At 51.5% G+C, this 57671-nt stretch carries 42 protein-coding genes, 1 tRNA gene, 1 other RNA gene and 2 pseudogenes (1 of these 46 running past the window's edge); 21 read left to right on the top strand and 25 right to left on the bottom strand.

The window, feature by feature from the left end:
• The 4 genes in view from AACU55_RS04070 to AACU55_RS04055 are tightly spaced (at most 23 nt apart) and all read right to left on the bottom strand, a layout consistent with a single transcriptional unit that may run on beyond the window.
• A protein-coding gene (locus AACU55_RS04070; RefSeq protein ID WP_134706714.1) for a DEAD/DEAH box helicase crosses the window boundary here: on the bottom strand, positions 1–2962 show its 5' portion. The gene continues 2870 nt to the left of window position 1, outside the view; the window shows 2962 of its 5832 coding nt (coding positions 1–2962); its start codon is at positions 2960–2962; the stop codon falls past the left edge of the window.
• A gap of 19 nt (positions 2963–2981) precedes the next feature.
• Complete coding sequence (locus AACU55_RS04065) at positions 2982–5078, bottom strand: hypothetical protein (RefSeq protein WP_134706713.1); 2097 nt, start codon at positions 5076–5078, stop codon at positions 2982–2984.
• A 23-nt stretch (positions 5079–5101) separates the two neighbouring features.
• Entirely contained in the window at positions 5102–7660 is a 2559-nt protein-coding gene (locus tag AACU55_RS04060) for a hypothetical protein (RefSeq protein WP_134706712.1), read from the bottom strand.
• Positions 7657–9012, bottom strand: a complete 1356-nt coding sequence (locus tag AACU55_RS04055) for a DNA cytosine methyltransferase (RefSeq protein ID WP_240785678.1) — start codon at positions 9010–9012, stop codon at positions 7657–7659. The genes AACU55_RS04060 and AACU55_RS04055 overlap by 4 nt, the downstream gene beginning before the upstream one ends.
• Positions 9013–9172: 160 nt before the next feature.
• On the opposite strand from AACU55_RS04055, the gene AACU55_RS04050 reads away from it, so the two are divergent.
• Positions 9173–10174 (top strand): DUF4917 family protein, encoded by a 1002-nt coding sequence (locus AACU55_RS04050; RefSeq protein WP_134706711.1) that lies wholly within the window; start codon positions 9173–9175, stop codon positions 10172–10174.
• A gap of 42 nt (positions 10175–10216) precedes the next feature.
• Here the strand turns inward: AACU55_RS04050 and AACU55_RS04045 are convergent.
• Both AACU55_RS04045 and AACU55_RS04040 read right to left on the bottom strand, forming a co-directional pair.
• Positions 10217–10440 (bottom strand): annotated as a pseudogene (locus AACU55_RS04045) (integrase core domain-containing protein); the annotation flags it as partial.
• A gap of 197 nt (positions 10441–10637) precedes the next feature.
• Positions 10638–11441, bottom strand: coding sequence for a hypothetical protein (locus AACU55_RS04040; RefSeq protein ID WP_134706710.1), 804 nt, complete (start codon positions 11439–11441; stop codon positions 10638–10640).
• Between the two features lie 357 nt (positions 11442–11798).
• Between AACU55_RS04040 and AACU55_RS04035 the strand changes: the two are divergent.
• The 3 genes and pseudogenes from AACU55_RS04035 to AACU55_RS04025 form a co-directional block, all read left to right on the top strand.
• Positions 11799–12119: pseudogene (locus AACU55_RS04035) on the top strand (zincin-like metallopeptidase domain-containing protein); the annotation flags it as partial.
• A 303-nt stretch (positions 12120–12422) separates the two neighbouring features.
• Positions 12423–13202, top strand: a complete 780-nt coding sequence (locus AACU55_RS04030; protein WP_134706709.1) for a Hachiman antiphage defense system protein HamA — start codon at positions 12423–12425, stop codon at positions 13200–13202.
• Positions 13186–16710, top strand: coding sequence for a DEAD/DEAH box helicase (locus AACU55_RS04025; protein ID WP_134706708.1), 3525 nt, complete (start codon positions 13186–13188; stop codon positions 16708–16710). The genes AACU55_RS04030 and AACU55_RS04025 overlap by 17 nt, the downstream gene beginning before the upstream one ends.
• A 60-nt stretch (positions 16711–16770) precedes the next feature.
• Here AACU55_RS04025 and mobC read toward each other — a convergent pair whose 3' ends face one another.
• Complete coding sequence (gene mobC / locus AACU55_RS04020; protein ID WP_001593446.1) at positions 16771–17517, bottom strand: MobC family replication-relaxation protein; 747 nt, start codon at positions 17515–17517, stop codon at positions 16771–16773.
• A gap of 9 nt (positions 17518–17526) precedes the next feature.
• Entirely contained in the window at positions 17527–19386 is a 1860-nt protein-coding gene (locus AACU55_RS04015; protein WP_134706738.1) for a type IV secretory system conjugative DNA transfer family protein, read from the bottom strand.
• A gap of 1116 nt (positions 19387–20502) precedes the next feature.
• On the opposite strand from AACU55_RS04015, the gene AACU55_RS04010 reads away from it, so the two are divergent.
• From AACU55_RS04010 to pcaF, 3 genes are read left to right on the top strand one after another with little or no spacing between them, the layout of a single operon-like run.
• Positions 20503–21645, top strand: coding sequence for a thioester reductase domain-containing protein (locus tag AACU55_RS04010; protein ID WP_134706706.1), 1143 nt, complete (start codon positions 20503–20505; stop codon positions 21643–21645).
• A gap of 15 nt (positions 21646–21660) precedes the next feature.
• Positions 21661–22842, top strand: a complete 1182-nt coding sequence (locus tag AACU55_RS04005) for an MFS transporter (RefSeq protein WP_134706705.1) — start codon at positions 21661–21663, stop codon at positions 22840–22842.
• Positions 22843–22863: 21 nt separating this feature from the next.
• Entirely contained in the window at positions 22864–24066 is a 1203-nt protein-coding gene (gene pcaF, locus AACU55_RS04000) for a 3-oxoadipyl-CoA thiolase (protein ID WP_134706704.1), read from the top strand.
• Positions 24067–24069: 3 nt separating this feature from the next.
• On the opposite strand, the gene AACU55_RS03995 is transcribed toward pcaF, so the two are convergent.
• The 3 genes from AACU55_RS03995 to AACU55_RS03985 all read right to left on the bottom strand — a co-directional run bounded on the left by AACU55_RS03995 (position 24070) and on the right by AACU55_RS03985 (position 26920).
• A complete protein-coding gene (locus AACU55_RS03995) occupies positions 24070–24960 on the bottom strand; it encodes a LysR family transcriptional regulator (RefSeq protein WP_048269265.1) in 891 nt (296 codons plus the stop codon).
• Positions 24961–25414: 454 nt separating this feature from the next.
• Positions 25415–26683 carry a tyrosine-type recombinase/integrase gene (locus AACU55_RS03990; RefSeq protein ID WP_134706703.1) on the bottom strand — a complete coding sequence of 423 codons (1269 nt, stop codon included), beginning with the start codon at positions 26681–26683 and terminating at the stop codon, positions 25415–25417.
• 161 nt (positions 26684–26844) lie between these two features.
• Positions 26845–26920, bottom strand: a tRNA-Asn gene (locus AACU55_RS03985).
• A gap of 394 nt (positions 26921–27314) precedes the next feature.
• Between AACU55_RS03985 and AACU55_RS03980 the strand changes: the two genes are divergently transcribed.
• The 7 genes from AACU55_RS03980 to AACU55_RS03950 all read left to right on the top strand — a co-directional run bounded on the left by AACU55_RS03980 (position 27315) and on the right by AACU55_RS03950 (position 34405).
• Positions 27315–28187, top strand: coding sequence for a MurR/RpiR family transcriptional regulator (locus tag AACU55_RS03980; protein WP_134706702.1), 873 nt, complete (start codon positions 27315–27317; stop codon positions 28185–28187).
• 28 nt (positions 28188–28215) lie between these two features.
• Complete coding sequence (ddpX, locus tag AACU55_RS03975) at positions 28216–28797, top strand: D-alanyl-D-alanine dipeptidase (protein ID WP_037034534.1); 582 nt, start codon at positions 28216–28218, stop codon at positions 28795–28797.
• A 47-nt stretch (positions 28798–28844) separates the two neighbouring features.
• The gene (locus AACU55_RS03970; RefSeq protein WP_134706701.1) at positions 28845–30425 is read left to right on the top strand and encodes an ABC transporter substrate-binding protein; all 1581 of its coding nucleotides are present in this window, start codon (positions 28845–28847) and stop codon (positions 30423–30425) included.
• A gap of 61 nt (positions 30426–30486) precedes the next feature.
• Positions 30487–31503 (top strand): ABC transporter permease, encoded by a 1017-nt coding sequence (locus AACU55_RS03965; protein ID WP_037034531.1) that lies wholly within the window; start codon positions 30487–30489, stop codon positions 31501–31503.
• Between the two features lie 4 nt (positions 31504–31507).
• Positions 31508–32419, top strand: coding sequence for a D,D-dipeptide ABC transporter permease (ddpC, locus tag AACU55_RS03960; protein ID WP_134706700.1), 912 nt, complete (start codon positions 31508–31510; stop codon positions 32417–32419).
• A gap of 1 nt (position 32420) precedes the next feature.
• Positions 32421–33449, top strand: coding sequence for an ABC transporter ATP-binding protein (locus tag AACU55_RS03955; protein ID WP_134706699.1), 1029 nt, complete (start codon positions 32421–32423; stop codon positions 33447–33449).
• Positions 33449–34405 (top strand): oligopeptide/dipeptide ABC transporter ATP-binding protein, encoded by a 957-nt coding sequence (locus AACU55_RS03950; protein ID WP_037034525.1) that lies wholly within the window; start codon positions 33449–33451, stop codon positions 34403–34405. The genes AACU55_RS03955 and AACU55_RS03950 overlap by 1 nt, the downstream gene beginning before the upstream one ends.
• A gap of 324 nt (positions 34406–34729) precedes the next feature.
• Here the strand turns inward: AACU55_RS03950 and AACU55_RS03945 are convergent, their stop codons facing one another.
• From AACU55_RS03945 to galB, 4 genes are read right to left on the bottom strand one after another with little or no spacing between them, the layout of a single operon-like run.
• A complete protein-coding gene (locus AACU55_RS03945; protein ID WP_134706698.1) occupies positions 34730–35614 on the bottom strand; it encodes an NAD(P)-dependent oxidoreductase in 885 nt (294 codons plus the stop codon).
• Entirely contained in the window at positions 35607–36731 is a 1125-nt protein-coding gene (locus tag AACU55_RS03940; RefSeq protein WP_134706697.1) for a 4-oxalomesaconate tautomerase, read from the bottom strand. The genes AACU55_RS03945 and AACU55_RS03940 overlap by 8 nt, the downstream gene beginning before the upstream one ends.
• Positions 36732–36740: 9 nt before the next feature.
• A complete protein-coding gene (locus AACU55_RS03935) occupies positions 36741–37466 on the bottom strand; it encodes a 4-carboxy-4-hydroxy-2-oxoadipate aldolase/oxaloacetate decarboxylase (RefSeq protein WP_134706696.1) in 726 nt (241 codons plus the stop codon).
• Positions 37463–38209 carry a 4-oxalmesaconate hydratase gene (gene galB / locus AACU55_RS03930; RefSeq protein ID WP_134706695.1) on the bottom strand — a complete coding sequence of 249 codons (747 nt, stop codon included), beginning with the start codon at positions 38207–38209 and terminating at the stop codon, positions 37463–37465. Before galB ends, AACU55_RS03935 begins: the two co-directional genes overlap by 4 nt.
• 150 nt (positions 38210–38359) lie before the next feature.
• Between galB and AACU55_RS03925 the strand changes: the two genes are divergently transcribed.
• The 3 genes from AACU55_RS03925 to AACU55_RS03915 all read left to right on the top strand — a co-directional run bounded on the left by AACU55_RS03925 (position 38360) and on the right by AACU55_RS03915 (position 42309).
• The gene (locus tag AACU55_RS03925; protein WP_037034517.1) at positions 38360–39589 is read left to right on the top strand and encodes a LysR family transcriptional regulator; all 1230 of its coding nucleotides are present in this window, start codon (positions 38360–38362) and stop codon (positions 39587–39589) included.
• 361 nt (positions 39590–39950) lie between these two features.
• Positions 39951–41063 (top strand): glycosyltransferase, encoded by a 1113-nt coding sequence (locus tag AACU55_RS03920; RefSeq protein ID WP_134706694.1) that lies wholly within the window; start codon positions 39951–39953, stop codon positions 41061–41063.
• A complete protein-coding gene (locus AACU55_RS03915) occupies positions 41056–42309 on the top strand; it encodes an O-antigen ligase family protein (protein WP_134706693.1) in 1254 nt (417 codons plus the stop codon). The genes AACU55_RS03920 and AACU55_RS03915 overlap by 8 nt, the downstream gene beginning before the upstream one ends.
• 71 nt (positions 42310–42380) lie before the next feature.
• On the opposite strand, the gene aroQ is transcribed toward AACU55_RS03915, so the two are convergent.
• From aroQ to dapF, 5 genes are all read right to left on the bottom strand, one after another.
• On the bottom strand, positions 42381–42821 hold the full coding sequence (gene aroQ / locus AACU55_RS03910) for a type II 3-dehydroquinate dehydratase (protein WP_134706692.1): 441 nt from the start codon (positions 42819–42821) through the stop codon (positions 42381–42383).
• A 16-nt stretch (positions 42822–42837) separates the two neighbouring features.
• Positions 42838–43671 (bottom strand): amidohydrolase family protein, encoded by an 834-nt coding sequence (locus tag AACU55_RS03905; RefSeq protein WP_134706691.1) that lies wholly within the window; start codon positions 43669–43671, stop codon positions 42838–42840.
• Entirely contained in the window at positions 43668–44930 is a 1263-nt protein-coding gene (locus AACU55_RS03900; RefSeq protein ID WP_134706690.1) for a gallate dioxygenase, read from the bottom strand. Before AACU55_RS03900 ends, AACU55_RS03905 begins: the two co-directional genes overlap by 4 nt.
• Before the next feature lie 105 nt (positions 44931–45035).
• Positions 45036–46415, bottom strand: a complete 1380-nt coding sequence (locus tag AACU55_RS03895) for an MFS transporter (RefSeq protein ID WP_013575966.1) — start codon at positions 46413–46415, stop codon at positions 45036–45038.
• Between the two features lie 322 nt (positions 46416–46737).
• Positions 46738–47577 (bottom strand): diaminopimelate epimerase, encoded by an 840-nt coding sequence (dapF, locus tag AACU55_RS03890; protein ID WP_037034505.1) that lies wholly within the window; start codon positions 47575–47577, stop codon positions 46738–46740.
• Positions 47578–47678: 101 nt separating this feature from the next.
• Between dapF and AACU55_RS03885 the strand changes: the two genes are divergently transcribed.
• On the top strand, positions 47679–48248 hold the full coding sequence (locus AACU55_RS03885) for a GNAT family N-acetyltransferase (protein WP_112152533.1): 570 nt from the start codon (positions 47679–47681) through the stop codon (positions 48246–48248).
• 172 nt (positions 48249–48420) lie between these two features.
• On the opposite strand, the gene AACU55_RS03880 is transcribed toward AACU55_RS03885, so the two are convergent.
• Genes AACU55_RS03880 through AACU55_RS03865 form a run of 4 tightly spaced genes read right to left on the bottom strand, consistent with a single transcriptional unit; the run spans position 48421 to position 52705 of the window.
• A complete protein-coding gene (locus AACU55_RS03880) occupies positions 48421–49350 on the bottom strand; it encodes an ROK family protein (RefSeq protein WP_134706689.1) in 930 nt (309 codons plus the stop codon).
• Entirely contained in the window at positions 49347–50213 is an 867-nt protein-coding gene (locus AACU55_RS03875; RefSeq protein ID WP_013575962.1) for an ABC transporter permease, read from the bottom strand. The genes AACU55_RS03880 and AACU55_RS03875 overlap by 4 nt, the downstream gene beginning before the upstream one ends.
• Positions 50213–51133, bottom strand: a complete 921-nt coding sequence (locus AACU55_RS03870; protein ID WP_013575961.1) for an ABC transporter permease — start codon at positions 51131–51133, stop codon at positions 50213–50215. The genes AACU55_RS03875 and AACU55_RS03870 overlap by 1 nt, the downstream gene beginning before the upstream one ends.
• Positions 51134–51160: 27 nt before the next feature.
• Positions 51161–52705 (bottom strand): ABC transporter substrate-binding protein, encoded by a 1545-nt coding sequence (locus AACU55_RS03865; RefSeq protein ID WP_013575960.1) that lies wholly within the window; start codon positions 52703–52705, stop codon positions 51161–51163.
• Between the two features lie 235 nt (positions 52706–52940).
• On the opposite strand from AACU55_RS03865, the gene AACU55_RS03860 reads away from it, so the two are divergent.
• Genes AACU55_RS03860 through AACU55_RS03850 form a run of 3 tightly spaced genes read left to right on the top strand, consistent with a single transcriptional unit; the run spans position 52941 to position 57360 of the window.
• A complete protein-coding gene (locus AACU55_RS03860; RefSeq protein WP_134706688.1) occupies positions 52941–54080 on the top strand; it encodes an ROK family transcriptional regulator in 1140 nt (379 codons plus the stop codon).
• A 12-nt stretch (positions 54081–54092) separates the two neighbouring features.
• Positions 54093–55526, top strand: coding sequence for a M81 family metallopeptidase (locus AACU55_RS03855; RefSeq protein WP_134706687.1), 1434 nt, complete (start codon positions 54093–54095; stop codon positions 55524–55526).
• Position 55527: 1 nt separating this feature from the next.
• Complete coding sequence (locus AACU55_RS03850; protein ID WP_037034497.1) at positions 55528–57360, top strand: ABC transporter ATP-binding protein; 1833 nt, start codon at positions 55528–55530, stop codon at positions 57358–57360.
• Between the two features lie 102 nt (positions 57361–57462).
• Here AACU55_RS03850 and AACU55_RS03845 read toward each other — a convergent pair.
• Positions 57463–57592, bottom strand: a non-coding RNA gene (locus AACU55_RS03845) — RtT sRNA.
• Positions 57593–57671 lie beyond the last annotated feature (79 nt).

Raw genomic sequence — 57671 nt, 5'->3', positions numbered from 1 at the left:
CTATCAATTCAGATTGATCGTCTATAATCCTCTGTTTGATCGCCAGCCTGTCCGATAAAGAAAGTTTTTCGTGGAACCTAATGATGTTCTTATCTTTTACAAAGTTGTCGTACCAAACGGCTTTGTCGTTTCCATTAGCACTCGGGCGATATTTGTAAGGCGATATTCCCAATCCAGCTAATTCTGAAGATATTTTTCCGAGGGAGTCTCCTTCCGACTCCAATAAGCTATCTATTTTTACCCGTCTGAATTTACAAAGGCTCGCAATATCTTTTTGCCTTGCTTTGAGCTCATATAGCCTGTCGATCTCATCATCATCCCCAGCCTGTATTGCTTTATCTCTTTTTTCTTTAAATTCTTCTTCTGGAATATATTCTTTTTCCGCCTCGCAGATCATCGTTCTGGCGGCCGCAACCAGTATTTCCCTGCGCAAATCGCGTAAGTGCAGGCGTTCAATCTCCAGCGCCATCGAAGCCGCATCCTGTCGGCTATCCGAAAAGACAATACTCTTCGCATCCGCTCCGATTGCATGTAGCAATTCGAATAGCTCTGTTGCCACTAGTTGAGATGATTTCGTCACGCCGGTACGGAATGCGCGAATAGGCGTTCTGGCACGGTTGGTTGCAGGTCGGCTGGAATAGTCGATACCACAGTTAGGGCAACAGAAGGGTTGCGCGGAAGGCGGTTTTACCGACTCTCCTTTTTTTGCTCGGGGCGGAGTCTGAAAATAGAGATATCCACGAATCGCCTCGGGGTTCATTGGTGAAGTTTCTTGCCCAACAGTCGCAATACCTGTAACAGGATTCAGCGTAGCCTTCTGCCATACATCCCACCCTTTTTCACTAGCGGCGGGTGTTTTTTCAACAGGCCAGAAAATCGCAAACTCATCTAACGCCATATCATCATAATATTCTGCGCCGGGGCGTTCTGGAAGATTCTCAAGATTGGTCGCCGATGGCAATAGCTCTACCGTAGAGTCTTCGCAGCTTTTTCCCCTCTGGCCGCCAAGCAGTAAATCGCCGCAAGCTTCGCAGTAAAGCATTTCGAATAAACGCCGACCACGCCCAGAGGTTGAAGGCGCGTGCGACAGGCCCCGTTCCAGGCAAAAATCGGCGAATTTTGCTTTTCGCTCTCCGGGCGAGACAGACGCGAAGAAACCTTCAATATTTCTGACGAACGTATGCACGCGAAAAGCCGGTGTAGCGGCGTCAGGTTTCTCGCTGTCAGGTACGGAATACGGAAGCGCGCGCAGCAACATTAATCCGCGTAACGCGAGCTCAGATTCTTTTTCTCCATCTTGGCTTTCCGCCAGAAAAATTTTGTCGATGATATGTTTTGGAGACGTTGCGCGCGGCTTGTCGCCGATTTTTTCAATGCAAGCGTTGGTCAATAACGCGGCTGCGGTCTCCGCCGCCAGCTTAACACCCTGACGGCTATCTTGCTCTTTTACGCCCAGAGTTTGAAATACGTTAACTAAAGCTCGCTCAAACTCATCTGTCATCTCTACGCGGCGGACAACGTCGCCTTGCCCTGCAAGCGCTATCCGCATCAGGGCGGCAAAAGGCCGCGCGTCAACTTTTCTTTCTGGTTCAGGTATGAATGGGGTTCCTTCAACGACGCAGTTACTCCAGAAATCCGGAGCGTTGCTGCCGTCATCCCGGATATCGCGGCAAGTACCGAAGGGAGCGAAGAGATCGCGCAGATACTTTCTCGATTGTTCTCCATCCGCGCCTTCCATCGGCAAAGACGCGGAAGACGCCAGCAAACGCAGCTTGTAGCGGTGCTTCGGATCGTCGAGTCCTAGTCGAATGATCATCGACTTAATCAGCATAGCTGTTTCTGTCCCTGCGGAACCGCGTAATAAATGTAATTCATCGAATACCAGATAGAAGTAAGCGTCATCATTACTCATCAGCCATTCGCGCGTCATGTCGAAAATAGAGTCTTCGACTTCGCGCGAAAGCATCGCTCCCAGCATGGAGGCGTTGGTGACGAGTACGTCAGGCGGCGTGGCCTGCATATCCCAACGAGTAACCATTTCGCCGCCGTCTGTTGAAGGAAAGATATATCGGGTCTTTTCCGACGATGGTTCTTTTTCGTCGTCGAACGCGCACGCGGCCTGTTGATCGCAATCGACTCGGGTCAACGCTTTACGTAATTTTTCAAGGTTACGGGCGCGGCGGTTTTTCTCCGAACGATCGCCGGAAAGGCGGGGATGGCTAGCGTAACCAGTTATCGGCGTGGCGCTGGTATACTGTCCGAAGAAGATACGGTTTCCGGTGAAACGATGTTCCATCGTCTGTCGCGCTTCATCGGAATCCAGCGTTTTGCGCAAACGCGCCATTTGATCTTCAACCAGAGCGTTCATCGGATAAAGCACCAACGCTCTCACCGCCGCCGGGCGTTTTTCTCCTTTACGACGCGAAACCCAGTTCGCTTCCGCGTTACGCCACCAGCGATTTTGCAGGTAACCGTCGTGAGGAGCGGACCAACTGATCGCCTCATTCGATAATGCTGCCAGTATGGGCAGCATAAAGCTTTCCGTTTTCCCTGATCCCGTCCCCGATGTGACTATGCCGGGGCAACCAGGACTAATGCCTCGTTCCAGCATTTTCACCTGATGAAGATAAGGCGCGTGGACTGACCTACGCGGCCAGGTCGCGTCGCCGGATTTTGAATCAAACAAACCGGATAACGCCAGTTCGACGAACGCTTTTCGGCCTTCCGGCGATAAACTTTTTAACGGCCCGTTTTCCATATCGGCCAGAGCTTCAAGGGTCTTATCCGAAGAAACATATCGTAAAACGGGTTCGATATAGGGCTCTGCGGCGAACTCCCCGCTGTTGTTCAGTAGTTTGCGCCTTGATGCTGCAACCGAAGGGTCGGAGATTCGGAAACTGGTTTCAATATATGAAATAAAAAAGTCCTGAATACGGCGAAAACCGCCAATCGGATCTAGCATGATTTCTTTCTCCTGTAATCTATGGAGCGCATATTTCGTTATTTTGCATGTTCGCGAATAAATCGACTAATCGCTTTTGATGCGCTGCCTTGCCTTCCTCTACGGACAACGTGACCTCCAGCGCCGCTTTTGTCGCCCGCAACGTATTTACCACGTTTAGACGATCGCCCGACATTTCATCTGCGATAGCAAGCTTTTCTGCAAGTGATTCTGGCAGTATGACTCCAGGCTCCAGTTCGCTATGATGCTTGGCTGAAAGATATAGTGGCGCGCGCGTAATCGCATTGCGGACGACGATGTTTTCCAACTGTAGGAAAATATTCTCTCCCTTTATCTTTTCCGCTTCCTCGTCATCCTCATTCGTAATTGTGCCACAGACCAAGAAACGTCTAGGCAGATCGTCATTGCGCAATCCCTCTTTCAGCGCAGGCAGCCAGAAACGCGCGGCGGAACATTCGACGCGTTCGATGACAGCAAGAATTGTCCGGGGGCAATGAGCGTCACTTAATAACAATCCTTGATAAAGCGGCGTGGCCAGCTTATTACCTGCGCGGACCCAAAGATCCTCATAGGAAATCATCGTTGGATCGGCAATCTGCCGGATAGCGCGTCCTGATGAAATAAGCGAAGCGGCAATTGCCAGAAAGTCTTGCGTTTCAGAGCCGTAGAGCAATGGACATTCGCCAGCCAGCATCAACGCCAGAAATTGTTCCATCAATATCTTCCCATCATGCGTCAGTAATTTGTTCTCTCTGACGAGGCGCCCGAATTCTGCGCCGGAAACCGCTTTCGCTTCATGAGGAAGGCGGATTTCAGGAATCGCTGAATACGCCATTCGGCGTGCTTTTTCAGCTATAGCGACATTAATTTTTTCAAGCTCAGCCTGCGCCAAGGCGGTGTGCTCTTCGGCATCCCTAAGAGAGGCTAAAGATGCTTCTCGTTCGGCTGCTATAGAAGCTAAAACTCGGCGCTGACTTTCGCTTTGGTTGGATAAATCTGCGACAGAGTCTTTCAGGCGGTTGATCTCTTTTTCGAGATTTTCTTTCTCACGTTTTAGTGTTTTTTCGATATTTATTTGTTTTTCTATGAATTCTGCACGTAATTTTTCTTCTTCGAACAGTCGTAATTGTGCGATTTTATGCTCGTTCTCGCTTCTTTTCTCTGTCTGAAAGGCAGCCATTTCCGCTTCAATCGCTTCGCGACGGCGAAGACGCTCGGAGGAAAATTTTTCCTCGAGCGCTTTTTGTTGTTCGGCGCGTAATCTGTTCCGCTCTTCTTCTGCGATGTTTTGTATCTGGCGTTCAAGCAGAGCGGCGATGCGAGCGTCGTTCAACATCGCCTCCGCTAGTTCCCGGGCCAGCGCGTCCTCTTCAGTTATTTTTTTCGCCAACTCTCCGGATCGCAGAATCTGAGCGGCAGCCAGCAGATCGCCGACGCCGGATTTTAAATTTCCATTTTGCTCGTCGACATGTCTGCGAAGCCATGAAGCGATCTGCGTTGATAAATCGGCTCCGGCGATAAGCTGAACGATATTTTCAATGTAATGTTTATCAGGCGTCCAGTCATGGCGCCGCGTAGGTGAGGCATCCGTTTCCGGCATATAAAATATTTTGTTGTTTTCAGACAGGCCGGATACGGAGATGATTCCGCTGTCATTAAACAAATATTCAGCAACGTGCTGATTCCTTGAAAGAATAAAATGACGTGGTTTCGACTCTGTCAGGTTCGCAAGAATGACTCCGCCCGCATCGAATCGAAGAGTCCATTGCCCCGGTTCGCCACAAGTTTCGATGCCTTCCAAGCTCAGGCGATGGCGAGCTTCCTGAAGAGACTGCGCCGAGGATAAATCATAATAAGGATAAATACGCCGAGGATTTTTCGCTCTCGTCAATTTGCTGCGCGCACTGGCATCCACCTGAAAGACAATCCAGTCGTTTGGACGAAGCTGAGACGCGTCGAATCCGGTAAGTTCGACTTCTCCTGTTCGGGGAAACATCTTTTTAGGGCTGTCGATTGCGTGCCAGCCATTTTCCGTTTGCTGAGCGACGACTTTAAAATAAGAGAACCGATCGTTTCGTCGATCGTATCGGCCAATATACCAGGGAATATCTTTCATTATTCTTTTCCTTATTTTCCAGCCTATAACTCTAGACGCCCGTTTCGCCACCGCAGACGCGTTTTACCGCCGGAATGGCGCGCTGCGGAAACTAAACGATTTGCGTTATCGCAGTCACCAGACGGGAGCGAAGCGAAGCATTCGGGAAGCAGTCGATTTAGCCAGCGGAAAGTGAAGTCGTCGAGAGGATAAGCGTAGCCAGCTTCAGTGGGACCGCCGTTTCTGAGCACGCTGCGCCGTAATCCCATCGCCAGCGCGTCGGGCAAACCGCAGTCGTCGGCAATACAAATAAAACGATGATCCCCGACGCGTCTAAATACCGGGCGGCGCGCGCTCACGCTTGCGGCGATAATCGCGGCGGTTCGGGATAAGAAAAACGCTGTATTGCGTCGGGAAACAACCTTGTACACGTCATGATCGCGCCCGCCCGGATGGACAAGGCGCGTTAAAAGCGCCGCGGCATTATCCTCGGTCGCATGCGGAGAGAAACGCCCTGAACGCCAGTCCCAGACAGCCGCCTGAAGGTGGAATTCGGCGGTACGACAGGTCGATGTTAATGCGAGCGGCGTCATATCTGGCGTTGACGATGTATCAATAAGAAGCCATCCCATAATTCGCGATAACGCGACGGGATCATCGATCTCCGCGCCGAATACAGGAGGAGACCAGACGCTTACTCCGCTGCGACGAAAGCATTTTCCGCCCAGTCCAGAGACCGCTTTTTGAAAATCATCCATAAGGCTGGCGCAGGTTGCACCTTCCACGACGATCAGGCTGTCATCCCCATTGCGAATACGAAGCAGCGAAGGTTTGACTAATGTCCATACCCGACCTTTCCAGCCTTGTCGTAAGCGCGGTTCTATCAGACCAGCGTCATGCAAACAGCGAATCAAATGCCATACATTTATGTCATCTGCGGCGCGTTCCAAAAGCGCGACTAATTCGATTTCCTCCCAGCCGTTGGTACCGCTTGCGTAAATCGCTTCCAAAAGATGTTCGAGACGCGCATCGCTATTTTCTGTCGTCAGGGGGATATCAGAGAGGAAATTCGGCGTTTTTAGAGGAGACGTCGCCCAATCAGTAAGACGTTCAAGGCGATATCTAGCGCTGTCTTCCTGTGCCGGGCGCGGAACGGCGCGCTCGAAAAAATGCGCCCGCCGTCGCCATGGCGGCGTTTTCTCGCCGATTTCCAGCTCAGGTTCGATAATAAACTCACCGTTAAGAGGCGTTGATGACGTTAAACGTCCATCTACCTTGCTGACGCTGACTTCCGCGCCATTTTCTTGGGGCGCGTAAATTCGGTAGTTTTGCGTGTCTGATTTGACTGTCGGCAAAAAAGCGGGCAATCCCAGCCATCCCCCCGGCACTCTGATTCCGTCGGAAAACTGTAGGCGTGAAATTTGTTCATCCAGTGCGGTCGATGAAGCTTTCAGCGCGCGAAATATCTCTATCGCTACATGGCGGCTTTGCGATCGCGGCGTCAGAATCCAGTTGCTTTCTATAATCGCATCGTCAAAATATTGGCTAGCGCGCGCAACGTGATTACAGGATAACGCTATGTGAAATTTGGAAGAAAATGCGTCAGGGGCGGCTATAGCTCTCCAGCATCCGTGGCCGACCTGATGAAAAAAGAATAGGCCGCTTTGCGCGGCGTTGCCTAAATTGTCGCTATTTTCCGCAGACGCCGATAATAACGCGTCCGACAGCGAAGGGGAGAAAATGCATTCGTCATTCTCGCTGGCAGCGCTGAAGTAACATCGCGAACCGTCGAAATCGACGCGCATATCAATGATCGCTTTACGCGCCTCATTATCGGAGATTAACGCCATAGCCCGCTGACGCAAACGCCAGAAAGGCATATCGGCAAGAGCTCTGCGCCCTGAAAACCAGGCATCTTTAAACTCGCTAAACGCTTGTTTCAGTGCGTGAACATTCGAGGCACTCTCTTTCTGAATAGCGGCCTGAAAATAGTCGATTAACAGTCGGGGACTTGAAACGGTTTGCGGATAGCTCGTAAGAACACGGCTCATCATGCACAAGTCTGCTTTCCCGGGAAAAGCCAGACGCAGGGTATAGCCGATATGGCTCCAGCTTGGGGGGATCTCCGGCAGACACAGACGGCGATAGGGTTCTCCTTTCTGAACTCGTCGTTCAAGCCACCCAGCTAGCGCTTCCCACATGCCATTAACCCCAGCCAGCTTCTGATAACTATGTTCTGTTCGCAGCCAGCGCTGTAACTTCAGACGAAAGTCATTGCTTTCGTCCTGAGCATCGAATTGACTGCTGATAAGCAGCGTCATGACAAGATAAGTGAAATATCCGGGCAACTTGTCGCTCGATCTTTCCATCATGCCGCTTTCAAGGCGCTGCGGCAGATCCGGTATGTTCGACATACAGGTTCGAAACGCCTCTTCTATTTCATCCGCGCCAACGCCTTTGTCGGCGAATGCCGCTGCGAGCGTCGACGGCGTCACTTCAAACCAACGAATATCTTGAGCTTCGCCGTCAGCGCCGAATCGCAGAAAATAATCGACTAGCTTATTTTCCCAACCATCTAGTGTAACGGGCGGCGTCCAGTTCATTCGCGTATATCCTCCGTCCGGGGGGTATTGTTTCGGACGGCCATCACCAGTGGCTCCAGAATACGTTCGGCTAGAAAACGAACGGAAGGAACGACAAGGCCGTCGCCAATCACTTTAAATGCCGATTGATACGCTGTCGGGAGGATAAAATCATCCGGCAACCCCATTAACGCCGCCGCCTCTTTGACGGACAACAAACGCGTTTTCACCTGTTTGCCATTGACAACAATAATACGAGGACGAGAAGCTCCGCCTTTAGGTGTTCTCAGGCAACCAAGAACCGTCGAGAATGTAATTTCAGCCCGTTGCTGATTGACGCCTTTTTCTTTGCGCATGCGTAAATAAAGGCTGCCTATCATCGTCTCGCCTGATTCCTGTGCCTTCGCCAAACGCGCCCGATTCGCAGGTGCCATCATATATATAAGCCGTTGGGTTTCATCAGCAGAGTGCCATAGCGCATTTGTGTCTTCACAATCTATTATGTCAGTCAGTTCCTTCATTTTGGCTTCGGGCATAATACCGGGTGACCACCAGACCCAGTCGTCATGAACTTCTTCTGCTAGTGCATCACATGCGCGAAGAAGGGACGACGAATGCCATTCAGGAAGAGGTTTTTCTGAAACCAGATTTGTGGGAATAGATATATGACGACTAACTGCCACTATAAAAACGCGGGGTCTGGATTGCGGAAGAAAGTGTTTTGCATCAACGATTATTGCGCCATAACGGTAACCCGTTTTACTTAGCTGATGGCATATCGCGGCGAAATGCCGGCCTTGACCCAGCGTCAGCAATCCAAGCACATTTTCCAGAACAAGAACTGGCGGCTTTCGGTTTTCTTCACTGAGTTTGCTTATCAAATCGAGAAACGGCCACACAGCGCCGGAACGCGTAACCTCGTCAGCGCAGGAATATCTGTCGCCGATCCCCAGGCCATTACCAGCCAGTGATAAATCCTGACAGGGGAATGAGGCCCAGGTTAAATCAGCATGACGCGGCAGGTCATTAGACGGGATTTCTCGTACATCGCGGATGTCGAAATGTTCGTCGCCCCAGTTGTCGATGTAGGTCGATGCTTTTATCGGATCCATGTCATTGGCGAAAAGGCATCGCCACGGCTTTCCCAGACCTGCGCGTGCCATACCGCCGCCTGCGAAAAACTCATAGAAACTAAATTCCGTCTCGTGCGGTTCTGTTGAACGATCGTCGTCCGTGACGGCTTTACCGCTCATGACCTGACCATAAAATTTTGTTGATGAATCGGGGGCATCGCTCAATTTCCTGAAAAGAGGATCATTAACGAGATAGTCTATGAAATCATAAAGATAATAGCTATATTGATAAACGGCCAAGGGCCATTTACCTCAGTACACGTCATGGCTGAAAACAAAGATAACATTCGCTTTCAGCGGATGAGGTTGTTGAAACTGTTAAGAAATCTACATACAGTTAACCTCTTCGCTGTAAATTTTTATTCGTTAAAAAAATTGACTACTTGAGCGGAAAAGTAAAATGTCGTTCACTATTCACCCTTGGTTTGAACTCGCGCAAAGATACAATGGGACTATTTTACTGGGCAACGGCGCAAGTATGGCTGTCAGCCCGCGTTTTGGGTATGGCTCTTTGCTTGAACATGTTACGCAAAGAGAGCGACTGGCGGAAGATGTCCGCAGGTTGTTTGACTTTTTTAGAACCGAAGATTTCGAACTTATTCTGCGTATCGTCTGGCAGGCGACTAATGTCAATAAGTCTTTAGGAATTGAGGACGCGCGTACTCGCGAGGCCTACCTCCGAATTCGGGAATGTCTTATCCAGGCCGTGCGCGATGTGCACCCTGAGCACGATGAAGTGAATGAACAACTGCCGTACATTTACGAATTTCTAAAAAGATTTAACACCGTTATTTCACTCAATTATGATCTAATCGTTTACTGGACAATGGCATATGGTCTGGATATCAACGATCGTCATCAATTTAAGGACTGTTTTCTTGACAGAGGACTTTTTGAGCAAGACTGGCAGCGACTAAGAGGGATGTATGGAAATGAGCGGTCGAATACGCTTGTTTTTTATCCACACGGCAGCCTTATATTATGCCGAAATCGTGTCGAACAGGAGTGTAAAATCCATATCCGTGGAGCGGGGTTACTCGAATCCATTCTGCAACGCTGGCAAAGCGAAGAAGTGGTTCCTCTTTTCGTCAGTGAAGGAACGCATGAACAAAAGGCTAACGCTATTCAAAGCAGTTTTTATCTTTCAACCGTTTATCGAGAAGTGCTCGCTGAGCCGCGAGAAAATTTGGTGATTTTAGGTTGGGGAATGGGAGAACATGATGTTCACCTGCTGAAACGTATGGCCGTGAGTGGGATACAGCGAGTTGCAGTATCTGTATTCAGAAGAGATCAGACATATTGCAACAGAGCTAGCCTTTTGATTAAAGAGGCTCTTGGGCAAAATACCCTCGTGGATTTTTTTGATAGCGAAAGCCCGGGCTGCTGGAATCAACGCATTTAAAAGTAAAATTTGACCTGTCCCCAGTAATAGATACAACGACCAGTTAGTAATGTAGGCTTGTTTACCTTCTAATTTTCCATATGTCCAGCTTACTGAAAATTTAGCGGCATCTGGTAATTCAGCGATGAATGAGGTTTGGACTCGTTATAGTCCTGCCGCCAGTTATTAATGACTTTCCGGGCATGAAGAATATCGCTGAACCAGTGCTCATTCAGGCATTCATCCCGAAATCGACCGTTGAAACTCTCAATAAATCCGTTCTGTGTTGTCAATATGATTATGATCATATTGACAATGTATCAAATGCAACCTGTATCATTGTTAGTGCAATTTACTTTCTCTTTGTGGGCTTTTTTTCTCTCCCAGTGTGACTGGAAGAGTTAAGTAGAAGAAAAAAATAAAAATATTAGCCATTTTATTTTAACGTAAAAAACTGCTTACGTTTAGTCCTGAAAAAATAATATCAATCTTTATCTTCAGTCTTTCCCATGATTGCACTTATAAATGCGGTTTGCGGTTGCATATTTAGTTCTGATGACATTAGATCAGCCATATGATCAATCAATCCATCATGTGTCGTATTTTTGAATGGAAAAATGTCGCCATCCTCGAAAAATTTCCCAGCAGCTATACGCTTAATGGTAGCCGTATCGAGCGCTTCGATATTTTTACTTAAAATCCTTAATTTATCTGCATCAGGTATATCTACAACATCAATATATCCATCAGGTAATCCAAGAGCTGTGGTTACATCGTTCCAATTATATCCTAAGGAAGTTTTTCCTTCGATTGTAAAAGCTTGGGCCGGGCAAGACGCGAATGGGAAGGCTTGTTGGCATTTCAATAATAAAGTTGCTAATTTCATCAGTTGCTCTGAACAGCATTCACGAATATCCCTTTCTTTCATTTCGGGGGGGACTTTTTGTGAGTAACCAACAAAACGATATGTACATAAACCATTTGGCAGAAATCCGCCAACATAAGATACAGGTCCCTCTTTTTGCGTTAAATTTCTTAATTCCACAAAAAAACGCATACTCAAATCAGATTTCATTTCAGATTGTTGAAGGCCATACCACGTTGAAAAACCGTCTACCCCTGACATAGCCTTTTGTAGGACAAACGTCACACTACGGCTCGCAGAAAGAAAAGCATTTAGTACAAACTGGAATTCTAAACCATCTAAGTTTATTGAACGTTTAAAGAAATACTCTGCTTCCATAATTTTTTCAACAGGATGACGTAAACTCGTGAAAATATGTGCCATTTTGTATCTCTACAATCAGAAGGTAATAATGAAATATATGCCATACGAATATTTTATCATAGCTCAATAAAAAAACAGAGTTTACATTATTACGTAGTTAGTAATTGAAACCCAATTTCACCACTGCAAAGTAAGGTGCGCTACATCCCGTTATGCAGGGGCAAGTTTTTTCTCCTGTGCGCTTTTCGTTCCTGTATCGGCCTCCGGTAAATCGTTTTCGAACACAACCCGTCCCGCAAGCAACTGTGTTATAGGGTCTTCCTGAAGCTGGAGGAGGTTGGCACATTCTTTTACTTGATAATGAAATAGCTCATCATGTAATTGTATGTACGGTGATCTGGTTAAATTTTCTCAAGGGTACCGGAGCGTTATCTGTTTTCAGATGCTGCTAACTTCTACGCTACCGGCCTGCATGAGCTTGTCCACTGGAGTGGTGGCAAAAAACGTCAGAACCGTGAAATGAAAGGGAAGTTTGGCAGTGCGGATTATGCAGAGGAAGAACTGGTAGCAGAGCTGGGAAGTGCCTTTCTGATGGCTGATCTTGGCATTGAGGGAGAGGTACAACATGAAAGCTATATTGCTTCCTGGCTGAAAGCGCTGAAAAACGACAAGCGTTATATTTTCAAAGCGGTCAGCGCAGCCTCTAAAGCACATCGTTATTTGATGGACAAAATCTGAGCCGCAAGGTCTCAGGGCCGCAAAGGAGTGTGGCTTTCCGTGCTGGGATAGGCTTAACCGGTAACGCTGTAGAGGTATGAGTGAGACGGAGCGGAGTCGGAACGAGCACCGAACAATCATACCTCTACAGCGGAATAGAGCATTCTATGCGTTGATTATGGTGTCTGGCATTAGAACTTCTTTCAAATCTGAGAGTTGAAGCTCTGAAGTTATGTTGATCGGACGGTTGACAATAAGATATTCTGGTGTTTCTCCCTCCTTGGTTCCGTACTACCAAAAAGAAGACCATATAGAGGAATTAGTATGGCAAATTTCGAGGACTGGTGTGATTCGGCAGAGCGTAATATCAGCGACCATTATTTGCAGTCAATAACGGCCAGGGATGCCGAGTGTATGTTCGGCGTTCAGGTTATGGCCGCGCTAATACCTGAACACTATGCGTCACCAAGAAATATCGCTAACGCATTTGAAGCTCTAGGTAAACCGGAGCTGGCGGCATACATTGCTGGAAAATTGCCTGAAACGAAACAGATTCGTTCCGGTGATTTGGGTGAGATATTTGCAACTGAATGGATAAATGCACGTAGCAATGGCTATAAAACGCCTATAAAAAGATTGCGCTGGAAAGATCATCGCAATATGTCGATGCGTGGTGAGGACGTCATTGGTATTTACATAGATCAGTCTTCTCAACAACTTTTTTTCCTTAAAACCGAAGCGAAAAGTCGCGCCAAAATGACGGGAGAGGTGGTTTCTGAAGCCCGCGATAACTTGAATAAAGAGCAAGGGCTGCCATCTTCACATGCCCTAATGTTCATAGCAGATCGCCTGAATGAACAGGGTGAGGAGCTTTTGGCTAAAGCGATCTTAAATGCAACGCTTCGGCAAGGAATTGTTCCAGGATGCGTCCGGCATCTTATCTTTCTATTATCGGGCAACTCTTCAGAAACTATGCTGACCACTTCAATTGAAAAGTATACAGGTCAAAATAATCAGTGGGGTGTTTGTCTAAGAATTGCTCGCCATGGTGAGTTTATTGCCGCAACTTTTGAAAAGGTGATTAGCGATGCCAGCAACAGCTGATGAAATTATCGAGGCTATTAAGGAAGCTTCAGCTGTAGGTTTTCGCGGGCGCCTGATTGCACGCGGGCAAGCCCGGTCGGTGATCTGGCGAGACGGTGACTTGCCGCCGGATGCACCGGAGTTTAGCGCACTGCTCAGTCAGGACCTTCAAGGCTATGCTTATGCCCTAATCGATCTCGGCCTTCGTCTTCGAGAACTTAATGGAGACGACGCCTATGTGCGAATTGCTTTTGAACAGGCCGGTACCGCACTCGAGTCGGCTATTGCTAAAGGAAAACGCGACAGCCGGGATACAGATTTTCACTTCGTAATGGCTGCTGCAAGCTATCACCTTGCGCATCTTTCAGCACGAGCCTATTCGTTACTCGCAATGGTTGGTCAGGATGATAATTTTTCACCAATAGAGAGGGCTCTTACACAACTGATCCGGCGTGATTTGCGTACTCTGCGCGATAATGCGTTGGGCTTTCGGCTCAGAGGTGATGGCAGTGACGTGAAAATTACTGAAATCCTCCAGGCTCGCTTAAACTTGCCGCAAGACGAGAACAGTGACAGTGAGTCAGAGGAGGACATCCTTTTTGATGGGCTTGATTTGGCACTGACTGACGCCTATATGTCGGCCATTTCTCTCTACCTTCTCGCTGTAGAAAGGGGAGAATCACGTTTGCTTTCCAGGGCTATTGAAAAATTAAGAATTAGTCTAAGTATATGTGCTCAGTTTAATATGCTACCCCAGTGGTGGCTAAACTTTATTACCATTCATCTGTTATCTGACCTTTGGTCAGATACATTCCATGAAAGATTGCCACTGGTTCCAGTTGGTGGTGACGCTGCTGAATGGCCCGCGCTTCGGGAACTGTTTATTGCACTGCTTCAAAGACGACCTCGAGCCGAAATTGATCTCTGGCCATCGCAGAGAGAGGCCACCGGACGCTCTGTTAATGACAATGACGATTTGGTTGTTTCGTTGCCAACCAGCGCTGGAAAAACTCGTATTGCTGAATTGTGTATTCTTCGCTGTCTGGCGGGTGGCAAGCGTGTTGTTTTCATCACCCCGCTTCGTGCGCTTTCTGCACAAACAGAAGCCACTCTCTCCAGAACATTTGGGCCGCTTGGGAAAACAATATCAATGCTGTATGGCAGCATTGGCGTAAGTGGTATGGATGAGGATGCAATTCGCCAGCGTGACATCGTCGTCGCCACTCCTGAAAAACTTGACTTTGCTCTCCGGAATGACCCGTCAATTATTAATGATGTAGGACTTTTTATTTTTGATGAGGGGCACATGATTGGGGCCGATGAACGAGAGGTTCGGTATGAAGTTCAAATTCAACGGCTGTTGCGCAGACAGGATGCCGATACGCGCAGAATTGTCTGCCTCTCGGCAATTCTACCTGATGGTGAGCAACTCGATGATTTTGCCGGTTGGCTCCGTCGTGACAAGCCCGGAGGACCAATCAAAAATAATTGGCGACCGACCCGCTTGCAGTTTGGCGAGGTCATATGGTCCGCTCCAGCAGGTCGGCTTAATCTCAGTGTCGGTTATGAGGCGGCTTGGGTATCGCGTTTTATCGTCAGCAGACAACCGCCAAAGGTTAAATTACCTAATAAAAAGCAGCGAACAAAAATGTTTCCCTCTGATAACAAGGAGCTCTGTTTAGCGACAGCCTGGCGTCTAATTGAAGATGGACAGACCGTACTTATCTACTGCCCACTTCGCCGGAGCGTCGAACCGTTTGCCGAGACAATTGTCGATCTGTATCAGCGCGGACTACTGCCATCTTTATTTGATGCTGCCCCGGACATTCTGGATACGGCTATCTCGCTGGGAGAAGAATGGTTGGGGGCACACAACTCGATACTTGCCTGCCTACGGTTGGGCGTGGCTCTTCATCATGGCGCATTGCCTACGGCTTACCGCAAAGAAATCGAACGTTTGCTGCGAGATGGGGTACTTAAAGTGACGATCTCATCACCGACGCTAGCACAAGGTCTTAATCTTTCGGCAACAGCTATCGTCATGCATTCTCTTCATCGGAATCGCGAGCTTATCAAAGTGTCCGAGTTCAGAAACGTCATAGGCAGAGCAGGGCGCGCATATGTAGATGTTGAAGGGCTGGTGATTTATCCAATATTCGATAAAGTAAATAAACGCCAGACTAACTGGCATACCCTCACATCTGACACGGGGGCCCGTGAGATGGAGAGCGGACTAATACAGCTTGTCTGTGTGTTATTGATTCGCATGCATACACGGCTTGGTGGGGATTTAAAAGCACTCACTGAATATGTGACCAACAACGCCGTAGCGTGGGAATTTCCAGAAATTATGACCGAATCTCCGCAAGAAAGAGATATTGCGCAGGCCATCTGGGAAAAACAACTTTCAACGCTTGATACTGCTATTCTGAGCCTTCTTGGTGAGAATGATATCCCGGATGACCAGATTGAAACTGCTCTTGATGACATTCTTCAGTCTTCACTTTGGCAACGCAGTTTGCAGCGTTATAGGGATGAGAATGAACGGATTTTGCTGAAATCGGGACTCCTATCCCGCAGCCGCTACATCTGGCAGCGCTCAACGGCAGCAGGGCGCCGGGGGTATTTCCTGTCGGGGGTAGGACTTACAACCGGGCTACGACTTGATGCTATTGCCGCTAAGGCCAACCAACTATTGATTGATGCGAATGCGGCTATAATGGGCGGTGATGCTGAAGAGGCAATTGCTGCTGTCACTGCTCTCGCTGAAGAGGTCTTTACCTTCTATCCGTTTATACCCGATCCATTGCCTGGCCACTGGAGAGGTATTTTACGTTCCTGGCTATTGGGTGAACCCATGACTAACGTCGCGAATACGCAGGCGTCTGAAACGCTTCAATTCGTTGAGAATGGGCTGGTGTATCGACTTCCATGGGCAATGGAGGCTATTAGGGTACGTGCAACAGCTAATGGAGACCTCATAGGTGATACAGATACCACGCTAGACGATTATGAGTTAGGTTTTGCGGTTGCTGCCGTTGAAACAGGTACCTTGAGCCGTTCGTCTTCACTGCTTATTCAGGCGGGTTTTAGCTCCAGGCTTGCAGCCATAAAAGTGGTTACAGACACTACTGCCGATTTTCAATCCGGCCAGGAGCTTAGAAGGTGGCTGAACTCTGAAGAAGTGATAAGCCACACGGATAATCATGACTGGCCTACACCTGAAACCAGAGTGATGTGGCTGGAATTCTTGGGTAGTCTCAGCCCCAAAGGCAGCCAGGTTTGGAGTCGTCATCGTTATAACGGAATGGTGGACTGGAGAGATACTCCGGCAGTGATCGGCACACCATTGCAGCTTTACACTGTTGATGGTATTCATCACGTACTGGCTGATGATGGCACTCCTCTGGGAAGTATAAATGGCAGAATTAACACAAACAGAAGAGGTCTTCTTAGAGTTGAGGTGGATGATGAGAATGGTCGTGCCATGTTCGATTATTTAGGACCGGACGACTTTATTTCTACCTGATTTCTGGTTCGAGCGACTTATGATTGGTGCATGCATCTGGCGTAATCGGTGAGACCGTAGCTATATATTGTTATCCAAATTGAGCCGTTGCAACTCGTCGAGCGTGTAGACGCGGAAGACATTCCGGTGGCGGGTTTCCAGCGGGATGTGTTGATGGTTAACGATAACGTGTCTGATGCTGTCAAACAGCCGTTCAAGGCCGCGCTTTTTCTGCGGGTCCGGCACGATATAAAAAACGTAAATCCAGTCTTTCCGGGTCCGGGCCAATAAATGGCTTGCGATGATTGACTGGTAGCGAGCTCTGGTTTTCAGACGGCGCTCGGTCTCAATGGCGATCACGGTTCCGCAGGGTAGAGTGATCAGCCCGTCTGGCCGGTGATTGACCTGATAACGGCTGAGGAATGTCGTGCGATCGCCGTTTATCCAGCCGGACGCACCTTTTTGCTCAAGGATGATCCGTGCCGCCTGATTATCAAGGTGATGTTCCAGCGTCCAGCCGGTAATCTTTGAAGGCTCAAATCGTGCGGGGAAAAGCGCATCGTCGGGGGTTAACACAACGGCCAGTCCGTCACTGGTTATGCCCCACAATGAAATTTTTATCGTGCGTGATACCAGGACATGCTTTTGTATTAACCCCATTCTCTCGACTTTTGAAAGAAGGGTATAAAGCGATTTATGATCCCGGAAACCAAATAGCAGTATCAGCGTTTTAAAATCGCTGTAGGTTTCTTCTTTCAGGAAGTTCAGCAGTTGTTTTATTTTTTCTCTGTTGCGTGTCTGGCGCTCTTGATATGTCGAAATCAGCATAACCGCTCCTTAAAAATCCAGCGGGGACAGGTCTTTTTCATCATCAGGTTTTGGCTTTACCGGTTTTACTTCGCTTTTGTCGAAGAAAAGAACCGGGTGCGATGTCATCACATCCAGCGCGGTTGGTTTATCATCGTCGCCAAAATCCAGTGCGATCTTCACCGGTGCCGCCGCTGCGGCAATATCAGGGGAAACAGAAAAGGTTTTTAACCGGCGCTTTCTGACCTTTATCGGTGAAATCAGGGAGGCGGAAGGTAGCGTTGTTGTCGTAAAGATAAAACTGACAAAATCAGGTAGGTTCAGGATCATATTGCTGTCAATAAAAAAACGCTCGGCCTGGCGGATTGTGCGCTCACTGTCGATGGTTTCAGTGAGCATATTATCCGTCTTAGCCTTACGGAGTTCGTCATCCACCAGAATCGTTCCTGACATTCTCGCTATCCAGTCTGCTGTATCCGGATCTATAACCCGGTAAACCAGTTTGAATTTGGCATTTTCAACGACCGCACCGACAACGGCGTCGCCTTTCAAATCTGCTGGGCAGTCTTTTAAATCGGCAATGGACTGGTGATCCATAATAATATGCACGCCTTTATCCCGAGCCGCGCCTAAACCTTCCAGCGCTGGCCTGGATAAATGGTATTTCAGTTCGGAAAGATAAATAGCAATGGGGCGGGGTACATCTGTTACACGTTCGCGCCTTTCTGCTAACTGGTAAAGGCGAACCAGCAGCATACGCTGAGCGGTAATGATTTTGCTGTTTCGCATGGAGCCGATAACATAACAGCAGCCACCTTCATCAAATATTTTTTTGAGTGAAAAACCCTCCGGTGAATTAATAGCATTGAGTAATGCCAGCTCCTCAATCTTGCCAAAAAATGCTTTGATTTTTTCGGCAATACCTTGAACGTAATCACCGTTATAAACATCCCGGATTGTTGTCGATGGATTATCGCTGACAAATTGTGCGGCCATACGGGCGGCTTTCCGGTCGTCGATCCGATAAAAGTCAGATTCCTGACCTTTTTCCGCCAGACTGAAACCTGCAACGAACAATTCTTCCAGTTCATCTGGCGTAATATTTTCAATCAGGTTTAGCTGGTATTGGGGTTTTCGCAGGTCAATTAAGGCAAAGGGTTTTCCTGCATCCTCGCAGGCTTTGCGGTAAAGGTGGGGTGCCCATTCATCATCCTTGGGGTCCATAACAAAGACACCTTCACTGGCCAGAATACTTTGATAAAGTAATATCCCGGCAGCTACCCCTTTACCGGCTCCGGTGGTGCCAATAATATCCGCGTGCTGTTTCTGCCAGTCTTTTAACGGGAGATACATTGGTTCGTTCTCCTTGTCCATGCCAGTAAAAATGCCTTTATTCAGGTCGATATAATCCAGCGGATCATAGTGCAGTGTTTCCGGCAACAAGGACTTTACGGTGCGGACATCGGTGCGCAATTCCCGTTCAAGGGTGGTCTTTTTAACAAGGCGTTTCTTTATTTTGTCCAGTTCCGGCGTGAATATCCGGCGAAGCATAATATGAAAAATAATCCCGGTTACAGTGAAAGCAATCCGTACTGACCAGGCCAGTACTGTATTATCACTGGTGAGTCTGGTCTTATACAGCCACTGAAAAAAGCCGATAACGACCGGGGCCAGTGTGCCAGAGAGGAAACAGACCATGGAAAAAGCCATAATCAGCTTTTTCCAGAGCGGAGCTTTTTGCCGTTCATCGCTTTTCATCGACGCAAAAAACGGCATCGTCAGCCCCGATAACAGCGCCAGCATCAGCTGATGCTGTTGCATAAAAGCAATGAAGCTCAGCGCGCCATTCACTATCGGCGACAGTGAAACGGCCAGCTTATTCAAAATCACGATGCCTCCTTCGTCAGCGGTTCGCCCCATGACATCGCCCCATCAATTCGCCCCACGGTGTCGGGCGAAAAGGCGGGGCGAGCGTATGGGTAAAGAAGGTGGCCGCTATGCGGCCATGTGCCGGAAAGCATGCTTTCCTGCTCGAAACGGCCTGCGCCAGTACATGCGGGCTGGACGCCCTTATGTAATGTCACATGGGGGTAATGTCGTGGCTGGACGCCGCGCCATAACCCCCCAACGTCAATGGCGGCACACCGTCGCCCGCTACGCGCGACCAACCCCTTTAAGACGCGCGTTTCGCCTAATGCCAGTCACTTAAGCATTTTTATGAATACAAATTCATTTTTGTGCTTCAAAGGATAATGAAGGAATCAGGCTTATAGCGCTATTTTTCTTCATCGAAGGCCCAAATTCACGGGCCTCATTTCCTTAAGTGACCAGCATTACGCGTTTCGCCTGTTTTTTCTTTTCCTCGCGAGCTCGGAGCGAAAAAACGGGAACGCTGCTTTAAAGGGGTTGGTCGCGCCTTATCGGCAATATTCCCCGTGGGCGGGAAATATTACCTGGCTTGACGGTGTGCGGGGCAGGCCCCCCACAAAAAACGGCACGTGGGCGTGCCTTTTTGCTCGCCGGGGCGGCAAAATTTTTGCGGCTCCCCCCGGCCTGCTCAATTCGCTTTGGGCGAATGTTCGCAGGTGGGCGCGGTGCCTGAAAATTAACAATTCCTCCGGAATTGAATTTTCTGTCCACGCTCCACTTGCTTATTTTACGGCTTAACAATTTCTTTGAAATTGAAGCCAAAAATCAGCAAGCCTTAACACCATCGTCTGAAATCTCAGTGCATTATTTTTTTCGTCATAAATCGAAAAGCATGCTCATATTAGCTTTTTTGTGTTTCATTAACATCTCTATTATCAATTAAATACTGATGTAAATCAAAAATATCCCCCCCTTAATATGAGAGGTTTTGTTGTTCTTCACTTATGCCCTGTACTTATAGCAATAACTTCAGTTTTGCTTTCTGTGCAAAACAATTATGCCCATTTTGTGTATTCCTCAATGAGTGACTGTTACATAGAGTAAATGTGCCTTCCCAATTGTTTTGAGGATTCTGATATGCACAGCAAGAAAAATGTATTATTAACAGGTGCGACGGGTTTCATTGGTTCATATCTGCTGGCTGATCTTCTGGAGAATAAAGATATCGGGAGGATTTATATTCTTTCCCGTAAAGTGGATAAAAATAATGAAAAGGAAAGATTGTTCACCGCATTTGAAAAATTTTCGGTGCCAGGCCATGAACGACTGGCAGCGGCAACCAATATATCAGTCATTGAAGGCGATATTACGCAGCCTCGCCTAGGTATATCCGATGCCGCTTTTGAAGAACTCTGTTCAGAGGTGGATGTTATTCACCATATTGCGGCACGTGTCAATCACCTCCGACCATATGAAGTGCTAAAAGCGCCCAATGTGGGCAGTGTCGCAGATATCATCAGCATCGCTCAGAAAGGTCGGGCTAAAATCGTTAATTTTGTTTCAACGTTAGGGTCTGCGGCTAAAAAGGACAAGGATGGTCGTTATGTTGAGGCCTTTCCGGGTAATGCCGTTCTTAACTCTGACATGGGGTATTTGCTTTCGAAATGGGAATCTGAGCGTCTTCTGGAGAAATTTCAGGATCAGGGTGGAAAAGTTAATCTTTTCCGGCTCGGTTATATTTCAGGTCACAGCCATACAGGTGCTTCGCTTTTTACCGATAACCAGTTTATGCTGTTTATCAAAAGCTGCATTCAACTGGGTTACGCCCCGGTTCTCCCCAGAATGATTAATTTAACTCCTGTCGATTACACCACAGCCATCATGGCTCAATCCAGGTATATGTCAGAGGGGGGAGATGTTCTCAATCTGTTTAACTATTCCGGACTTATCAGTTGGGAAGACATTGTTTCATGGCTGAACTTACGTGGGTATAAAATTGAGACTACGGAATTTTATGACTGGCAGAAAAAACTTCTGGCGGATAATGAAAGTAATGCACTCTTCCGTTTTCTTCCACTTTATGGCGTTGACGGCTCTCATGATAAGATCCTCAGGTTTGGCCGTGAAATTGATAAGTTTGATTTCCATAATACGATGGCGGCGACTAAGCGCCTGGCCTATAAATTACCTGCTTTGAGATACGAATTACTGGATACCTATTTAAGGTATCTACAGTCAGTTGATTTTTTACCAGTACCTCACGCTGTAAATGCTGCTTAAACAGGTCTGATATTTATGGAAAGAACACAAAGTAGTTATTTTGCACTGGCTTGTCTGTGTGCTTTTGCTGTTGCCAATATTTATTATAATCAGCCCCTGCTTGAACTGTTTGCAAAAGATTTCGCGGTTGATGAAAAACATGCCGGTTCTGTTGCGATGTTTGTACAACTATCTTATGCAGCAGGTCTTGTTTTCTTCGTGCCGCTGGGCGACCGGTTTGAACGCAGGAAACTGCTTATTATTTTATTGGGCATTAATGCTGCTGCTTCGGCAGCGGCCTCTTTCACGCAAACGATTGGACAGCTACTTACTGTAAATATTGTCATTGGTATGACATCTGTTGGTGCACAGATTGTCATTCCGATGGTATCCCTGATAGCTCCTGCGGAACAAAGAGGACGTGCAGTTGGAACCGTGATGAGCGGATTAATGGCTGGTGTCCTGTTTGGCAGGATCCTGTCCGGATTTGTTGGCAATTATTTTGGATGGCGGTCGATGTATCTTGTGGCTACTGCTCTGGATCTTCTTTTGCTTATTATGGTTCCCAGACTTTTACCACACAGTAAAACGGCGGCATCACAGATCTCCTATCATTTACTGCTGAAATCACTTATCACTTTTTTTATAAAAGAAGGTGATCTCAGATTATCATGTTTTTGTGGGGCAATGATGTTTGGCGGGTTCAGCGCATTATGGGGGGGGCTTGCATTTTTACTTGCGCGACCACCTTACCATTATGGCAGTGATATTGTCGGCAGTTTCGGATTTGCAGGCATTGCCGGGATTCTTGCCACACCTTATATAGGGAAAATGGCTGACCGTTACAGCCCACGTATTGTTGTATTAGTGGGAAGTGTGATTGCATTACTGGGTTTTATCTCTGTCTTCTTTTCTCCTCATTATCTGTTTGCGTTAATTGTTGCTCTTGTTCTTCTCGATATCGGGGGACGGGCAGGGCTTGTGGGGAACCAGCTGAGAGCGCTTGCATTATCCGCAGAAGGAAGGAGTCGTTTAAATACAGTATTTATGTGCTCTTATTTTATCGGTGGTGCTGTCGGAACCCGTGCGGGGGCTGAAATCAGTGTCCGGTACGGATGGACCGGGATCACTGTAATGGGATTTATTCTTTCCTGTTTTGTCCTGTTGCTGAATATGAGACAAGCGAATACGAATAAAAATACTGATGCTCTGGCCTGAGTGAATTTAAGAGGAAATAATATGATGAATGCCTATATTTGTGATGCCGTTCGTACCCCTTTTGGGCGTTATGGTGGAGCCCTTTCCTCTGTACGGGCCGATGATCTTGCAGCGCTGACGATTTCTGCTCTTATGGAAAGAAATCCGGCCATCAATTTCAGCAATATTGATGATGTTATTTTAGGTTGCGCGAATCAGGCCGGTGAGGATAACCGGAATGTCGCCCGGATGGCTCTTCTGCTGGCTGGGCTGCCTGCCAGTGTTCCGGGTACAACAATAAACCGGTTATGCGGCTCCAGTCTTGATGCCATTGCGGTAGCGGCGCGGGCAATCAAATCCGGTGAAGTCAATCTTATTATTGCCGGGGGAGTGGAAAATATGAGTCGTGCGCCGTTTGTTTTAGGTAAGTCAGACAAAGCTTTCTCGCGAAGTTTGAACATCGAAGATACAACAATGGGATGGCGATTCATTAATCCTGAAATGAAAGCTCGTTATGGCGTGGATACCATGCCTGAAACGGCTGAGAATGTTGCCCGCCAGTTTGGCATTTCCCGTGAAGAACAGGATTTGTTTGCTCTGACCAGCCAGAGGCGGGTATCAGATGCTTATCGTAACGGGATTTTTAACGATGAGATTATTCCCGTCACCTTACCTCAGAAAAATAAAGAGAATATTATCTTCAATAAGGATGAACATCCACGGGAAACCACGCCAGAGGCATTATCCCGTCTCAGGGGGGTTGTGACAGCAGATGGTACGATCACTGCGGGTAACGCATCAGGGATCAACGACGGCGCGGGAGCGTTATTAATCAGCAGTGAAACCGGATTGTCCGAATATTCTCTTTCGCCAAAAGCGAGGATTCTGGCATCGGCAGTTGCGGGCGTAGAGCCAAGGATCATGGGAGTTGGCCCGGTTTCAGCCGTCAGGAAAGTTCTTGAACTGGCAGGGCTCACCATCGATCAGATGGATGTGATAGAGATTAATGAAGCGTTTGCAGCTCAGGCGCTGGCAGTGATGAAACAACTGGATATTGACGTTAATGATGAACGGATTAATCCCAACGGCGGAGCAATAGCGCTCGGACATCCGCTGGGGGCAAGCGGTGCAAGGCTTGTTATGACGGCCTGCTATCAACTGCAAAGAACAAAGGGGCGCTATGCACTTTGCACAATGTGTATCGGTGTCGGTCAGGGTATTGCCGTTATCATCGAACGAATTTAGTCACTAAATAACAGCCGTAAGATTATCACGCAAAAATTGTAAAAAAGCAGCCAGTTTGGGTGTCATTCTGGGAAGCGCACGCAAAAAATGGATATCGTCAACTTTCTGCTGCGGGTCATCAAATATATTGACCAGCCTGCCAGCTTTAATATCCTGTCCCACAACCCAGTTGGGCAGAAAGACGATCCCTAATCCTGAAATGGCTGCTTTTAGCAGAGCTTCGAAATCATTGCAACGCATATATAAGCGATACTCTCCTCCCTGAGTGTCGATAATACGACTCCATGAAATGGAGTGTGGATCATGATATTTGTCCAGAATATGGTGGCCGGGGAGTTCAGTCGGTCCACCGGGAACCCCATATTGCTCAATATAACGAGGGCTTGCACAGGCAATCCAGGTCTGGTGCGCTATTTTTGTCGCATACAGTGAGCTGTTTTTTAGTTTACCAATGCGAACCGCTGCATCAAGGCGTTCTATTGATGGGATTTCAAGTTGCTCTGTAAGATCCAGAACAAGATCCACATCAGGATAATGAGATTTAAATTCTGGTAGCCAGGGGAAAATATGGAGTTTTGCAAAAGTCGGCAAACAACTGATGCGCAATGTCCCTGTCACTTCTTCATTTAAAGAAACGATTTCATCACGCATATCATTGAGCGCTTCAAGTACCCCCACTGCACGGGTAAACAATGCATCGCCGATTTCTGTTAAATGAATGCCACGGGTGCTTCGTGTGAAGAGGGGGGCTTTCATGACCGCTTCAAGCATATCAATTTTTCGCATGATGGATGACGGGTTTACGCCGTGGCGGCGTGCAACCGCTGAAAATGAACCACATCTTGCTATTTCAACAAACAAAGAAAGGTTTTCTGTATAACGGTAGATATCCATTGTTTCTCTTGATATATTTCACCACTCCCCTGGCAGGGATACGATTTCGTCTGACCTGAACCCGGACAGAAAACAGCAACAAATCCACCCCTGGATTATCGGAGGCTGATTTTGTCCGGGATGAGCATCGTAACACCAGAGTAGATAATTGTGCCAGAAGCGCGGCCCTGTTTCTCATCTGGCCTGTCTGATGTGTCAGGTTCAGCCTGGAAAGCCCCTCCAAAATTGCCCAGAGAGCTGACAGTGGCAAATTCTGTTAACGCGTTCTGCCAATAACAGAAACGGGGTTGTTCGCAGGTTCAGACAGCAGCGTGAGAATGCGCGGCCATGCTGCACTCACTGAACGGTATGAAACCGGGAAAATGGCCGCGTTTTTACATACCGGTTAAATGAATAATGCCGTGCCAGCACAGGCTGATACGGCTTTTCTAATGATCTTATTATGCCCGATGCGTTATGCCGCTTTGTGGCTGTCTTCCTGACCCTGGATATACGGCGGCACATATGCTTCCCGGCAGGTATCCAGATAATCCGACCACCACTGCATCATCGCCTTACGGGCTTCCCGATGTTCCGCTTTGTGGATATAAGCCAGGCGCACGGTGTTGCGTTCCTGATGGCTCATCTGGCGCTCCACTGCATCCTGCGACCATAAACCGGATTCCATCAGGGCACTGCATGCCATTGCCCGGAAGCCATGACCGCAGATATCCTGTTTCGTGTCGTATCCCATCAGGCGCAGTGCCTTGTTGATAGTATTCTCACACATCGGCTTATACGGGTTATGGTCGCCGGGGAAAACCAGTTCACCTTCACCGGAAATATCCTTCAATCGTTTCAGAATGGCGATGGCCTGTTCTGAGAGGGGCACGATATGCGGGGTGCGCATTTTTGCACCTCGCCCGGAATAACGTACGCCTGCAATGGCTTCGCGTGTCCCGGGTATCGTCCAGACCCGGTTCCTGAAATCAATCTCCGACCAGCGGGCAAAACGCAGTTCACTGGAGCGAATGAACACATGTAACGTCAGCAGGACGGCAAGCCGGGTGAGTTCCCGTCCCTGGTGATAACCGTCAATCCGTTCAAGCAGTTCAGGAAGGCGCTCCAGTGGCAGGGCAGGATAGTGGTGTCTGACGGGCGGTGTCGTCACGCCGTCAAGGTTTGCCGCCGGGTTACTGTCGATTAACCCCTGATGAACCGCATAACGCATGATGTTACTGAGGTGCTGCCGCGTGCGGGACGCAACTTCCAGCAGGCCTTTTCCCTCAATGCCTTTCAGCAGGTCAATGAAATGACGGGGTTTAAGCTCTGACACTGACAGATGACCAATCACCGGAAAGATATGATTGTTCAGGCTGGCAAGCAGACGGTCAGCGGTATTCTGCGACCATTTTTTATTGCTACCGTGCCACGCCAGTGCCACCGTTTTAAACATTTTCTCCGGCATGCGCGAGCCGCGTTCAGCTGCACGTTGCTGCGCCGGGTTGATGTTCAGCGCCAGCATCTTACGGATGCCTTCGCGCTGCTGGCGGGCGTCTGACAGGGATACGGCAGGATAGGCACCCAGTGCAATACGGGATTCTTTGCCGTTAATACGGTATTTAAGATACCAGAGACGGGAACCGCCCGGTTTGACCAGCAGATACAGACCGTGGGAATCGGAGACTTTAAAGGGTTTATCAGTGGGCTTGAGACTACGGATTTTTGCGTCGGTAAGGGACATATGGGGGTCACTCCATTATCGAACTAACCTGACCCCAGATTTGACCACCAATTTTTCCCGATGCGGAGGGTAAAATCAAAATGCACCGGGAAGAGTTTTCACGCTAACCTGTTGAATCAAAATAACATAAGGACTCGCAAGGATGCATGAAAGCAGGAAATTGGCTCCTCTGACTGGACTCGAACCAGTGACATACGGATTAACAGTCCGCCGTTCTACCGACTGAACTACAGAGGAATCGTTGGAACGGGGCGAATAATAGCGACTGCCTGTGGGCATGTCAAAGGGTTAACGAAAAAAGTTGTCTGACTGCTTTCTTAATATTCAACTTGTTGACTATTAAGACAAAGTGATTAAAACCTCTGCCATTTTTCTGTACGTCACGCCTTTTCACGTCTGTATTGCACTAAAAGTATTCACAAGTTGCCTGATTGTTGTGCAGGGGTTATCGGTAAGTTTTATTCTGGCCGTTATTCTGCAAGTTTTTTGCCAGTCACCGGCCATAAAATCGTCATAAATTCAGATCTGCTGCACAAATTTCACTCATATTTCGAAACTGGCACACCCCGTGCATTGTTATTTTACTAACAACGGCTAGCTTTTTGACAATGAAGCAACAGGGGATTAACTGATGCAGCCAGCGCAGGATGTGATTGAACAAATCGAAGCCTCGTTTGCCGGGCAGACACCCACGGGCAAACGCATTGCCAGCTATCTGCTGGCAAATCTTGCACAGATCCCGTTTGAAACGGCGGACAGCATTGCGCGCAGCGCGGCGACCAGTGGCATTTCTGTCGGGCGATATCTGCGCAGCCTCGGCTATCGCAATCTCGATCACTTCAAGCAAACGCTGCGCCTGCAAAGCGGCACATCATATCAGCCGTGGGTGGTTACCGACCGTCTGGGCGCTTATCGCGAACGCAGCAAACAGCCGCAGCAGGAAAAGTTGCAACAGTCGCTGGCGCTCGAACTGGAAGCCATCAATCACGTTTACCAGCTCGCACAGACTGACAGCTTTGCGCAGGTCAGCCGCCGTCTGGCCGATGCGGAGGCGGTGTTTATTCTGGGTATCCAGTCGGTACGCGGCATTGCCAACAACTTCTCCAGTTATCTCGAGTACTTACGGCCAAAAGTCTATTTCGCCGACGGGCTTTCCGGTACCTATGTCGAATCCCTGAATTCGGAATTCGCGCAGCCTTATCTGGTGGTGACCGACACCCGTGCCTATTCGAAGATGGCGCAAACTTATTGCGAAGCTGCCTGTGAACGCGGCCTGAACGTGGCACTGATCACCGACATTTACTGTCCGTGGGCGCGCGATTATCCGGTGGATTTATTGCAGGTGAAAACCGACACCGGCCAGTTCTGGGACTCGATGGCGCCGCTAAGCTGCCTGTTCAATCTGTTGTGCTCGGCGGTGCTCGAACTGCGCGGTCACGATGTAGAACAGCGCCTGGCGAATAACCGCATCCTGCAAAAACAGCTCGGACAATTTGAATCCTGAACTTCTAAACCAGCGGACAGATTTATTGATGAATACGAAAACACCTGATGTTGCCCTGATCGATCTGGCTGAAATTCTGCCCGATGCGGTGATCGACCTGAAATATGCCACCGCCGATAACCTGACCGGTCAGCCGATTTATCGCGAATCCCTCTGCCTGCTGCATCCCGATGCCGCGTCGGCGTTGGTTCGTTGTAACGAAGTCGCGAAACTGGCCGGATTCACGTTGAAAATCTATGACGCTTACCGGCCGCAGGCGGCGCAGGCCTGTTTGTGGGCGGCATTTCCGAATCCGGATTATGTGGTGGATATCAGACTCGGTTCGCACCACAGCCGCGGTGTGGCGGTGGATCTGACCTTGCTGGATGAACAGGGTGAGGTGGTGGACATGGGCGCGGGCTTCGATGAAATGACCGAAGTATCGCATCCGTTTTACCCCGATTTACCGCCACATATTCAGCGTAACCGCTTGCTGCTCAACGCCGTGATGGCGGCGGGGGGCTTTAAGGGTATCACCAGCGAGTGGTGGCACTTTGAATTACCGGATGCCAAAACGTATCCGTTGTTGGAAGAGCGGTTCGGCTGCTATCCGCCGGTTAATGCCGCGTAATTATTGCACGTCTCTTATCACTTTTTGACAGAGCCAGGAGTTCTCAGATGAGCAACACAGCAATCAACACGTTCCGCAAAAATACGAAAACACAGGTCGCCGGTGCCATTTTTCTCGCCTTGTCAGGCTTAAGTTTTGCCACGCAGGCCGCCGTGCCGAAAGACATGCTGGTGATTGGTAAAGCAGCCGATCCGCAAACGTTGGATCCTGCGGTGACTATCGACAACAACGACTGGACGGTCACGTATCCGGCGTATCAGCGTCTGGTGCAGTATAAAACCGAAGACGGCAAAGGCTCGACGCAGGTTGAAGGGGATCTGGCGGCAAGCTGGACGGCATCACCGGATCAACTGGTCTGGACCTTCAAACTCAAGCCGGGCGCTAAATTTGATGACGGTTCCGACGTCAATGCCGATGCGGTGAAATGGTCGTTCGAACGACTGATGAAAATCGGTCAGGGGCCATCGGAAGCCTTCCCGAAAGACATGACGGTGACCGTTGTCGATCCGATGACGGTGACCTTTACGCTCAAAACGCCGTTCGCGCCATTCCTCTACACGCTGGCGAATGACGGCGCGGGTATCGTCAATCCGGCGATTGCCAAAGCCAATCCGGCCGATGAAGGTAAGGCGTGGCTGGCGGGACATACTGCCGGTTCCGGCCCGTATAAACTCGATCGCTGGCAAAAAGGTCAGCAACTGGTGCTGGTGCCCAATCCGCATTACAGCGGCGCAAAACCAGCCTTTAAACGTGTGACCGTGAAAATTATCGGTGAAAGCGCCACCCGCCGCCTGCAACTGTCGCGCGGGGATCTGGACATTGCCGATTCCCTGCCGATGGACCAGCTGGCTGCCCTGAAAAAAGAAAATAAAGTCGCCGTGGAAGAATTCCCGTCGTTGCGCGTGACCTATCTGTATCTCAATAACGGCAAAACGCCGTTGAATCAGGTGGATTTACGCCGCGCAATTTCTTCTGCCGTGGATTATCAGGGCATGGTGAAAGGCATTCTCGGCGGCAACGCCAAACAAATGCGCGGGCCAATTCCTGATGGCATGTGGGGTTTCGACCCGACGGCGAAGCAATACACCTTAGATCTGACGCAGGCCAAAGCTGACCTGGAGAAAGTCAAAGACAAGCCGCAGACGCTGGACTTCCTGTATTCCGATAACGATCCGAACTGGGAATCCATCGCGCTTTCCGTGCAGGCCAGCCTCGGCCAGGCCGGGATTAACGTGAAGCTGGAAAAACTGGCTAACGCCACCATGCGTGACCGCATCGGGCAGGGTGATTACGACATCTCAATCGGTAACTGGAGCCCGGATTTCGCCGACCCGTACATGTTTATGAACTACTGGTTTGAGTCCGACAAAAAAGGCCTGCCCGGTAACCGTTCCTTCTACTCAAATCCTGACGTGGATGCGTTGCTGAAAAAAGCGGTGTCAGTGACCGATCAGAAACAGCGCACCGACTATTACCAGCAGGCGCAGAAAATCGTTATCGACGAAGCGGCGTATGTTTATTTGTTCCAGAAAAACTATCAGGTGGCGATGAATAAAGACGTTAAAGGCTTTGTTTTCAACCCGATGCTTGAGCAAGTCTTCAATGTTGGTCAGATGCATAAGCAATAACCGCAATATCATTCACGAAAACCCCTTTCACGACCTGAAAGGGGTTTTACGGGGAAAAACTATGACTTTTTGGACTCTGATTCGCCAGCGCTGCTGGGGTCTGATACTGGTGATGGCGGGCGTGTGCGTCATTACTTTTATCATCTCGCATATGATCCCGGGAGATCCGGCGCGGCTGCTGGCGGGCGACCGTGCAAGCAATGAAATGGTCGAACATATTCGTGAGCAACTGGGACTGAATCAGCCGCTTTACGTGCAGTTTTTCCGTTACGTCAGCGATTTGTTGCACGGCGATTTGGGCACGTCGATCCGTACTGGTCGTCCGGTACTCGAAGACCTGAAAGCGTTCTTCCCGGCGACCCTGGAACTGGCGGTCAGCGCACTGTTTCTGGCGATTGTGCTCGGCATTCCGCTGGGCGTGTTGTCGGCGGTGTACCGCAATAAATTTCCGGATCATCTGGTGCGTCTGCTTTCCGTGCTCGGCATTTCCACGCCTGCGTTCTGGCTGGGGCTGGGCGTCATCATCCTGTTCTACGGGCATCTGAACCTGCTGCCGGGCGGCGGAAGGCTGGATGACTGGATGGATCCGCCCGCCAATATCACCGGCTTTTATGTGCTCGATTCCCTGCTGACCGGTAACCGGGACGCCTTCTGGAACAGCCTGCAACATCTGGCGATGCCTGCGCTGACGCTGGCGTTTGTACACATGGGTATCGTGGCGCGGCAAATTCGCTCGGCGATGCTTGAGCAACTGAGTGAAGACTACATTCGGACGGCGCGGGCTAACGGGTTGTCACGCTGGCGGGTGGTCCTGAGCCACGCTTTGCCGAACGCGCTGATCCCGTCGGTCACCGTGCTCGGGCTGGCGATGGGCGATTTGTTGTATGGCGCGGTGCTGACCGAAACGGTGTTTGCCTGGCCGGGTATGGGCGCGTACGTGGTGAATTCGATTCAGGCGCTGGATTTCCCGGCGGTGATGGGTTTTGCGGTGGTGGTGTCGTTTGCCTACGTCATCGTCAATTTATGCGTCGATTTACTGTATGTGTGGATCGATCCGCGCATCGGCCGTGAGGGGTGAGCCAATGTCTGTGATTGAACCGGGCGTCAATAATCATCGGGCTGACATCGTGGCGCCAGATGTCAAACCGCGCTTTGCCAACTGGCGGCGCACATTCTATTTGCTGAGCCGCAGTCCGCTGACGATGTTAGGGCTGGCGATCATGCTGATTGTGCTTTTCATCATGATCTTTTCGCCGTGGCTGGTGCCGCATGATCCTAACGCCATCAGCCTGACCGACCGCCTGCAGGCACCTTCCGCGCTGCACTGGTTTGGGACTGATGAAGTCGGGCGGGATCTGTTCAGTCGTGTGCTGATAGGTAGCCAGCAATCCGTAGCCGCCGGGCTGGCGGTGGTGATCATCGCGGGCACGATTGGCTCATTACTCGGCTGTTTCTCCGGTGTGGTGGGCGGCGTAGTGGACGCGCTGATCATGCGCTGCATGGACATCATGCTGTCAGTACCCTCGCTGGTATTAACCATGGCGCTGGCCGCCGCGCTCGGGCCGACTTTGTTTAACGCCATGCTGGCGATTGCGGTGGTGCGCATTCCGTTTTATGTGCGGCTGGCGCGCGGACAGACGCTGATGCTGCGTCATCAGGCTTATATGCAGGCTACGCGGACGTTCGGCGCGTCACGCTGGCATCTCATTACCTGGCACGTGCTGCGCAATGTGATGCCGCCGCTGGTGGTGCAGGCTTCTCTGGATATCGGTACCTCGATTCTGATGGCGGCAACGTTAGGGTTCATCGGCCTGGGCGCGCAACAACCGACCGCAGAGTGGGGCGCGATGGTCTCCAACGGACGCAATTATATTCTCGATCAATGGTGGTATTCAGCCTTTCCAGGCGTGGCAATTCTGATTACCGCCACCGGTTTTAACCTGTTCGGCGACGGTCTGCGCGACCTGCTGGATCCGAAAAGCAGAGGGCGCTGAGATGAGTGAACAATCCCAGGCGCCGGTACTGGAAATCGACAATCTGCAACTGGTCTTTCCGGTTTACGGCGGAGAAGTGAAAGCGCTGAATCAGGTGTCGCTTTCAGTGAACGCTGGCGAAATCGTCGGCGTGGTCGGCGAATCCGGCTCAGGCAAATCGGTCACGGCGATGATGGCGATGCGCCTGCTGCCACCTGACGGTTTTACCGTGACCGGCGGTGCGTTACGCATGCTCGGCACCGACGTGATTCACGCCAGTGAGGAGCAGATGCGCACATTGCGCGGCGCGCGCGTGGCGATGATTTTCCAGGAGCCGATGAACGCCCTGAATCCGACGCGTAAAATTGGCCGTCAGATGTGCGAAGTCATTTGTCTGCACCAAAAACTCAGCAAGGCGCAGGCGTGGCAAAAAGCCATCGGCCTGCTGCAGGACATGCAGATTGCCGATGCGGAGCAGGTGATGTCACGTTATCCGTTCGAACTCTCCGGCGGTATGCGTCAGCGTGTACTGATCGCCATGGCATTTTCCTGCGAGCCGGAGCTGATTATCGCCGATGAACCGACCACGGCGCTGGATGTTACGGTGCAGCGTCAGGTTTTGCGTTTGCTCCAGCGCAAAGCCCGTGCCAGCGGAACCGCCGTGTTATTTATCACTCACGATATGGCGGTGGTGTCCCAGCTTTGCGACCGGGTTTATGTGATGTATGCCGGACATGTGATTGAAAGCGGCAACACGGCGGATGTAATTGAATCGCCATCGCATCCCTATTCCATCGGATTATTACAGGCGGCACCGGAAAACGGCGAGCCGCGCAGTTTGCTGAAAGCCATTCCCGGCACGGTACCGAATCTGGCCAAACTGCCGCAGGGCTGTGCGTTTCGTGGCCGCTGCAATCATGCCGATGACCGCTGCATTGCGACACCGGCGCTGGCCTCGTTGCCGCATTTTCCGCAGCAATCTGTTGCCTGCTGGCATCCGCAGCGTCATGCCGGCGACATCCACATTCAACGCATTGAGGAGCATTCCTGATGATGGCTGAAGCATTGGTCGAGTTGCAGGATGTGCGCGTGCGGTTCCCGGCCAGTTATAACTGGCGCGGTAAACCCACCAGTTATGTGCACGCGCTGAACGGGCTGGATCTCAATATTATCCGCGGCGAAACGTTAGGCATTGTCGGTGAATCCGGTTGCGGGAAAAGCACGCTGGCGCAGTTGCTGATGGGGCTGCAAAAGCCGAGCAGCGGCGAAGTGCATCGCGCACGCCATGACAATTCCTGGTTCGGCTCCGGTATGCAAATGGTGTTTCAGGACCCGCAATCGTCGCTGGATCCGCGTCTGCCGGTCTGGCGGATCATCACCGAACCGGTGTTCGTGCAAAAACACAACAGCAGCCGCGAGCGTCGTGAACTGGCTGCGACGCTGGCAGAGCAGGTGGGGATCCGCAGGGAATACCTCGACCGTCTGCCGCATGAGTTTTCCGGCGGTCAGCGTCAGCGTATTTCTATCGCCCGTGCGCTGTCTTCAGAGCCAGACATCATCGTGCTGGATGAGCCGACCTCGGCGCTGGATATTTCAGTGCAGGCGCAAATCCTTAATTTGCTGGTGGAACTGCAACGACAGCGCAACCTGACTTATGTGCTGATTTCTCACAATGTGTCGGTTGTTCGCCACATGAGTGACCGCGTGGCGGTGATGTATCTCGGGCAAATTGTCGAGCTGGGCACTGCGGAAAAAGTATTGTCCGAACCGCAACATCCTTACACCCGTCTGCTACTGGATTCGGTTCCGCGTGCCGGTCGTCAGCTTGATGAAGGGATAGTCGATAAGAAAGGTGAATTACCCAGCAACCGTAACCTGCCGATGGGATGTTACTTCCGCGAACGTTGTCCGCTGGCCGGGGATGGTTGTCAGATGCCGCAGGATCTTGTGCATGGGGTGGGCGGCGTGGTGGCGAGGTGTCATCGGGTTATGCCGGAGCGGGTGTAGTTTTTAGCTCCTCCCCCTGCGAAGGGAAGGAAGCACGCCAGTTAAATCTGACCAGAGTTTGGTTTTAGCTCCTCCCCCTGCGAAGGGAAGGAAGCACGCCGGTTAAATCTGACCAGAGTTTGGTTTTAGCTCCTCCCCCTGCGAAGGGGGAGGCGGGGAGGGGGTATTAATGGCGAAACGATTGTTGAAGTATCCGCCGGGTAAAAACGTGCCAAAGCAAACTTCAACGCTATGATTTCTCTGTAATACCCCACCCCAACCCTCCCCTTCGCAGGGGAGGGAGTTGACCGGTTTTCTCCTCCGGTCAGGTGAGAAAGGGACAACTTATTTTCGTAAAAGATCCACTGTTTTCCCCCAGTCAAACGGCTCCAGATCCGTATATCTGATCCCCTTCGCGGCCAGCGCATCCACCAGCCCCTGCTGGGCAAGTACGGTTCCCCGGCTCAGGTTGGGCGCGACGCCGACGTCTTCCAGTGTTTTCACCACTTCACGCATTTCCTCGGCGCGGCGCTTGCCGTGTTCAGCGATGCGGCTGATAAGATAATGCGGAAACGGTCCGTCCCAGCCGAGTGACGGAAAGCTGGCGTGCAACGAGGCCAGCACTTCTTTCTCGACGCCGTATTGCCGCGCAGCACTCAGGCATTCGGCAGTCAGCGCTTCCAGGCCTTTGATCATCACACTGCGGCACATCTTGATCGCCGAGGCCTCGCCGACGCTGGTGCTGTGAACTTTGCTGTTAAATCCGTTTTCATTCAGCCATTCGCTGATGGCGTAAACATGCGTGCCTCCCAGCAACAGCGGCGTTTTCAGGCGGGCAGGCGGGTAAGGCGCCATCACCGCGACGTCGATATAACGGCCACCCGCCTGCTCAATCAGCGCCATCGCTTCGCGTTTGGTGTGCGGCGAAACTGAATTCAGATCGAGAAAGAACTGACCGGGTGCGAGATGCCGGGCGAAGGCACCGGCCACATTCAACGCTTCGGCGGCGGTCACAGCGGAGAAAATGATCTGACTGCCTTTCACGGCGTCTTCCAGTGACGGCGCAAAATGCACTCCGGCGTCACGGGCGCGCTGCCTGATAACCGCTGAATCTGTCAGCTTATCAAACGCCACGATATCCGGTGCCGGATTTTGCTTTTTCAGATCCGTTGCCAGAATGGTGCCCACTTCGCCGAGGCCGATGAGGGTAATGCGGGTGACGTTATTCATGATGAGATCCCTGTTGATCGTCCTGATGACCGTCCCAGACGCTGGCGGGGATGGCGACACGGCCTTCAAAAATCAGCCTTGCGGTACGTAACAGGGCACAGCCAGCCAGCCGTTCTGCCCCTGTTTTTGTCGGACCGAGTTGTAATTCCACGCTGAATTCCCCGGCCGGATGTTCCACGCTGATTAACGGCGTGTTGCCCGTTGGCGTATGTGCCAGCCCTTCGGTAATGGCACCCGGTATCAGACAAGCGCTGGCGACGCTGACCGCGCCGAGTACGCCAATCGAGGCGTGGCAGCGATGCGGAATAAACGTCCGGCTGGAGATGGCACCACCGTTTCGCGGTTCGGCAATCAATGTCATTTTTGGCACGGTGCGCTGCGTGACATCGCCGAGTTTCATTTTCGGGCCCGCCTGTAAGCGGATGGATTCGAGGCGTTTTTTCAGCTCCGTGTCTGCATCCAGCTGTTCACGGCTTTCATAACCACTGCGCCCGAAATCGGCGGCGCGCAGCAGAATAACGGGCATGCCATTGTCGATGCAGGTGACGTCGATACCGTCAAACGTGTCACGGGCGTTACCGGTTGGCAGCAACGCGCCGCAACTGGAACCGGCGATATCGGCGAATTCCACGCTGATTTTGGCCGCAGTGCCGGGTACGCCGTCAATGCGCAACTCACCCTGATAGCACACCTGACCCTCTTTTACCGGCACATGCGCGGTCGCAATCTGGCCGGTGTTTTCCATGAAGATCCGCACCGGGGTAATCCCTTCAACCGCGCTCAGCAGTTGCCTTTCAATGGCGAACGGGCCAACGGCAGCCAGGATATTGCCGCAGTTTTGTCCGTAATCCACCACGGCTTTATCGACATTAACCTGCGCAAAAAGATAATCGACGTCGGCGTCAGGGCGTGCCGAAGGGCGGATAATCGCCACTTTGCTGGTCAGCGGATCGGCGCCGCCAAGGCCATCAATCTGGCGCGGATCGGGGGAACCCATCACCGCCAGCAGCACATTGTCGCGTAAGGCCTGCTCGTGCGGTAAATCGTCCGCCAGAAAAAATGCGCCTTTTGACGTCCCGCCGCGCATCAGCAGGCAGGGGATTCGGGTCTGCGGCATATCGGCTCCTCAGCGCCTTGCGGCATTTTCCAGTTCTTCCAGCGAATCGAAATACTTCAGGCCTTTTTCTGCCAGACGCGGGCGCATATTGTAGATATCCAATCCGAGTTCACCGTCAGCCATTCTTGCGCGTTTACTTTCTTCCAGCGCTTCCCGCTCACGGCTGGCCTGCGCCACTTGCGCGACCTCTTCGCGGCGAACGACCACCACGCCGTCATCATCGGCCACAATGGCATCGCCCGGATTCACTAACTGTCCGGCGCAGACAACCGGCACGTTCACGGAGCCGAGCGTTTCTTTGATCGTACCCTGCGCGTGAACGGCCCGTGACCAGACGCGGAAACCCATATCGCGCAGCGTTTTGGTATCACGCACGCCGAGATCGGCAACCAGCCCGACCACACCGCGCGCTTTCAGCGACGTTGCCAGCAAATCGCCGAAGAAGCCGTCAGAACATGGCGAGGTTGGCGCAACCACCAGAATATCGCCCGGCTGACATTGTTCGACGGCGACGTGGAACATCCAGTTATCGCCCGGTGCGGTGAGCACGGTGACGGCGCTGCCGGAAATCGCACAATCCTGCTGTATCGGACGGATGCCCGCATCCAGCAAGCCTTTGCGACCCTGCGCTTCATGTACCGTCGCCACGCCAAAAGCCGCCAGTGCCGACACATCTGCTTTATTTGCCCGTGGAATATGGCGAACCACGACGCCTTTTTTGCCGACCAGACTCATGCTAAATCCTCTGTCACTCGCGGGAAGAGGCTCTGATAGCCTTCGCCGTAAACGATGTTTTTGGCGCTGGTGATCCCGACGTTACGTTTGGCCTGCACGCCGCGCTGTTGGGCGACGCGGGTATAGTATTCCCACAGATGTTCCTGACCGGCCATGCATTGAATGGCCTGATATTTCTTGTCCCAGACATCAGTGATATCGAGCAGAACATCGGGTTTCCAGTCGCACTGTTCCGGCTGATGTGGTTCAAAACAGTAAACCGGCGGTGCACCGACAATGGTTTCGCCCGGCTTATAGCCTTCTGCCTGCGCGATAATCCGTGCTTCCTGGGCCAGATGTGTCGCCATCGGGTGATCGTAGTTGTACGGGTCTTTCAGCGAATGGGTCAGCACAAAATGCGGCTGTACGCGGCGGTAAACATCGGCCAGACGGAACAACGATTCCTTGTCGGCGCGCAGCGGATAATCGCCCATATCGAAAAACTCGACACTGGCCCCGAGGATTTCGGCGGCGGCCATGGCTTCTTCGCGGCGTGATGCTTTCACGACTTCTTCGGTCATATTGCCTTTGCGCCACAGTTTGGCAGACTCACCGCGTTCACCAAACGACAGGCAAACGATGTGCACGGCGTAACCGGCCTGAGTATGTCTGGCGATGGCACCGCCCGCACGCCAGACGAAATCGGCAGAGTGGGCACTGACGACTAATGCACTTTTAGTGTTCTCTTTTTTTGGCTGAGTCATGGAGATGTCCTTGGTTTTTGTTCTCAAAAAGTCTGAGTTCCATGCTGTCAGTCTGAGTCTGCGACGGGTAATTCATTTGATTGCAGGGGGTATGCGTTTTATTTATATTGCAGGGAAAGGTCACGCAAAAAAAGCTGAAAGGAGAAGGGGATGGCAGAGTCTGAGATGCTGAGTAACCTGATGCAAATCAGAGCATTTTGTCAGGTGGTCGACCAGGGAAGTGTATCCCGCGCGGCTGATGAACTGTACCGCACACAATCTGCGGTAACACGGGCGATACGGGATCTGGAACAGTCCCTCGACGTTCCGTTGTTTGAACGTCATGCCAACGGCATGCTACTGACGGATTTCGGTAAATGCGTGCTGCCGCGTGCGCGACGGGCGATTGCCGAATTGCGGCAGATCCCCTCGCAGCTGGCGAAATTACAGGGCAAAAGCGGGCAAAGGCGCGGGGATACCGAACCGCTGTATCTGTTTAACGTCCGGCGTCTGCAAATTTTTATCTCTCTGTGTAAAACCCGGCATATGCAGACGGTCGCCACGCTGCTCGGCCTCAGCCAGCCCGCGGTCAGTGCTGCGCTGAAAGTACTGGAAAACGGTGCCGGTGTTGCGCTGCTGGAACGCACACCGCACGGCATGATGCCTTCACTTGCGGGGCAGGATATCGTGCCGAACCTGCGTCGTGCGCTTAATGAATTGCGTCATATTCCTGCCGACATTGCCGCCCGTCGCGGTGTGCTGGAAGGCACTGTGCAGGTTGGCGCTTTGCCACTCGGGCGCACGCGCTTACTGCCGCAGGCGATTATCGGCCTGACGCAGCGCTACAGCGGCGTGAAAGTGGTGACCAACGAAAGTGCCTTCAGCGCACTGGCGTCCGAGCTGCGGTCCGGGGAAGTGGACTTTATTTTTGGCGCGCTGAGATCCCGTGATTATGCGGCTGATATGGCAACAGAAACATTGTTTACCGAAAGCATGGTGATTCTGGCGAGAAAAGGACATCCGTTGCTGGCAGAAAATGTCACGCAGGAAACTCTGCGCGAGGCGCGCTGGGTGTTGCCGCGTGCTGAAACCCCGGCAAGACACCTGCTGGATAACAGTTTTGCCGCTATGGGGATGCCGCCGCCGGATCCGGTGGTGGAAAGCGGTGATCTGGGGATTGTGCGAGGGCTGCTGCTCGGTTCCGACATGCTGGCAGCCGTGTCAGCGCGCCAGCTTGAGCATGAGCTTGAATCCGGCGAACTGGCCAAACTGCCGCTGGATCTGGCCGATACGCACCGCGCCATTGGCCTGACCTTCCGCGCCGGAAGTCTGCTTTCACCTGCCGCAGAGGCGCTGGTGATGGAGATCAGAAAAGTGTGTGGCAACCCCATTTTCATATGAGAATTTTGATTACGGGTAATTATCGTGTGTGAAATATGAACGATGTTGTTATGTGCTTTGGTTTTGGGGTAATTATTATCCTTAATACAAACAGGATGAATTCCGGTTCGTTGTATAAACAAAATACCTGTGTCAGATCGCCCTCGTTTTACAGGCCCTGTCAGTATTGGGAATTCTCTAATTTTTAAGACAAGGTTACGTTTGTGTCTGTTTTGTACATGAATGGCCTGTCATTTTAAGGTAAGATGGCCGCCCTTGTGAAGGGAATGCCTGTTTTTTGATAAACCTTGTATAAATATGTGTTGAGAAATAAAGGTTGAATATTGCTCTCGCGGTTTGAGGGCTGTGAAGAGACTGGACTATGATAACTAAAGAAAAAGAAGTTATTAATAAAAAGAAAATAGTGCTTGTGACAGATTTACTTATCGGGCGTGGCGGCATGGAAAACGTGACCAGCCAGGTAATATCAGCACTCAAAAAGAGTGAAGAGTTTGAGGCGGGTTTTTTCGTCATCAATAGTGGTGAAAAGACGTACTCAAAATCCTGGCTCGATAATGCCGTGCTATTTGAAAGTGTCTGCACACTACGAAATAAAAAAGTAAAAAACTTCATACATACTCTGCGGCTTCTCTTATTTATCAGAAAATATAAACCAGAACATGTCATTACACTTAATACAATACCCAGCTTAATGGCACGTCGTGCAATTACCTTTTCTGCGCATAAGACTGTTTTATCGACATGGATGCATCTTCCACCCCGGGAGCGGTATCGCCCGCATTATCTGTTATCAGCAGATCATCATTTTGCGATCAGCGATGAAATAAAAAATCAACTGACAGAGTTGGGTGTCGGCGAAAATAATGTCGATGTGGTTTTTAACCCCGTGAAAAAAACGGATACGGTTATTTTAAGACCTGAGTCGCTCAGAATCCTCTACATCGGCAGAATACATTTTGAAAGACAAAAGCAGTTAAAAGATCTCTTTGATGCGCTTGCCCGGGTCAGTGTCCGCTGGTCATTAGATATCGTGGGAGATGGTGAAGATTTGGCCATATGTCAATCTTATACGCAACAGTCGGGGATTTCTGATCAGATTACCTGGCATGGATGGCAAAGTGAACCCTGGGAATATGTCGAAAATAATATCAAAGAAGTCACTTGCCTGGTCATGACGTCTAATTTCGAAGGCTTCCCGCTTGTGCTGCTGGAAGCGATATCCCGGGGAATATATTGCGTCTCCTCTGATTGTATCAGCGGTCCGTCAGAAATAATTGAAAACAATATTAATGGGCAACTTTATCCGCAAAATGACATTATTACGCTTTCTCAAATCATTAATAAAATAGGCCGTGATCGGGTATTGCCAGAGCAGGCCGTGATAAAGGAAAGTATCGGAAAGTTTTACGAAGATGCGTATATGAATAATTTTAAGAATATTCTTAATAAGATTGCTGAGGGAAAAGATGAATAGCAAATCTGCTACAGCTCCTTTGAAAATAATTGTTAATGCATCAGTTATTGCTCTTTGCATTTCACTTTCATTGAGCATGTTTATTACCGGATGGCCACAAAAAATATTTTATGTTGTTTCTTACGTCAGTTTTTTTACCACTTTATATGCTATTTACAAAAAGGATATCTCATTTAAGAATGAACATTTTTATCTGGTGATGTTCTTTTCATTGTTTTTTTTAGCCGCAGTCCGTTTTGTCTGGGCAATGATGCTAAAGCATAATGGCATAGATCCCTCGCCGACGAGCGCAGGCATCATTAACAATTATTTAGTAGGGAGCAAAAGGATCCTGCTGGGTGCTTTTGTCATCTTATGCCTTTCTGTGTATGGTTCGCTGACAACTCAAAAAACTATATTCTTAAGTAAAGTAATAATCGTGGTGGGGTTGATTGTTACGCTGGGCTTCGGGTTACATGAACATTTTTATACCGTGAATGACCGGATAAAACTGACGACTGATGCATCGTCAATGTCCTCTTATATGATTATTTTCATATACGCGGCTTATCTGGGGTTAAGCCGGTTAGAAAATCATCGTTATTCAAAATGTCTGGATTTAGGGGCTTTTATACTGACCTTTATCCTTCTGTATTTATGTGGGACAAGAATTACCATTCTCGCTCTCATATTCCTTAAGCTTACCTTTATATTTTTAGAGTATAAAATAGACTTAAGAAAAAATTGGCAGATGGCGGGGTTGGTCGTGCTCGCTATTGTGACGATTATCGGCATCACCGGGCATCGCTGGGCCCAGGGTATTAATGATATCCAGAAATATGATGTACAAAGTTCAACATCACTGGGGGCCAGGGTGGCGATCTGGCAAAGTGGTATATACCTGTTACATCACCATATTGGTTTTACTACGCCTGATGAGAGAACCACGTTGGCCAGAGCGTTTATCAAAACGCATCATCCGGAAAACACGGAAGGCTATACCAATGTTCAATATAATATGCACAACGAATTTCTTGAGGTCACTACACTTCAGGGATTATTAGGAACGTTTTCCTTATTGCTGCCTTATCTGGTTTTAATCTATGGGTGGGTGAGGAAAGTTAATATTAAAGGCATGGTGCTTACATTTATTGCTTTATTCGTTACCGGACTGACGGATTCAGTGATTCTTTATGATCAGACAGCAACATTGTTTGTCATATCGCTGGCGGTCTGCTGTATTGGCACGCGAAAATCTGCTGAATAACATGCCTGAAATATAAGGATTCACACTCTGAATCCTTATATTATTTAAGTTTTACTTTCCAAAAATCTGCTTTATTTATTCAGATTCACCACAGCCTGTCTGATCGCATATCCATAGCCCTGAATGCCAAAACCGCAGATTACGCCGACGGCGACGTCGGAAAGGAATGAATGGTGGCGGAAGGCGTCGCGTTTATGCACGTTGGTGATATGCACTTCGTACAGCGGCAGGCTGACGGCGGTCACGGCGTCGCGGATGGCGACGGACGTGTGCGTCCACGCAGCGGCGTTGAGCACAATCGCGTCCACTTTGCCACGGCAGGCCTGAATGCGGTCAATCAGATCTCCTTCGTGATTGGTCTGGAAGAATTCGATGGTTGCGCCGCAGCTTTCGCCGGTCTGATGACATAACTTTTCGATGGTCGCCAGCGTGTCGTGACCGTAGGTTTCCGGTTCACGGGTGCCCAGTAAATTGAGATTCGGGCCGTTGAATACGGCAATGTTGTAGTTCATCAGTGTCTGCCTTTTTTCAGTAATCCGTAAATCCAAACAAATCTTTCGGGGTCTGCCACAAAATTTGCTGGCGGATCTTTTCATCAGGAAATAATTGTCCGACCAGCATCAGTAACGTACCGAGATCCATCCGGTGCTCCGCCCGCAGAAACGGCCAGTCGGAACCCCACATGCAATGTTCTGCGCCGAACGCATTGAGCAGCGCATGCTGATAAGCGTGCCCGTCCTGATAAGGGAAGGGCTGGTGGCTGAATTTCGCCAGACCCGACAGTTTTACCCAGGTTCTTTGCTGGTCAGCGAGACTGAGCAGAGCCTGAAACGCCGGTTGTTGCAGCCCCTGCGTGACGTCAGGGCGTCCGGAGTGATCAATCAGCAGCCGTGCGCGGGTACGGCTAATCAGCGACAATAACGCCAGAAGCTGATCGTTTTGCACCTGAATGGCGGCGAACATATCCAGTTCGGCAAGACGCCCCATCAGGCCATCGAGATGCAAAAAAGTTTCCGTGCCGAGCATCGCAACATTCATCGCAATGCCGACCACACCGGCATTTTTCAGCTTTGCAAGCCGCTCAATGCCGATGTCAAACGGCACCACGGCAATGCCTTTGAAGCGCCCGTTGCCTTTTGCCAGCGCATCGAGCAGACACGCACTGTCGGTGTTATATCCCGAGGTCGGGCCGACAATCAGTGAGTGGCGGATGTTGTACGCCTGCATCACGGCACGGTAATACTCGGTGGTGCCAATCTCGTGACCTTCCGGACGATACGGCGTGTCCGGAAGGTACGGAAAGCGCGCCGGATCAAACACGTGGTGATGGGTGTCGATCTTGGGTTGCTCAAAAATTGTCATGCTTTCGCTTTACCTGCTACTGAATAGAGAACTTGCTGATTGCGGGTTTTCTGGAATTCTTCCAGCGTTTCGCCCCGCATCGCGGAATAAATATGTAAGTTGGACACACCGACTACCGCGCCGAGTTTTTCCAGCAGAAAGAAACTGACGCCGTAATGGATCATGCCGCGCCAGTCGAGTTCGCGCAGCAGTTGCTGTTCCTCGTCCGTCAGCTTGTTTTCGGCAAACAGCGCATGTTGATCGGTAAGAAAGCGTTCACGCCATGCGGGCTGGATCAGACGGTGCAGGAAACGGTTGATGCGCAACGCTTTCAGACTGCGTGCCTGGGTGAACGGATAGGTGCCCGGCAGCTTTTCAACGCCCGCCATTTGTTGCGCGATTTTGTCACGCTGGCGCTGTTGCACATCATACGGCGCTTCACGCGACTGATTTTCGAGGATCAGCGTGGCGATACCGGTCATCGACGGCAGGTAATAAGCCTGATGCAGTTTCTTCACATTGGCTGACAGCGCACCGCGCATCACCAGCCACATGATCACTTCCGCACCTTCCATGCCGCCCAGCGTGGCGAATTCGGCCAGCGTCATTTCGGTCAGACGTTCCGGGTCGTTGACGATCATATTGACAAACTGCTCATCCCAGTCCGGGTTGTTAAACCCGCAGCGTTCGCCGTGAACCTGATGCGACACGCCGCCGGTGGCGACAATCGCCACGTTTAAATCTTCCGGGAAACTTTCAATCGCACGGCGCAGCGCCTGACCGAGTTTGTAGCAGCGGCGGGCGGTGGGAATAGGGAACTGTAGTACGCCGATTTGCAGCGGAACGATTTGTGTCGGCCAGCCGCCTTCATGCGGGAGAAGGGCAGAAAGCGGCGAGAACAAACCGTGATCTAAAGGCTTATCCTGAAAGAAAGACATATCGAATTCATCCGCCATCAGGCTGGCACCGATATGCTGCGACAGCGCCGCATGGCCTTTGACCGCAGGCAGATCACGCGGGCCGCCGCCTTCATCGGCCACTTCATATTGCTCGTCGATACCTAACGTAAAGGCGGAATAGTGATCGAAGAAGAACGAGGTCACGTGGTCGTTGAAAATGTAGACCAGCACGTCCGGTTTTTTCTCATCCAGCCATTTTTGCATTGGCGCAAAGCTTTCGAAAATCGGCGCCCAGGCGCTTTCTTCCTGCTTGTTATGGTCAACCGCAAAACCGATGGTCGGGGTATGTGAAACTGCTAAACCGCCTATGATTTTCGCCATCTTAAATCCTCAATACTTTTTGTAGGGTAACTGCGACACGCACGTCGCGCCGCATTATTTATGGTGATGAATATGTTTCTAATTATCAGGTGGCTAATCCGGAGACTAGCGGATATTCATGGTGCGCGACAACTCCGGGATGTCAGTAATATCAACACCTTTGATCATCTCGGCCGGGTGCGCCGCGCGGTGTAAAAGAATGCTCAGCCCTGCCAGCAACGCAGGCAGCGCCAGAATAATAAAGATCATGTTTTGGCCGGAGAAAACACCCAGCAGAACGCCGCCCATCGATGAGCTGATAATCGCGCCGCTGCGGCCAATACCGTGCATCCAGCAGACGCCGGTGGCACGCATTTCGGTCGGATAGAAGGCCGGAGAAAATGCCTGCAAACCGGTCTGTGCGCCGTTAATACACACACCGCTGATGAACACCAGCAGGGCGAGAATATCCGGGCCAAAGTTGCCAATACCTTGCGACAGCAGGCTGACCACGCCCATCATGTAGAAACCCGCAATCACCCGTTTGGCGGTGAATCTGTCCATCAGCCCGCCGACCATCAGGCCACCGAAGGTTCCGCCTAACTGGAACAAACCGGCGACGATAGCCGCGCGTTCCAGCGAGAAACCGCCGTTACGCATAATGGTTGGCAACCAGCCGTTGAGCAGATAAATCACGAACAGGCCCATGAAGTAAGTGACCCACAACACCATCGTGCCTTTGGCGTAGCCGTTGGTGAAAAGCTGGAATACTTTGGCTTTTTTCTGAATAACCGGCGCCTTGAGCACAAATTTGGTTCCTTCGCTGAAAACACCCCCGGCGCGGGTCAGCACTTTGGCAATTTTTTCTTTCGCTACGTTACGCACCACCATGTACATGGCGGATTCCGGCAGGATCCACAGCAGTAACGGCAGCATCAGCAGCGGCAAAATCCCACCGGCAAAAATCACCGCTTTCCAGCCAAAGTGCGGCAACAGACCGGCCGCGACAAACCCTCCCGCGCCGGAACCGACATTAAAGCCGCTGTACATCACGGTGATCATCAGGCTGCGGCGGCGTTCGGGCATGTATTCCGACACCAGCGTCACGGTATTAGGCATGACCGCGCCTAAGCCGAGACCGGTGAGAAAACGCAGGATTGCCATTTCCATCGGCGTGCGGGCAAAGGTACTCAGCAGACTGAACAGGGCAAAACACAGAATCGACCACATCAGCACCCGCTTGCGGCCAAAGCGATCCGCGTTCGGTCCGGCAATCAGCGCGCCGATCGCCACGCCAAACATGGCGGCACCCAGGATCGGCCCCATTTCCGCGCGGCTGATGCCCCAGTCTTCGATCAGCGCCGGGGCGATAAAGCCCATTACCGCGGCGTCATAACCGTCGAACATGATGATGATGAAACACAGGGATAAAACCACCCATTGATATTTCGATATCGGGCGTTCATCTATCCACGTTTTCACATCCACGATGGTGTTGTTGCTCATAGGGTACGCTCTCTGTTTTTTTTATTAATATGTGATCGGATTAAAACTTTGAACAAAATTTCACTGACCGGTTAAGCACGGAAAACGGCCGTGAGAGGTTTTTATAAGTATTATTTTATTTATTAAACAGTAAGTTGGTTATTCATTGTTGTGCTTCCTGCTAACCAACTTAGGGGCTGCAAAGCATGCTGTCTGCCATAAAATCATTATGCAGGTATGAGTTTTGTTTATAGGGGGCGTGCGGAAAGAGCGGCAGACAGGCTGCCGTCAGGAGAGTTTCATGCAAGGGAGGTGAGCCGGGAACGTTCAGCAGGCCAGAATGCTATGCTGGCATATCCCGGAAGCAGTCGTTATCAAGGGTAATTATGGCAATTTTCTGCACCGGGCCACGCATGTTGACCTGAAAGTCGCCGCTGAAACTGATGGCGAGTTTTCCGCCCGGCATATGTACCGTGACATGGTCATCCACCAGCCCGAGTTTGCGCATCGCGCTGGCTGCCGCGCAACTGCTGCTGCCGGAAGCCAGCGTATAACCCGCGCCGCGCTCCCAGATGCCGATGCTGATATTTTTGCGATCAAGGACTTGCGCGAACTGCACGTTGGTACGTTTCGGGAAAATCGCCAGCGTTTCAATCTCTGAGCCGAGTTGCTTTACTAAATCCAGATCCAGTTTGTCCACCCGGATTACGCAGTGCGGATTGCCCATGGATACCAGCGTCGCACTGAGATTATGCCCGCCCGCGACGATGGGTAGCGCGAGAGCTTCATCGCCTTCTACACTGGCGGGTAACGCGGCTGGCGAGAATTTTGCCTGCCCCATATCCACAATCACCTGATGGGCGCCGTCGGTGACTTCGCAACGTACTTGCCCGCCCGGTGTATTCACCAGAAACGGCTCATGCGCGACGCGGCCAATATCAAACAGATAACGGGCATAAATACGCAGACCGTTGCCGCTTTTCTCAGCTTCTGAACCGTCGGGATTGATAATACGCAGGGAGGGGATATCCGCATCGTCATTGTCGATCAGCAAACCGTCGGAACCGATGCCGTAATGACGATCGCAGATGCGCCGGATTTGCTGGTTACTGAGCAGGGCGGCGACGCGGTGATGGCAGACCAGATAATCGTTACCCAGTCCGTGATAGCGGTGAAAAATCATAATGGCAGCTCCGGAATTATTTATTATTGTTATAAATATCATTAACAGGAAATACCAGAATTTACTTTTAACCCATGTCTGCCATAAAAAAGGAGTTGTTTATGCAGTCTTTTACCGTCCCCGTTGCATCGCCGCCGCTGGCTATCACCACATCGCGACTGATTTTGCGCCAGTGGCAGGATAAAGATTTTGAACCTTTTGCCGCCATGAACGCTGATCCGCAGGTGATGGAATTTTTCCCGTCAGTGCTGGCCCGTGAAAAAAGTGATGAAATGGCGATCCGCTGTCGGGATTTGATCACTGAACGTGGGTGGGGGATCTGGGTGGTTGAGTTACGTGAAACCGGCGAGTTTATGGGCTTCGTCGGGTTGCATACACCGGGATATAACCTGCCGTTCAACCCGTGCGTTGAAGTCGGCTGGCGTTTACGGGCGGATGCGTGGGGACAGGGTTTTTGCACCGAAGCTTCCCGCGCTGCGCTGGATGCCGGGTTTATTCAGCTAGGGCTCAACGAAATTGTGGCATTTACAGCGCTGCCGAATGTCCGCTCACAGGCAGTGATGAAAAAGCTGGGAATGGTGTGCGATCCCGAAGAGAACTTCATGCATCCGGTGATTGAGGAAGGGCACTGGTTGCGGGAACATTGTTTGTATCGGCTAAAACGGGTCTGACTCCCTCCCCTGCGAAGGGGAGGGTTGGGGGGGTATTAAAGATAAATCAGTGGGATACGTGACCACGCAGGCCTTTGTTTCAATACTTAAAACCCCCTCCCTGCCTCCCCCTTCGCAGGGGGAGGAGTTGAAACCAAAACTGTACGGCCATTGCAGGGAAAGGATCAAACAACTAACTCTGCATTCTCCCCAGTACCGATGCCCCCACTAATCCGCCGTCGGTCAAAAATTTCCCCGGTATCAGCAACGGTTCTGCATAAGTGTGCAGCACACCGCCGCGTACTTTCACATCCAGCGCCGCGATAAGCTCTTTTGCCGAGGCCAGCCCGCCGCCCGCGACTATACGTGAAGGGCCGAGGATGTTGACCAGCAGCGCCAGCGGTTCGGCGACCAGTTCCAGCCAGGCATTCACGGTCAGCGAACAGTCGGGATGCCCGTTCAGCCAGCCGGTGACAATCTCCAGACTGGTATTTTGCTGGCTGTGAAAATGCTGATGCAAACGTTCCATGCCACGCGCACCGCCGAGCATATCGAGGCAGCCAGTCTGGCCGCAGCCACATTTCAGGCGCGGAACGGCGTATTTTTTGTTGTCAATCGTCAGTTCCGTGCGGGTAATCGCACCGTGTCCCCATTCGCCGGTGACGCCGCCGTGACCGCGGACGAGCTGGCTGTTGATCACCAGTCCTCCGCCGACGCCGGTACCTAAAATAATCGCCGCCACGACGGACTGATGTTGTGCGTTACCGGCATGGGCTTCAGCGAGGGCAAAACAATCTGCATCGTTGGCGGCGGTGACCGGACGGTCCAGCGCAGCACTGAGATCTTGCGCCAGAGAATGTCCGGTGAACGCGGGAATGTTGGTGGCCAGCATTTCGCCGGTTTGGGGGGAGACCAGCCCGGCGGTGGAAATCGCCAGTGGTGTGCCAGCCGGTAAATCAGCACCATACGTGTTGATCAGATTTTGCATGGCGTTAACGAAATCATTCCATGAGGCAACGGGTGTCGGCACTTTGCCGCATTCTTCCACTTCGCCGGAATAACGTGAAACACCAAATTTAATAAATGAACCGCCGATATCGGCGCAAAAAACTGCAGAATTCATGAGCGTGTGTCCAGTAAATCTCGCAGTCCGTCGCCCAGTACGTTAAAACCAAGCACGGTCAGCATAATGGCCAGACCGGGGAACAGCGAAAGGTAAATATTAATGCCGAGGAAGTTCCGGCCATCGCTCATCATGGTACCCCATTCCGGCATCGGCGGCTGCACGCCAAGCCCCAGAAATGACAGGCTGGCGGCGGCGAGAATCACTGTGCCGGCAGTCAGCGTCGATTGCACGATAATCGGCCCGATGGCATTGCGCAAAATGTAATGCACGATAATACGGTAATTTGATAAACCCAGCGCCTGCGCGGCTTCCACGTATTCCATCTGCTTTAAACCGAGCGTCAGGTTACGGCTGAGGCGTGCATATACCGGAATGGCAAACAATGAAATCGCGATCAGCAAGTTCACCAGCCCGCCGCCGAGAATACTGACCACCAGAATGGCCAGCACGATGCCCGGAAAAGCAAACAGCATGTCCATAAACCACATGATGATCATGTCGGTATAACGGCCCGCCATGCCGGCGATAATCCCCAGCGGAATGCCGATAATCATCGCCAGTCCGACGCTCAGTACCACTTCGATAATCGAAATCCGCGCACCATAAATCACTCTGGCGAAGATATCGCGGCCATAATCATCCGTACCGAACCAGTGACTTGCATTCGGAGAAAGCAGGGTATCAATCAGGTCTTGTGCGTAAGGATCGTGACGGGTGATCAATGGCGCGAACAAGCCCATCAGCACGATCAGGCTGACAATAAATCCCCCGAGGGTCACGGCCGGATGACGCCATAACCAGCGGAACAACCGCAACGTGCGCGGTTTGCGACGGGGTAATTGCGTGATAATGGCAGACATTAATCGAACCTTATTTTTGGATTCAGGAAAGCAATCAGTAATTCACCGAGCAGGTTCATTACCACCACGCCGCAGACGGCGACCAGCGCCACGCCCTGAATGACCGGATAATCGCGATAACGCACGGAATCCACCAGCAGGCGACCAATGCCCGGCCAGTTAAACACGGATTCGGTGACGACTGCGCCGCCAATCAGGCTGCCGAAATTGAGCGCCACAATAGTGACAATCGGGATCAGCGCATTGCGAAACGCATGGCTGCAATACACGGTAGTGGCGGACAAACCTTTGGCGCGCGCGGTGCGGATATAATCTTCCGACAAGACATCCAGCATGCTGGAACGCGTCATGCGCGCCATCACTGCCATGGGTAAAACCGCCAGCGTCACGGAAGGCAGAATGTAGCTTTTCCATGATGTCGCGCCGAGCAGCGGCAGCCAGCCGAGATTGACCGAAAAAGTATTCATTGCCATCAGCCCCAGCCAGAAGTTGGCGATGGACGCGCCGGCAATCGCCAGCAACATCACGCCAAAATCCGGCCAGCGGTTGCGGTAAACCGCGCCTATCATGCCCGCCGGAACGCCAACCGCCACCGCCAGAAAGTACGCCAGCACCGCCAGCATCAGGGTATACGGCATTCGTTCCCCGATTTCCTGCGTGACCGGCTGCTGCGACTGTAGCGAGATGCCGAGATTGCCATGCAACACATCACCGGCAAAATGCAGATATTGCGTCACCAGCGGCTGATCCAGCCCGAGACGAACGCGCATAGCATCGACCGCTTCCTGTGTCGCTTCAGGCCCGGCCATCAGACGCGCCGGATCGCCCGGCAGCGCGCGGATGGACACAAAAATCAGCATCGACACCCCGATCAGGATGACCGGGAAGGCGATGAGCTTTTTGGCAAGATAGGCTTTCATGGCTATTTTCCACTGTAGATACTGCGGTTATTTTTTCTGTGCATCTTTCACCACAATTTGTCCACCCGGGATCATCGTGACGCCTGAAATATTCGTGCCGGTAGCGTACAAATCATTCTGGTAATACAACAGCACCTGCGGTGCCTGCTGGTTAATTTCTTTCTGGGCGTCAACGTAAATCGCGTTGCGGGTGTTTTCATCCAGCGTTGAGGCGGCTTTGTCTAGCATGTCGTCCAGTTTCGGGTCACTGAAGAAGCCCAGATTCGCGCCGCCGGGTGCGAAGCTTTTGCTGTAGTACAGCGGACGGAGTTGCAGATCTGCGCCGTTGGCGCCGGAAGACCAGGAAGCCAGCACCGCACCGGTGTTATCGGCTTTTTTACCGGCCTGATCGGCAAACGCGGCTTTAGTCCACACGCCGCTTTCCATGATCCGCACGTCAAGTTTCACGCCGATTTTCGCCCACATGCTTTGCAGCACCTGACCGATGCGGGCATCCTGGCCCTGTACGGCAATCGACATCGTGAAACCGTCAGCCACACCGGCTTCTTTGAGCAGGGCTTTGGCTTTTGCCAGATCCAGCGGATACGGGTTCAGTGTTTTGTCATAACCGGCGGTCACCGGTGCCAGCGGGGAATTCGCCGGTTGTGCGAAACCGGACATGATGGCGCGCACCAGTCCGTCGCGGTCGGTGGCATAGTTCAGTGCCTGACGGACGCGGACGTCACTCAGGGGTTTAAGGTCGGTATTCAGCGCAACCCAGAACACGGCGGCACCCGGGCTTTCATGCAAACTGAATTTAGGATTATTTTTCAGTACGCGGGCAAATTGCGGCGGCACAGGGTTGATGACGTCGGTTTCACCCGCCTGCAACGCCATGTTCATGACCGAAGGCTCAGCGCTCCAGGTCCATTTAATGTCGTCCGGCCCGGCGGCTTTATCACCCCAGTAGCCCGGATATTTTTCTTCCAGCACGAATTCGCCGGTTTTGTACTGCACCATTTTGTACGGGCCGGTGCCGACCGCTTTGCTGTCCAGCGTACCGGTTTTATCCGCTGCAGGGCTGACCATCAGACAGGCGCCGGTAGTCAGTAAATTCAGGAAGGCCGGATAGGGTTTTTTCAGTTTGAAGACAACGGTGGAATCGTCGGTTTTGGTGACGCTGTCAAGGAAAGTACGCAGACGTCCGCTGGCGGCCAGCCCGCGTTTGGTATCGAGATGGCGGGCAAAGTTGGCGACAACAGCGTCAGCGTTAAACGGTGTACCGTCGTGGAAAGTGACGCCGCTGCGCAGTTTGAAGGTCCACACCAGCCCGCTTTCATCGCTGCTCCACGAGGTTGCCAGCGCCGCTTCCGGTTTGAGTTGCGGCGACATGCGCAGCAGACCTTCATACATTGGATCCAGTACCGTGCCGGTAAAGGTCGCGGTCTGGTTGCCCGGATCCATACTGCGCGGCGCTTCGTTTTGCATCACGTTCAGCGTGGCGGCAAACACCGGCAGCGAAAACGCGGCGAGAAGGGCGCTGCTCAGCAGCGTTAACGGTAAGGGACGCCGGATATAACGGGTAATCTTCATGTTCTGCCCTCTGCGTGAAAAATCGGATTAAGTGGCTCTGGCTCAGTCTGCCGGTTGAGTAAAACGCCGGTTTTAATGACAGTTTGTTTTAACAAAGAGATTTAACAAATAGTTCATATGAAATACTTATATCGGAACATTTAGTTTAATTTGTGAACTAATTGGCATTGATATATCCATTTCTACCGTTTAATGTCAATGCAGATGAGCGAAAACTGAGAGCGCCAAAACGAATATGCTAACAACTTTGCAACGTCAGATTTTGGGCGCAGTGAATGCCGCAGGCGGTTTAAGCCGTACCGAACTGGCGCAGTCCTCAGGAATGAGTAAAGCGGCTATCGGCGGCGTGGTACGCGAGATGATCGAGGCCGGTTTTCTGCATGAGGCGGAAACGGTGCCGGGCAGCGGACAGGGGAGACCGTCGGTACGTCTGGTCGTGCATCCCGACGGCGCGTGGTTTGCCGGTGTTTCTTTGCTGCAAAATCCGGCGCAAATGGCCCTGATCAATCTGCATGGCGAAATACTTTCGCGGGTGTCTTTTGCTGCTGATGCGGATCAGCAACAACTGGCAGCCAATATCGCCAGCGCCTTACCGGCGTTGCTCGAGCCTCATCCCGAGGCGGCAAAAAAGCTGGTCGGGCTGGGCGTGACGCTATCGGGTCTTATCGATGAACATCAGTCGACCTGCGTGCAGTCGGCGTTGCTGGGCTGGCGGGATGTGCCGCTGGCCAGGCTGATTTCGCAGGCGACAGGCATGGACGTGGCTATTGAAAATGACGCCAAAGCGCTGGCGGTGAGCGAGAAAAGTTTTGGTCAGGCGCGTGATCTGAGCAGCTTTACGCTGGTCAGCCACGGGGCGGGGATTGGCAGCGCGCATTTCATCGCCGGGCAATTGCATCGTGGTTTACACGGCGGTGCAGGGGAGATCGCGCACTGCACGCTGGAGTTGAACGGTTCCCCATGCCGCTGCGGCAAGCGCGGTTGTCTCGACACGCTGGCCTCCCTCAATGCTATTGCGGAAATGGCCAAAGCTGAAGGGCTGGATGCTTCCACGATCGGCGGGCTGGAACAACTGGCGATGCAGGGCCAGACGGCGGCAATCCGTATTTTGCACCGTGCCGGTTCTGCGCTGGGCCTGGCGATATCGCATCTGATTCAAATCAATGACCCGGACCTGATCCTGATTGCCCATCAGGATGCCGATTTTTCCGGGCTGTTCGGCACGGTTGTACATCAGTCTGTTGAAGCCAATGTGTTGCCGGGCAACGCCGGTAAAACACCGGTTCGTACTTTTACCCTAAACGACGACACCTGGGCGCGCGCGGCGGCGAGTATAGCCGCACATCGCTTTCTGGTCGGTCTGAAGCCTGTCTGAGGAATGAGCAACATGCGTATAGCGGTCAGCGGTATCCATATTGAATGCAGCACTTACAATCCGGTGCTTAACGAGGAAAAGGATTTCACCGTCGTGCGTGATGCGCAGTTACTGGCATCACCGCGCTTTCGTTTTTTGCAGGACTATCCTGCGACGTTTTTACCGACAATTCACGCCCGTGCTATTGCCGGTGGTCCGGTAGCGCGTGCGACGTACGATAAATTCAAAGCGGAAATGCTGGCGGGTCTGGAGGCGCGAAAACCGTTCGACGGTTTGTATCTGGCGATGCACGGCGCGATGTATGTTGAAGGGCTGGAGGATGCCGAAGGTGACTGGATTGCCGCGGCGCGTAAAGCCGTCGGGCCGGATTGCCCGATCAGCGTCAGTTATGATCTGCACGGCAACGTGTCACAACGCATTATTGACGCCATTGATATGTTTTCGACCTACCGCACTGCGCCGCATATTGATGTGGAAGAAACCATGCGCCGTTCTGTCGCCATGCTGGTAAAGCATCTGCAAACCGGCGTAAAACCGACGCTGCTGTGGGTGCCGGTGCCGGTGGTGTTACCCGGCGAGCGCACCAGTACGGAAGATGAACCGGCGAAAAGTTTGTACGCCCGTTTGCCGGAAATGGATGAAGTTGACGGCGTATGGGACAGCTCACTGATGGTGGGTTATGTGTGGGCGGATGAGCCGCGTGCGACGGCGGCGGTGATCATGACCGGCACCGACCGTACTGTGCTGGAGCAGCAGGCCACTCAACTGGCACAGGCTTACTGGGACGCACGGGAAGATTTTGTGTTTGGCTGCGAAACCGACACCGTTGAGGCCTGTGTGAAAAAAGCGATTGCCAGTGAAACGCGGCCGGTGGTGCTGGCGGATTCTGGCGATAATCCGACAGGTGGCGGTGTCGGTGACCGCGCGGATGTGTTGCAGGAACTGATCAAACAGTATGCGCAAAATACCATTGTGGCCGGGATTGCCGATGCGCCGGCAACCGATGCCGCATTCAATGCCGGTGTCGGGTCAATACTGACGCTGACACTTGGCGCGTCGCTCGATCATTCCAGCCCGCAGGTGAAAGGTGAATTTGAAGTCGTCTTCCTGCTTGACGCACTGACACCGGCTGACCGTCAGGCCGTGCTGCGCATTGGCGGGATTGATGTGGTGGTGTCGGCGCGCCGCCGCCCGTATCACAACATCAGCGACTTTACCGTGCTGGAACTGGATCCGCATACCGCAGACATTGTTGTTGTGAAATCCGGCTATCTGTCACCGGAACTGGCACCGATTGCCAGCCCGAACCTGATGGCGCTGTCGAATGGCGTGGTCGATCAGTTTGTCGAACGCCTGCCACGCCATCGCAAACCGCGTAAAACGTTCCCGTTTGACCGTGACTTCAGCTACGTGCCGCAGGTGCAGCTTTCCTCCAGGAGCAAATGAAATGACCCCGACCACCGGACAACCGGAAAACCGTCAGCCCGTGCTGAGCGTGAAACATCTCACTACCTCGTTTCGCGGCGAAGACGACTGGCTGCCGGTGGTACGCGATTTGTCGTTTGATGTCTATCCCGGCGAAACGCTGGCGATCGTCGGCGAATCCGGTTCGGGAAAAAGCGTGACGTCGTTGTCGGTGATGCGCTTGCTGAAAGCACAAAGCAGCCGGATTGAGGGTGAAGTCTGGCTGAATCAGCGCAGTTTGCTGGCGCTTTCGGATAAGCAGATGCGTGATATTCGCGGCAACGACATGGCGATGATTTTCCAGGAGCCAATGACGTCGCTCAATCCTACATTCAGTATCGGCAGGCAAATCGCCGAAAGTCTCAAACGGCACCGGGGCATGTCATCTTCCGAAGCGCGGGCAGAAACTCTGCGGTTGCTGGAAAAAGTCCGTATTCCCAATGCAACCAAAAGGTTTGATGAATATCCCCATCAGTTTTCCGGCGGCATGCGCCAGCGCGTGATGATCGCCATGGCGCTGGCGCTGAAACCGAAATTACTGATTGCCGACGAACCCACGACCGCGCTGGATGTGACCATTCAGGGACAGATTCTGGATTTGATCAAGACGTTGCAGGAAGAAGAAGGGATGGCGGTGTTGTTTATCACGCACGATATGGGCGTGGTGGCGGAAATCGCTGACCGCACGCTGGTGATGTATCGTGGTGAAGCGGTGGAAAGCGGGGCGACGGAGGATATTTTCCATCGCCCGCAACATCCTTATACCCGTGCTTTGCTGGCCGCCGTGCCGAAACTCGGGTCGATGCAGGGGCGTGACTGGCCGTTACGTTTTCCGCAAATCAATCTGCAAACCGGTGAGGCAAGCGTGCCGGGGGAAGTGGCAGGAACGGTCGCTTCGGGGCTGACGCCATTGCTCTCGGTGAAAAATCTCAGCGCACGTTTCCCGGTGTATGGCGGCATATTCAGCCGTCAGGTTGGAGCGGTACATGCGGTAGAAAACATCAGCTTTGATTTATTCCAGGGTGAAACGCTGTCGCTGGTGGGGGAATCCGGTTGCGGAAAATCCACTACCGGCCGCGCGGTAACGCGGCTGCTGAAACCACACAGCGGCGCGATTGATTTCGACGGTTTTGATGTGATGAATCTGGGCAAGCGCGATATTTTACAGATGCGGCAGCGGATTCAGATGATATTCCAGGATCCGTTTGCCAGCCTGAATCCGCGTATGCGTATTGGTGACGCGCTGATTGAACCGATGCTGCAACATAAACTGCATAACCGCAGCGATGCAAAAGAGAAAGCCGCGTCGTTACTGCAAAAGGTCGGATTGTCGCCGGACATGCTGCGCCGCTTTCCGCACGAGTTTTCCGGTGGTCAGCGCCAGCGGATTTGTATTGCACGCGCGCTGACGCTCGATCCGAAAGTGATTGTCGCAGATGAATCGGTATCCGCGCTGGATGTGTCGGTGAAAGCGCAGGTGGTGAATTTGCTGCTCGACTTGCAGGAAAGCATGAATCTGTCGTACCTGTTTATTTCGCATGATATGGCGGTGGTCGAGCGGGTGAGTCATCGCGTGGCTGTGATGTATCTCGGGGAGATTGTGGAGATTGGCCCGCGTGCGGCGATATTCGATAATCCTCAGCATGCCTATACGCGAAAACTGATGGCGTCAGTGCCGGTGCCGGATCCGTCGCGCAGAATGCTTAAGCGGCAAATGCAGGTCGATGAGCTGAAAAGCCCGGTGCGCGATAACGGCTATATTCCGCCGCAAAGGCAATATCAGGAAGTCTCAGCAGGGCATTTTGTTCAGGTTTGATAGTTAACGGCCCGAACCTTCGTGTCGAAGATTCTTCATCCTTCCCGCTCTGAGTTTTATTTAGTTTGGGATTTTTCGGAAGGTGCGATTGCACATAGAAGATGGTGGTGGGGGAAGGATTACTCGGCCACTGGCCTCGCCCTGCGGGTCGTTGCTGCGCAACGCTGTCTCGCTTCGCTCGGCTCGAACCTTCGTGTCGAAGATTCTTCATCCTTCCCGCTCTGAGTTTTATTTAGTTTGGGATTTTTCGGAAGGTGCGATTGCACATAGAAGATGGTGGTGGGGGAAGGATTACTCGGCCACTGGCCTCG

The sequence above is a fragment of the Rahnella sp. CJA17(1/100) genome, assembly GCF_963881615.1.
GTDB lineage: Bacteria > Pseudomonadota > Gammaproteobacteria > Enterobacterales > Enterobacteriaceae > Rahnella > Rahnella aceris.
This window is presented reverse-complemented; position numbering and strand designations above follow the sequence as displayed.

Excerpts from the sequence above, each read along its gene's own strand:
- AACU55_RS03870 (WP_013575961.1), bottom strand. The coding sequence starts at position 51,133 with ATGAAAGCCTATCTTGCCAAAAAGCTCATCGCCTTCCCGGTCATCCTG.
- AACU55_RS04025 (WP_134706708.1), top strand. The coding sequence starts at position 13,186 with ATGCCAGCAACAGCTGATGAAATTATCGAGGCTATTAAGGAAGCTTCA.
- AACU55_RS03900 (WP_134706690.1), bottom strand. The coding sequence starts at position 44,930 with ATGGCGAAAATCATAGGCGGTTTAGCAGTTTCACATACCCCGACCATC.
- AACU55_RS03945 (WP_134706698.1), bottom strand. The coding sequence starts at position 35,614 with ATGAATAACGTCACCCGCATTACCCTCATCGGCCTCGGCGAAGTGGGC.
- dapF (WP_037034505.1), bottom strand. The coding sequence starts at position 47,577 with ATGATTTTTCACCGCTATCACGGACTGGGTAACGATTATCTGGTCTGC.
- AACU55_RS03950 (WP_037034525.1), top strand. The coding sequence starts at position 33,449 with ATGATGGCTGAAGCATTGGTCGAGTTGCAGGATGTGCGCGTGCGGTTC.
- AACU55_RS03990 (WP_134706703.1), bottom strand. The coding sequence starts at position 26,683 with ATGTCCCTTACCGACGCAAAAATCCGTAGTCTCAAGCCCACTGATAAA.
- AACU55_RS03875 (WP_013575962.1), bottom strand. The coding sequence starts at position 50,213 with ATGTCTGCCATTATCACGCAATTACCCCGTCGCAAACCGCGCACGTTG.
- AACU55_RS04040 (WP_134706710.1), bottom strand. The coding sequence starts at position 11,441 with ATGGCACATATTTTCACGAGTTTACGTCATCCTGTTGAAAAAATTATG.
- pcaF (WP_134706704.1), top strand. The coding sequence starts at position 22,864 with ATGATGAATGCCTATATTTGTGATGCCGTTCGTACCCCTTTTGGGCGT.
- galB (WP_134706695.1), bottom strand. The coding sequence starts at position 38,209 with ATGACTCAGCCAAAAAAAGAGAACACTAAAAGTGCATTAGTCGTCAGT.
- AACU55_RS03905 (WP_134706691.1), bottom strand. The coding sequence starts at position 43,671 with ATGACAATTTTTGAGCAACCCAAGATCGACACCCATCACCACGTGTTT.
- AACU55_RS04030 (WP_134706709.1), top strand. The coding sequence starts at position 12,423 with ATGGCAAATTTCGAGGACTGGTGTGATTCGGCAGAGCGTAATATCAGC.
- mobC (WP_001593446.1), bottom strand. The coding sequence starts at position 17,517 with ATGCTGATTTCGACATATCAAGAGCGCCAGACACGCAACAGAGAAAAA.
- AACU55_RS03980 (WP_134706702.1), top strand. The coding sequence starts at position 27,315 with ATGCAGCCAGCGCAGGATGTGATTGAACAAATCGAAGCCTCGTTTGCC.
- aroQ (WP_134706692.1), bottom strand. The coding sequence starts at position 42,821 with ATGAACTACAACATTGCCGTATTCAACGGCCCGAATCTCAATTTACTG.
- AACU55_RS03925 (WP_037034517.1), top strand. The coding sequence starts at position 38,360 with ATGGCAGAGTCTGAGATGCTGAGTAACCTGATGCAAATCAGAGCATTT.
- AACU55_RS03965 (WP_037034531.1), top strand. The coding sequence starts at position 30,487 with ATGACTTTTTGGACTCTGATTCGCCAGCGCTGCTGGGGTCTGATACTG.
- AACU55_RS03940 (WP_134706697.1), bottom strand. The coding sequence starts at position 36,731 with ATGCCGCAGACCCGAATCCCCTGCCTGCTGATGCGCGGCGGGACGTCA.
- AACU55_RS03880 (WP_134706689.1), bottom strand. The coding sequence starts at position 49,350 with ATGAATTCTGCAGTTTTTTGCGCCGATATCGGCGGTTCATTTATTAAA.
- AACU55_RS03935 (WP_134706696.1), bottom strand. The coding sequence starts at position 37,466 with ATGAGTCTGGTCGGCAAAAAAGGCGTCGTGGTTCGCCATATTCCACGG.
- AACU55_RS03915 (WP_134706693.1), top strand. The coding sequence starts at position 41,056 with ATGAATAGCAAATCTGCTACAGCTCCTTTGAAAATAATTGTTAATGCA.
- AACU55_RS03885 (WP_112152533.1), top strand. The coding sequence starts at position 47,679 with ATGCAGTCTTTTACCGTCCCCGTTGCATCGCCGCCGCTGGCTATCACC.
- AACU55_RS03855 (WP_134706687.1), top strand. The coding sequence starts at position 54,093 with ATGCGTATAGCGGTCAGCGGTATCCATATTGAATGCAGCACTTACAAT.
- AACU55_RS04060 (WP_134706712.1), bottom strand. The coding sequence starts at position 7,660 with ATGAACTGGACGCCGCCCGTTACACTAGATGGTTGGGAAAATAAGCTA.
- AACU55_RS04050 (WP_134706711.1), top strand. The coding sequence starts at position 9,173 with ATGTCGTTCACTATTCACCCTTGGTTTGAACTCGCGCAAAGATACAAT.
- AACU55_RS03895 (WP_013575966.1), bottom strand. The coding sequence starts at position 46,415 with ATGAGCAACAACACCATCGTGGATGTGAAAACGTGGATAGATGAACGC.
- AACU55_RS04010 (WP_134706706.1), top strand. The coding sequence starts at position 20,503 with ATGCACAGCAAGAAAAATGTATTATTAACAGGTGCGACGGGTTTCATT.
- AACU55_RS03970 (WP_134706701.1), top strand. The coding sequence starts at position 28,845 with ATGAGCAACACAGCAATCAACACGTTCCGCAAAAATACGAAAACACAG.
- AACU55_RS03920 (WP_134706694.1), top strand. The coding sequence starts at position 39,951 with ATGATAACTAAAGAAAAAGAAGTTATTAATAAAAAGAAAATAGTGCTT.
- AACU55_RS04005 (WP_134706705.1), top strand. The coding sequence starts at position 21,661 with ATGGAAAGAACACAAAGTAGTTATTTTGCACTGGCTTGTCTGTGTGCT.
- ddpC (WP_134706700.1), top strand. The coding sequence starts at position 31,508 with ATGTCTGTGATTGAACCGGGCGTCAATAATCATCGGGCTGACATCGTG.
- AACU55_RS03865 (WP_013575960.1), bottom strand. The coding sequence starts at position 52,705 with ATGAAGATTACCCGTTATATCCGGCGTCCCTTACCGTTAACGCTGCTG.
- ddpX (WP_037034534.1), top strand. The coding sequence starts at position 28,216 with ATGAATACGAAAACACCTGATGTTGCCCTGATCGATCTGGCTGAAATT.
- AACU55_RS04065 (WP_134706713.1), bottom strand. The coding sequence starts at position 5,078 with ATGAAAGATATTCCCTGGTATATTGGCCGATACGATCGACGAAACGAT.
- AACU55_RS03995 (WP_048269265.1), bottom strand. The coding sequence starts at position 24,960 with ATGGATATCTACCGTTATACAGAAAACCTTTCTTTGTTTGTTGAAATA.
- AACU55_RS03860 (WP_134706688.1), top strand. The coding sequence starts at position 52,941 with ATGCTAACAACTTTGCAACGTCAGATTTTGGGCGCAGTGAATGCCGCA.
- AACU55_RS03955 (WP_134706699.1), top strand. The coding sequence starts at position 32,421 with ATGAGTGAACAATCCCAGGCGCCGGTACTGGAAATCGACAATCTGCAA.
- AACU55_RS03850 (WP_037034497.1), top strand. The coding sequence starts at position 55,528 with ATGACCCCGACCACCGGACAACCGGAAAACCGTCAGCCCGTGCTGAGC.